51 protein-coding genes (1 of these 51 running past the window's edge) are annotated in these 57206 nt (G+C 65.4%); 17 read left to right on the forward strand and 34 right to left on the reverse strand.

Annotation, left to right across the window (positions count from 1 at the left end; all coding sequences use genetic code 11):
- The 6 genes from F6X40_RS25300 to F6X40_RS25325 form a co-directional block, all read right to left on the reverse strand.
- On the reverse strand, positions 1–1567 hold a 1567-nt coding region (locus F6X40_RS25300; protein WP_187629662.1), incomplete at its 3' end, for a ShlB/FhaC/HecB family hemolysin secretion/activation protein.
- A complete protein-coding gene (locus F6X40_RS25305; RefSeq protein ID WP_184032473.1) occupies positions 1564–1902 on the reverse strand; it encodes a small multidrug resistance protein in 339 nt (112 codons plus the stop codon). The genes F6X40_RS25305 and F6X40_RS25300, both read right to left, overlap by 4 nt.
- A gap of 2 nt (positions 1903–1904) precedes the next feature.
- Positions 1905–3074, reverse strand: coding sequence for a hypothetical protein (locus F6X40_RS25310; protein WP_187629663.1), 1170 nt, complete (start codon positions 3072–3074; stop codon positions 1905–1907).
- A 14-nt stretch (positions 3075–3088) separates the two neighbouring features.
- A complete protein-coding gene (locus F6X40_RS25315; protein WP_187629664.1) occupies positions 3089–4525 on the reverse strand; it encodes a UbiA family prenyltransferase in 1437 nt (478 codons plus the stop codon).
- 280 nt (positions 4526–4805) lie between these two features.
- Positions 4806–5087, reverse strand: coding sequence for a hypothetical protein (locus F6X40_RS25320; RefSeq protein WP_187629665.1), 282 nt, complete (start codon positions 5085–5087; stop codon positions 4806–4808).
- Entirely contained in the window at positions 5084–13594 is an 8511-nt protein-coding gene (locus F6X40_RS25325) for a hemagglutinin repeat-containing protein (protein ID WP_187629666.1), read from the reverse strand. Before F6X40_RS25325 ends, F6X40_RS25320 begins: the two co-directional genes overlap by 4 nt.
- A 403-nt stretch (positions 13595–13997) precedes the next feature.
- Between F6X40_RS25325 and F6X40_RS43290 the strand changes: the two genes are divergently transcribed.
- The 3 genes from F6X40_RS43290 (at position 13998) to F6X40_RS25345 (ending at position 15536) form a co-directional block, all read left to right on the forward strand.
- Positions 13998–14537, forward strand: a complete 540-nt coding sequence (locus tag F6X40_RS43290; protein WP_316251846.1) for a hypothetical protein — start codon at positions 13998–14000, stop codon at positions 14535–14537.
- A complete protein-coding gene (locus F6X40_RS25340) occupies positions 14534–15019 on the forward strand; it encodes a hypothetical protein (protein ID WP_090809023.1) in 486 nt (161 codons plus the stop codon). The genes F6X40_RS43290 and F6X40_RS25340 overlap by 4 nt, the downstream gene beginning before the upstream one ends.
- Positions 15020–15128: 109 nt before the next feature.
- On the forward strand, positions 15129–15536 hold the full coding sequence (locus F6X40_RS25345; protein WP_187629667.1) for a hypothetical protein: 408 nt from the start codon (positions 15129–15131) through the stop codon (positions 15534–15536).
- A gap of 259 nt (positions 15537–15795) precedes the next feature.
- Here F6X40_RS25345 and F6X40_RS25350 read toward each other — a convergent pair whose 3' ends face one another.
- Positions 15796–18183, reverse strand: a complete 2388-nt coding sequence (locus F6X40_RS25350) for a TonB-dependent receptor (RefSeq protein ID WP_187629668.1) — start codon at positions 18181–18183, stop codon at positions 15796–15798.
- A 179-nt stretch (positions 18184–18362) separates the two neighbouring features.
- On the opposite strand from F6X40_RS25350, the gene F6X40_RS25355 reads away from it, so the two are divergent.
- Positions 18363–19361 (forward strand): histidine kinase, encoded by a 999-nt coding sequence (locus tag F6X40_RS25355; RefSeq protein WP_184064644.1) that lies wholly within the window; start codon positions 18363–18365, stop codon positions 19359–19361.
- Here the strand turns inward: F6X40_RS25355 and F6X40_RS25360 are convergent.
- The 12 genes from F6X40_RS25360 to F6X40_RS25415 form a co-directional block, all read right to left on the reverse strand.
- The gene (locus tag F6X40_RS25360; RefSeq protein ID WP_187629669.1) at positions 19331–19993 is read right to left on the reverse strand and encodes a response regulator transcription factor; all 663 of its coding nucleotides are present in this window, start codon (positions 19991–19993) and stop codon (positions 19331–19333) included. The two genes, F6X40_RS25355 and F6X40_RS25360, sit on opposite strands and share 31 nt — an antisense overlap.
- A complete protein-coding gene (pqqE, locus tag F6X40_RS25365) occupies positions 19990–21240 on the reverse strand; it encodes a pyrroloquinoline quinone biosynthesis protein PqqE (protein ID WP_187629670.1) in 1251 nt (416 codons plus the stop codon). The genes F6X40_RS25360 and pqqE overlap by 4 nt, the downstream gene beginning before the upstream one ends.
- Positions 21241–21244: 4 nt before the next feature.
- Positions 21245–21523, reverse strand: coding sequence for a pyrroloquinoline quinone biosynthesis peptide chaperone PqqD (gene pqqD / locus F6X40_RS25370; RefSeq protein ID WP_090809033.1), 279 nt, complete (start codon positions 21521–21523; stop codon positions 21245–21247).
- Entirely contained in the window at positions 21520–22287 is a 768-nt protein-coding gene (pqqC, locus tag F6X40_RS25375; RefSeq protein WP_187629671.1) for a pyrroloquinoline-quinone synthase PqqC, read from the reverse strand. The genes pqqD and pqqC overlap by 4 nt, the downstream gene beginning before the upstream one ends.
- A 72-nt stretch (positions 22288–22359) precedes the next feature.
- Positions 22360–23274, reverse strand: coding sequence for a pyrroloquinoline quinone biosynthesis protein PqqB (pqqB, locus tag F6X40_RS25380; protein WP_187629672.1), 915 nt, complete (start codon positions 23272–23274; stop codon positions 22360–22362).
- Complete coding sequence (locus F6X40_RS25385; RefSeq protein WP_187629673.1) at positions 23271–24305, reverse strand: alpha/beta fold hydrolase; 1035 nt, start codon at positions 24303–24305, stop codon at positions 23271–23273. Before F6X40_RS25385 ends, pqqB begins: the two co-directional genes overlap by 4 nt.
- Complete coding sequence (locus tag F6X40_RS25390; RefSeq protein WP_262421542.1) at positions 24302–24886, reverse strand: cytochrome b; 585 nt, start codon at positions 24884–24886, stop codon at positions 24302–24304. The genes F6X40_RS25385 and F6X40_RS25390 overlap by 4 nt, the downstream gene beginning before the upstream one ends.
- Before the next feature lie 79 nt (positions 24887–24965).
- Entirely contained in the window at positions 24966–25802 is an 837-nt protein-coding gene (locus F6X40_RS25395) for a formylmethanofuran dehydrogenase subunit C (protein ID WP_187629674.1), read from the reverse strand.
- A complete protein-coding gene (gene fhcD, locus F6X40_RS25400) occupies positions 25799–26770 on the reverse strand; it encodes a formylmethanofuran--tetrahydromethanopterin N-formyltransferase (RefSeq protein ID WP_187629675.1) in 972 nt (323 codons plus the stop codon). The genes F6X40_RS25395 and fhcD overlap by 4 nt, the downstream gene beginning before the upstream one ends.
- Before the next feature lie 10 nt (positions 26771–26780).
- Positions 26781–28475 carry a formylmethanofuran dehydrogenase subunit A gene (locus tag F6X40_RS25405; protein WP_187629676.1) on the reverse strand — a complete coding sequence of 565 codons (1695 nt, stop codon included), beginning with the start codon at positions 28473–28475 and terminating at the stop codon, positions 26781–26783.
- A complete protein-coding gene (locus F6X40_RS25410) occupies positions 28472–29863 on the reverse strand; it encodes a formylmethanofuran dehydrogenase (protein WP_187629677.1) in 1392 nt (463 codons plus the stop codon). Before F6X40_RS25410 ends, F6X40_RS25405 begins: the two co-directional genes overlap by 4 nt.
- Positions 29864–30170: 307 nt before the next feature.
- Complete coding sequence (locus F6X40_RS25415) at positions 30171–30920, reverse strand: HisA/HisF-related TIM barrel protein (RefSeq protein WP_184039080.1); 750 nt, start codon at positions 30918–30920, stop codon at positions 30171–30173.
- Between the two features lie 14 nt (positions 30921–30934).
- Here F6X40_RS25415 and F6X40_RS25420 point away from each other — a divergent pair, with 14 nt between their 5' ends.
- The 3 genes from F6X40_RS25420 to F6X40_RS25430 all read left to right on the forward strand — a co-directional run bounded on the left by F6X40_RS25420 (position 30935) and on the right by F6X40_RS25430 (position 33841).
- Positions 30935–31978, forward strand: a complete 1044-nt coding sequence (locus F6X40_RS25420) for an ATP-grasp domain-containing protein (protein ID WP_187629678.1) — start codon at positions 30935–30937, stop codon at positions 31976–31978.
- Positions 31975–33084, forward strand: coding sequence for a hydantoinase/oxoprolinase family protein (locus tag F6X40_RS25425; RefSeq protein WP_187629679.1), 1110 nt, complete (start codon positions 31975–31977; stop codon positions 33082–33084). Before F6X40_RS25420 ends, F6X40_RS25425 begins: the two co-directional genes overlap by 4 nt.
- A 166-nt stretch (positions 33085–33250) precedes the next feature.
- Complete coding sequence (locus tag F6X40_RS25430; RefSeq protein WP_184064681.1) at positions 33251–33841, forward strand: aspartate kinase; 591 nt, start codon at positions 33251–33253, stop codon at positions 33839–33841.
- Positions 33842–33848: 7 nt separating this feature from the next.
- On the opposite strand, the gene F6X40_RS25435 is transcribed toward F6X40_RS25430, so the two are convergent.
- From F6X40_RS25435 to pqqA, 3 genes are all read right to left on the reverse strand, one after another.
- Positions 33849–34592 carry a (5-formylfuran-3-yl)methyl phosphate synthase gene (locus F6X40_RS25435; RefSeq protein WP_187629680.1) on the reverse strand — a complete coding sequence of 248 codons (744 nt, stop codon included), beginning with the start codon at positions 34590–34592 and terminating at the stop codon, positions 33849–33851.
- 27 nt (positions 34593–34619) lie between these two features.
- On the reverse strand, positions 34620–35219 hold the full coding sequence (locus F6X40_RS25440; RefSeq protein ID WP_187629681.1) for a DUF447 domain-containing protein: 600 nt from the start codon (positions 35217–35219) through the stop codon (positions 34620–34622).
- Between the two features lie 105 nt (positions 35220–35324).
- Positions 35325–35399, reverse strand: coding sequence for a pyrroloquinoline quinone precursor peptide PqqA (gene pqqA / locus F6X40_RS43585; protein WP_113062024.1), 75 nt, complete (start codon positions 35397–35399; stop codon positions 35325–35327).
- Between the two features lie 484 nt (positions 35400–35883).
- Here pqqA and F6X40_RS25450 point away from each other — a divergent pair, with 484 nt between their 5' ends.
- The 8 genes from F6X40_RS25450 to rpe all read left to right on the forward strand — a co-directional run bounded on the left by F6X40_RS25450 (position 35884) and on the right by rpe (position 43025).
- Positions 35884–37383: a form I ribulose bisphosphate carboxylase large subunit gene (locus tag F6X40_RS25450; protein ID WP_184039098.1), complete on the forward strand. Its 1500-nt coding sequence runs from the start codon at positions 35884–35886 to the stop codon at positions 37381–37383.
- Positions 37384–37500: 117 nt separating this feature from the next.
- Entirely contained in the window at positions 37501–37929 is a 429-nt protein-coding gene (locus F6X40_RS25455) for a ribulose bisphosphate carboxylase small subunit (protein ID WP_027195078.1), read from the forward strand.
- 51 nt (positions 37930–37980) lie between these two features.
- Positions 37981–38973, forward strand: a complete 993-nt coding sequence (cbbX, locus tag F6X40_RS25460) for a CbbX protein (RefSeq protein WP_187629682.1) — start codon at positions 37981–37983, stop codon at positions 38971–38973.
- 27 nt (positions 38974–39000) lie between these two features.
- On the forward strand, positions 39001–40104 hold the full coding sequence (locus F6X40_RS25465; protein WP_187629683.1) for a class 1 fructose-bisphosphatase: 1104 nt from the start codon (positions 39001–39003) through the stop codon (positions 40102–40104).
- Between the two features lie 55 nt (positions 40105–40159).
- Positions 40160–41032, forward strand: a complete 873-nt coding sequence (locus tag F6X40_RS25470; protein WP_187629684.1) for a phosphoribulokinase — start codon at positions 40160–40162, stop codon at positions 41030–41032.
- 46 nt (positions 41033–41078) lie between these two features.
- A complete protein-coding gene (locus tag F6X40_RS42575) occupies positions 41079–41213 on the forward strand; it encodes a hypothetical protein (protein ID WP_262421543.1) in 135 nt (44 codons plus the stop codon).
- Positions 41214–41257: 44 nt separating this feature from the next.
- Positions 41258–42295, forward strand: coding sequence for a class II fructose-bisphosphate aldolase (fba, locus tag F6X40_RS25475; protein WP_187629685.1), 1038 nt, complete (start codon positions 41258–41260; stop codon positions 42293–42295).
- A gap of 22 nt (positions 42296–42317) precedes the next feature.
- Entirely contained in the window at positions 42318–43025 is a 708-nt protein-coding gene (rpe, locus tag F6X40_RS25480; protein ID WP_187629686.1) for a ribulose-phosphate 3-epimerase, read from the forward strand.
- 13 nt (positions 43026–43038) lie between these two features.
- On the opposite strand, the gene F6X40_RS25485 is transcribed toward rpe, so the two are convergent.
- From F6X40_RS25485 to F6X40_RS25495, 3 genes are read right to left on the reverse strand one after another with little or no spacing between them, the layout of a single operon-like run.
- A complete protein-coding gene (locus F6X40_RS25485) occupies positions 43039–44421 on the reverse strand; it encodes a DUF6513 domain-containing protein (protein ID WP_184064707.1) in 1383 nt (460 codons plus the stop codon).
- Positions 44400–45029, reverse strand: a complete 630-nt coding sequence (locus F6X40_RS25490; RefSeq protein ID WP_187629687.1) for a flavoprotein — start codon at positions 45027–45029, stop codon at positions 44400–44402. Before F6X40_RS25490 ends, F6X40_RS25485 begins: the two co-directional genes overlap by 22 nt.
- Positions 45026–47080 carry a sigma-54-dependent Fis family transcriptional regulator gene (locus tag F6X40_RS25495; RefSeq protein ID WP_187629688.1) on the reverse strand — a complete coding sequence of 685 codons (2055 nt, stop codon included), beginning with the start codon at positions 47078–47080 and terminating at the stop codon, positions 45026–45028. Before F6X40_RS25495 ends, F6X40_RS25490 begins: the two co-directional genes overlap by 4 nt.
- Positions 47081–47468: 388 nt before the next feature.
- Between F6X40_RS25495 and F6X40_RS25500 the strand changes: the two genes are divergently transcribed.
- Positions 47469–47975, forward strand: coding sequence for a dihydroneopterin aldolase (locus tag F6X40_RS25500; protein ID WP_184064716.1), 507 nt, complete (start codon positions 47469–47471; stop codon positions 47973–47975).
- A 121-nt stretch (positions 47976–48096) separates the two neighbouring features.
- On the opposite strand, the gene F6X40_RS25505 is transcribed toward F6X40_RS25500, so the two are convergent.
- From F6X40_RS25505 to F6X40_RS25545, 9 genes are all read right to left on the reverse strand, one after another.
- Positions 48097–48474: a hypothetical protein gene (locus F6X40_RS25505; RefSeq protein ID WP_184064719.1), complete on the reverse strand. Its 378-nt coding sequence runs from the start codon at positions 48472–48474 to the stop codon at positions 48097–48099.
- 137 nt (positions 48475–48611) lie between these two features.
- Positions 48612–49121: a formaldehyde-activating enzyme gene (fae, locus tag F6X40_RS25510; protein ID WP_090809086.1), complete on the reverse strand. Its 510-nt coding sequence runs from the start codon at positions 49119–49121 to the stop codon at positions 48612–48614.
- Positions 49122–49305: 184 nt separating this feature from the next.
- Complete coding sequence (locus F6X40_RS25515; protein ID WP_187629689.1) at positions 49306–50208, reverse strand: triphosphoribosyl-dephospho-CoA synthase; 903 nt, start codon at positions 50206–50208, stop codon at positions 49306–49308.
- 5 nt (positions 50209–50213) lie between these two features.
- Complete coding sequence (locus F6X40_RS25520) at positions 50214–51185, reverse strand: RimK family alpha-L-glutamate ligase (RefSeq protein ID WP_187629690.1); 972 nt, start codon at positions 51183–51185, stop codon at positions 50214–50216.
- Positions 51182–52222: a methenyltetrahydromethanopterin cyclohydrolase gene (gene mch, locus F6X40_RS25525; RefSeq protein ID WP_262421544.1), complete on the reverse strand. Its 1041-nt coding sequence runs from the start codon at positions 52220–52222 to the stop codon at positions 51182–51184. Before mch ends, F6X40_RS25520 begins: the two co-directional genes overlap by 4 nt.
- The gene (locus tag F6X40_RS25530) at positions 52185–53408 is read right to left on the reverse strand and encodes an ATP-grasp domain-containing protein (protein WP_187629691.1); all 1224 of its coding nucleotides are present in this window, start codon (positions 53406–53408) and stop codon (positions 52185–52187) included. The genes mch and F6X40_RS25530 overlap by 38 nt, the downstream gene beginning before the upstream one ends.
- A gap of 11 nt (positions 53409–53419) precedes the next feature.
- Complete coding sequence (locus F6X40_RS25535; protein WP_187629692.1) at positions 53420–54346, reverse strand: NAD(P)-dependent methylenetetrahydromethanopterin dehydrogenase; 927 nt, start codon at positions 54344–54346, stop codon at positions 53420–53422.
- 117 nt (positions 54347–54463) lie between these two features.
- Positions 54464–55489 carry a beta-ribofuranosylaminobenzene 5'-phosphate synthase family protein gene (locus F6X40_RS25540; protein ID WP_090810411.1) on the reverse strand — a complete coding sequence of 342 codons (1026 nt, stop codon included), beginning with the start codon at positions 55487–55489 and terminating at the stop codon, positions 54464–54466.
- A gap of 273 nt (positions 55490–55762) precedes the next feature.
- On the reverse strand, positions 55763–56161 hold the full coding sequence (locus F6X40_RS25545) for a 4a-hydroxytetrahydrobiopterin dehydratase (protein ID WP_090809095.1): 399 nt from the start codon (positions 56159–56161) through the stop codon (positions 55763–55765).
- 418 nt (positions 56162–56579) lie between these two features.
- Here F6X40_RS25545 and F6X40_RS25550 point away from each other — a divergent pair, with 418 nt between their 5' ends.
- A protein-coding gene (locus F6X40_RS25550) for a methanol/ethanol family PQQ-dependent dehydrogenase (protein WP_187629693.1) crosses the window boundary here: on the forward strand, positions 56580–57206 show its beginning. 1191 nt of this gene lie beyond the right edge of the window; only the first 627 of its 1818 coding nucleotides appear in the window; it begins with the start codon at positions 56580–56582; its stop codon lies off the right edge, out of view.

Genomic DNA, 57206 nt, shown 5'->3' on the forward strand with positions numbered 1-57206 from the left:
ACTGCCCCGTCGATCCAACCGGTAGCTGCAACTCGTTGCGCCAGAAGAAACCGCGTTCGGCCGCGAGCATCGTTTCGCCGTCGAAGCCGCGCACCGTGTAGCGGCTGCCGATGGTCAGGTCATCGATGTAGTTCAGCGTATTGTTCGTGAACTGGCCGTGCACGCTCGTCACGTAACGCAATGGCTGGCTTGCTATCCTGAACGGCATTGACAGGTTCGCGGCGAGGACGGCCATGCGGAAGCGGTAAGTCGGGCCATTCTCGTAGAAGTCTGGTGTCGCCCCGAGTCCGTCCACACCCTGACGGTACCCGAGACTGCCGTCGAACTGCGAACTGCCGAAGTAGTGGCGATCGGTAAGGCCGGCCTCGATGAACGTGTTGTTGCGCCGCTGCTGCGGGATATCGGTGTCTTCAATGAAGCTTTCACCGAAGCGCTTCGTCAGGCGGAACTGTGCGCCAAGTACGTTATTCTGGCTGCGCATCAATACCCGTTGCAGTTTGAAGTCAACGGTCTGCGCGTTGCCGCTCGACACGAACGTCTGGTTGACGCCCGCAATCTGCTGGTAGTACGTGTTCGTGTAGGCCGATAGCGTGCCGGTCCAATAGCCCCACGGAACCGAATAGAAGCCGTTCCAGCCGTGCGAACCGAGGCCTTTGTCGCCGAATTCGAGGTCCTGACTCACGCCGACGTTGAAAATGTCGTTCAGCCCGAGCGGATTGTCGATGCCAAGGCTCAGGTTGCCTTGCAGCTTGCCGGTGGCCCGCGTGCCTGAGTTGTCCACCGACGCGACCACCGTCCACGGCTTTGCGCGCTTTACCGTGACGACAACGTCGCTTTCGCCAGGTACGTCAGTGGGTTCGATTTTCATGTCCACGTCCTGACTGCTGACGCGCTTCATCTGTTCAAGTCCCTGTTCGAGGTCGCGCAGGTTCAGCATGTCACCCTCGCGGGCCGGGAAGGCGGTCTTCCATGTGCCGCGCGTGGCGGGGTCGGCGAAGCGGATCGTTCGCAACACGCCCGGCACCAGTGCAAACTTCAGCGTGCCGGTTGACAGGTCCTGTTCGGGTAACAGTACGCGTGTGGTGATATAGTCGCGACCGAGAATAGCCTGCTGCAATCCCTTGGTGAGCGTGTCGAGTCCCGCCTTGCCGATGCATTGCCCCCGGTAATGGTCGAGCCATTCGCGTGCGAACGCGAAGCGGTCGAGCGGTAACGCGGATGCACCCTGTTTGCGCACGGCATCAGGTAACGTGGCAGGTACGTCGAGCAAAAACCATTCGATGCGAAAGCATGGCGTTTCAGCAGGCAGTTCCGGCCAGACGCTGGCCTTCGGCGCGGTCGAGCGTACCGAAGGCGCGTTGACGGTCTTCTCACGCTGCTGCGCGTCGCGTTGCTGCTGGAGCTGCTGGTTCTGTTCGGCATTGGCGCGCGCCGCTGCGGCTGTATCTGCCGGAGTCGGCGTCTGCTGCGCGAGTGAAGTCGAACTACCTAGCGCAAAGAGCGCTGCCGCCAACGGAAGGACAGACAGCGCCGCCCTGCTGACCTGTAGAGATTGTTGCTTTGTCATGCGGGCCTTGTAACTAACCACACACCACCAAGAATCACTACCGCGCCGACCAGCTGAGTCGGCTTTAACACCTGCTCATGCAGCGCCGTGAACGCCAGTACGACCAGGATCGAGACGGCGACCATCAACGGATAGGCGACGCCCAGACTGGCCTTGCGAAGCGCAAGCGCATAGAGAACAAATCCGACTCCGTAAGAGCCTATTGCGGCCACGCGGAGCAGAAGCGGCACCCATTCACCTACTGACGGTGTCGCCGCCCGAAGGGCGGCGAGCCGCAGGAGAACACTTGCCAGTCCGCTCAACATACCGCTGGCAATCAACGCGATCAACGACATGACTAGCTCACCACGTTGGAACGCACGCGCGTCTCAACGTGCGCCTGATCGCTTTCTGCGTTCGAGAAGATCTGCCCGAAACGGCTCGCGCCATTCAATGCGACGAGCACGATCGCGGGGAAAGCAAGGGAAAGGTTGCGGATCTCGTCGGTATAGCCGAAGAGCACGAACAGAACGAGGAGCGGCAGGAACGCGGCAAGGAAGTATCGTCTGTGGCTCACACTGGTCTCCTGCCACGCACGGCGAAAGAACACAATCGTGGGCACAAAAATCAGCGGATTCTGAAGGCTCGGCGTCAGGATGCCCTTGGCAACCAGGTTATAGAAACGAACGTATGAAGCCGGGTTAAGCCAGAACAGCAGGTTTTCCTTCGCGTGAAACTCGATGAAACCGCCGCTGTTCGCTTCGTAGCCGTTCATGATGAAATGCCGGCTGACGAAACAGCATACCAACTGGAGCGCCAGCCAGCCGAACCGGCTGCGCATCGGGACGTCCCGCTGGTGCAGGAAGAACAACGCAAGTGGCACGAGAAAGAACGTTTCCTTGTTGAACGAGAAAAACGCAATCGCAAGCGTGCAGGGGATCATCCAGCGCTTTAGCATGAAATAACATGCGCTGAACGCGCCCAGTATTTCGATGAAGTCGTAGTAGTACGCGCCCGCCTGGAACGTAAGTGGGTAGATGAAGCTGAAGCCAGCCAGAAACCCGAGTGCCTGCCCGAACGACAGGCCACGCATCCGCGCCAGCTTGTAGATCAGTAATAGCGCAAGCGCCATCGACAGCACCACGAAGAAATAGACGATGTGGTACGTGATGGCGACCATCGGCGTCCAGTACGTGTCCGGGACGCCGCTGAAGTAGCTATGGTGCAGCGAATCATAGCGACTGATGGACTTGAACAGTTTCTGCTGGAGCGCGGGGTTCAGTTGCCCGGCCATGTACTTCGCCGCTTTGGCAAACGTGGAGCGGTAGACGTACGGCCGCGGAGCCGTCCCCTCGATCATGCTGACCAGCGTGAGGCTTTGCGCATAGCCGTCCAGCTTGTGATCGTCGCGAAATCCGAACTTCAGCAACACGCTGTTCGTGATGTTTCCTGCGCACACGAGCAGCAGGACGAATACGATCGAGAACCGGCAGAACGCCAGCATCCTGTTTCTGTTTTTCAAATTCATTTTGCAGGGACCTGTCAAAGCTGCACAAAGTGGGCCGTCATCATGGTGGCGACCATGATCAGAATGGTAAGGAGGCTGCCGTGATCTTCGATCAGATGGACTAACGGGTCGTCATCCATTACGCCCCGCACAGTCTTGATCCACAGGCGCGCGAACAGGGCGATCAGGCCGATTGCGACAAACCACAGCAGTCCGGGTACCGCATACCGGTCGATCGTCTCCGGCGCGTTGATAAAAAGGCCGAAGACAATCACTGCCGAGAAGGACGAGCCGATACCCAGCGGCCACAGCACTTCAAGATCCGCAACACGATAGTCGCGCCCCACCGTGACGGCGTCGGCGCTCATGCGCAGGGACACCAGTTCGGCGCAGCGCTTGACGAGCGCGAGACTCAGGAATGTGAAGACGGAAAACGCGAGTAGCCAGTGACTCGTGCTGATGTTTACCGCCACCGATCCCGCGAAGATTCGCAGCGTATACAGCAGTGAGAGCGCGATGACGTCGATCATTACGCGCCTTTTTAGAAACAGGCTGTAGGCGGTGGTCAAGATCAGGTAGAACAGGAGCATCACCGCAAACGCTGCCGATGTTGATAACGCCAGCGCGAGCGACGTGGCGAGTAACGCAACCGCACACAGGATGCCGCTCGATATCGATAATGCCCCGCTCGCGAAGGGCCGCTGCCGCTTGCGGGGATGCCGTCGGTCGCTATCCAGATCCCAGAGATCGTTCGCGATGTAGGTCGCTGATGCGCCCAGCGACATCGAGACAAATGCTAGCGCGAGCGTCACCAGCTTGCCTGTATCAAAGAAGGAAAATGCCGTCAGCAAGGGTACAAAAAGCAACAGGTTCTTGAGCCACTGGTGAACGCGCAGCGCCTTCAGCCAGAGCGAAAGGTCGGCTTTGCTGTTTGGGAACTCCCGCTCAACAGGGACATTCGTGCGAACCAGATTGGCAAGACGTGGCGAAGCGCCAGCCAGAACGGCCGCCTGGGAACCGAGCCATACTGGCAGGTCAGCACGACTGTCGCCGGCGTAGACGAACCGCTCGCCGACGCATAGGCGCGCTTTCTCAAGCTTCGTCCGTCCTCTCAGGTTGGTGTCGCCCTCCGTGGCCAGCACCGCGTCGAAGAGTCCCAGATGCGCGGACACGCGTTCCGCAATCGAACTGTGCGCGGCAGTGGCGAGAACGATCTTACGGCCACGCTTTTTTTCGGCAATCAGATAGTCGACTAACGCTTTGCGATACGGCAGGTGCTCGGCTGCAATACTGGAGCGGGTGGCAATCTCTCGCTTGAATGCCAAACGTCCTTTCAACAGCCATATTGGCAAACGGATGATATTCAATGGATTCTGCTTCACGACTTTGATGACGGACTCAGCCAGCGTGTCGGTCAATGTCAGCGTTCCGTCCAGGTCTACAATCAGCGGAAAATCGATATTCTTTTGCACAAACAACCCGTCCTATTCTGCGGTGCAGTTGAGCGCATGCCGGCCGCGCGTACACCCTGGTCTTGCGTTCCTGTGCACCGCGCGCTGCAGGTGCACCTGCTGGTTCTGTTCTGCGTTGGCGCGTGCCGCTGCCGCGGTATCCGCTGGCGTCGGTACCTGCTGTGCCTGAGTCGCGAGAGAGACAAAGGCTGTGAGCGGAAGAAGCGCCAGCCTCTTTCTGATTTTCATAGCTATTTCGAATCTTATTCTTTGAACGCGCCACGAATGCACGCCCAATATCTCAGGCCTCGCCGTCCCGCTTGAACCACGGACCGAATTTTTCGGGATCGTCACTCAACATCCCGGCCTTGCGCAGAGGCTTCGGTAAAAAACTTGCAAATACAAACAGGAGAACAACAAAAAATGGAAGACCTATAGCGAATATAGAGACATTGTCACTAAGTCCGACTACTCTGCGGCACACACCGATTACAACAACTGTATAAAATCCAGAGCTGACAATGGATGCCAAGGCAACGACGAACCATGTCTGGGCTGTGGCATATAGCCTGTGCCAGTTCATTTTTTATCCCCAACGTGACCCACATCATTAATAACTGTCGACCCTTTGGACGCTACTCCGAACAACAAGATGCCCTGCGTCGTGCCATAAGGCGCTGCCTGGTTAACAAATGGAATCAGGGTGTTGTTGTTGATGCGCGGCACCGTCACATTGAACATCGAGCCAGGTCGATTAAGGCCATCGGCTGTCCCCATCTTTAGCGGAACAGGTGTCTTTAAGGCAAGTAACGCCACACCAAGGTCTAACCCATCATAGGCCACATTTCCCCATCCATCTGGAAGCGCCTGGTTAAACTCATACCGCAGCGGGTTCACCCCCGGCGAACTAATGCCGTTATAGCGGTTGTAAAGTCCATCGGCCCCCTCAGCCATATCGCTTGCACCAAAGGCTGCCATCGGAACCCCGGCCGCACACCCTATGCCGCTTGTACAAAATCCCACGCCCGTCTTTACAGTCACGCCACCCAACACCACTTTCGCCGTATCCCTCGCGACGCCAACCGGATCACTCTGAAGCGCATCACCAATTTTCTGTGTCGGCGTGTAGACAAACAATCCCGCCTCCTGCTGACGATTCACCCAATCAATCTCCGGCCCAAGCTGCGATGCCTCAAGCTGACTCACGTAATTTGCGTTGTACTGGTCGCTTCCTTGGGGATACTCGGCCCAGCATTTCACTACGTAGCACGCCGCCTGCGTCAGCTTTTTCTCTTCCGCCGCGTCGCCGTTGGCCTTATCCGCAATCGCCTTCTTCTCATCCGGATGCAACTGCCGGTTAAACCGGTCCACGTTGTACCCCGAGACTGCACCTGCGTTGCCGCCCACCGCCGCGCCTGCGCCCGTGGCAATCGCATTGGCCACGATGTTCCCGAGGGCTTCATTCATTGCCGCATTGCCAGTCGGATTCGAACCGGCAATTGCATCGCTCAGGTTGTTCAACTGTCCGGCCGCAATCGACGCAATCGCAGCACCGGCAGCGCCACCGATGGCGTTGCCACCCGCCAGGCCGGTCACAAGGGCCGCGCCTGCCGCCTGCATCATCGCGCGATCTGTGCCGCCTTCCTTCCACGCGTCCATGCCTGTCTGATCGCCTGCGGCGGCTGCCTCGTCATACTTCGTTTTCGCATAGTCGCCAATCCGCCGGGAAACGGCTTCGCCCGCTGCGCTCGCTGCTGCCATCATGTCGGACTGTCGGTCAAGCAGATCATTCACGTCCGGCAGCTTTGCCACCGTGCCGTTTGTGTTCGACGTATCCCGGTTCAAACTTGCAATGTCCTGGGTCTGCTGCGCGGCATCGGTCGTGATGATCGTTCCCGCGCCGATCGCGCTTTTCGTCGTCGCGCTGTCGCTGCCGCTGTCGTTCTGGCTTAGCATCGGCGCGATGCCGCCCCCGTTGATGCCTGACGTACTGCCGTGCGTGCTGTAGTTCGCGCCACCATCGCCCGCCGTGATGCCCCCGCCGATTCCGCTGGAATGTGCGTCATAGCTGGATGAATTCTGAACGTCAGAGAACGTCAGCGTACCTGTCGAAAGCGTGTTTTTCGACGCATCGGCCTCGCTGGCGATCAGCCCGCCCTTGAGGTCGGTGTTACCCACGACACTGATGTTGAATCCGCCGTCACCGGCCGAGATTCCAGCCTGTTCATTGACACCCGCATAGCTGCCGCTCGCGTTCGCGTCGGTGTGACTGAAGCTCGCACTGCCGCCGCCCTGGCTGATGCTGAATCCGCCGCCCGTACTTTCCTGATGCGCGGCGCTCGTCATCGTGTCCTGTACGCTTGCGATATTGAGGTTGCCGCCGACGCTGGCATTCACCTGCTGGCCGCTCACGTTGCACCCGATGATGTTCGTATCGCCGCCCGAAATGATTGTCGCCGTATTGGCCGCCGTCACATGCGTGTTGTTCTGCGTGGCCGCATCGGTATTGCCGTCGCCGTGCGCCTTCGACATGGCGGCATCGACGCCGAAACCGCTGCTGCCATAGGATATGCCGACGCTGCCGCTGCTCGACTGGTTCGTGCTGCGCGTCGAATCGGTGTCGGTCGTATTGACGAGATTCACCTGATTCTGCGCCGCGAGAATCACGTCGCTGGCATTCACGTTCGAACCGGCGATGGTCACGTTGCCGCTGCCGGCCGTGGCGTTACCCGTTGCGACAAACGCCGCTGTTCCGCCAGCCGTCACGTTCGACCCTACGTGTGTCGTGGAGTCCTCCGCGTAAGTGCTTTTCGAGCTACTGGAGCCGAAACTGAGTTCGACCTTCATCTGAGGCGTGGTGCCCGTCGCAAGATCGTTGGCCAGGCCGCCGGCGGCCATATTCGCGTCCCACGCCGCGCTCGCTGCCGCCATGCCGTGCAATGCCGCCGCCCGATCATCCTTGCTGTTGCTGGCGGCATGTGTCTGGTCAACCGCATTCGATATGGCATCGATGACCGGCGCTTTCACGGCAAGGGTGAACCCGCTCTGTTTGACCGCATGCGATTCGTCATAGTGCGTGGTGTCGGTGGCGGCGTCGATGATGACGTTCGCGCCCGTACCGGTGACGTTCTTCGCAGCAATGAGATCACTGCCTGTCACATGCAGATCATTGCCCGCGACGATGCTCAGATTGCCCGCGAGCGAGCCAACGGTGCTGCCCGTGTTCGTCACCTGCGACGTATTGGTGGTATCGGTCTGCGTCTTGCTGCCGACCGAGATACCGACGCCGCCGCTCGTACCGAATCCCGACTCATGTTTCTGGTAGTACGTGGACGTAGTCTGCGTATCCTGCGAAGTCGTAATGTTGACGTTGCCAGCCGCTGCGAGATTCACGTCGTTCGTGCCTGCCACCGTCGAGCCTTTCACGGTCAGGTCCTTGCCCGCGCTGATGTTGACGGTATCGCCTGCCACTATACTTGCCACGCCGATATTTGCCTGCGTGTTCTGTGTCGTGTCCGTGGTCGAGCCGTGAAACGCGCTTCCGCGCTTCGATTCGGTCGCCACGTAGCTGTCGTGTTCCTCGCGGGCTTCGTTCAGCGTGACGTCGCCGCTTGCGGCAATCGTCGCTGCCCCTGTACCCGCCGTGAGTGTCGAGCCGGTCAGCGTCACATTGCCCTTGCCCGCGTCGGTGCTGACCGCGCCAAGCGTTGCATTGCCGCCCGCCGAGAAGTTCGTGCCGACCGCCTGCTCGTCGTACGTATGGTCAACCTCCTTGCGGGAGGGGCCGTCCGTTGCAACGTTGTTGAAAGTGGCGGTGTCCGTCACCGTGGTAGCCGTCAGGTTGCCGCCCGCGATCACCGCCAAGTCGCCGCCCGCCGCAACGGTCGCGCCCCTGAGCGTCGTGTCGTTGCCGCTCTGCATCGCGAGACTGCCGCCTGCCGTGATTGCGCCCGTCTCATTGATCGTGCTGCTCGCATCCCAATGGTGCTGCGCGTTCTGCATCCCGGACTGCGACGTTGTGGACTGCACCGCGTCAACCGTAATGTCATGTCCTGCCGTGATCTGCGCGTCACCGCCAGCGGTGATATTCGCGCCGTGCATGGTCAGGTCATTGCCCGCTGCAACCACCATGTCGCCGGTCGACGCAATCGTGCCCTGTGCGCCAAGCAGGGTGGTGTTCATCCTGCTGTCGCTGGCCGCGTTGCTCACGCCCACCGTGTCGACCAGCGTCGTATTGATGATGTTGTTGCCCGCCAGCACCGCAACGCGGTTGCCGCTGATCATCCCGGACGCATTGACCACATCGTTCGTCGCGGCCACGACCGTGGTGCCGTTCGTCCCACTGCTGCCGATGGTGCCGCCACGGTTCAGGATATCGGTGGCGCTCAAGACCGTCTGCGTACCGCCTTTGATCACGCCGCTGTTCGTGGCGCTGCCGGTCGCATGAATCTCAACGTCATCGGCCGAAATCAGCGCGCCGGTCGGTTGCAGGTCGTTCGCATGGGTCTGCGCGAGATAGACAACGGGCGCGAGGACCTGCTGCATGCTGCCATCGGGCAGCGTGACGGTCTGACTGACCAGCCAGACAATATCGCTCGTCAGTGCATCCATCTGCGCGGCCGTCAGCGCGATACCGGGCTCAAGCCCGAACTGTTGCGCAACGTTCACGCCGTTCGTCATCAGCGCCTGATACTCGTCCAGGTTGTTCGTATAGCCTTGCAGATAGACGCGGCCTGTCAGTTGCGTGATCTGCTCGCGAATCAGCTGTTCCTCGTACATGCCGTCGCCAAGGCGCTTCTCGACGCTCTGCGGATTCAGCCCCAACTGGCCGAGCATGTAGTCGCTGGAGATGAAGCTCGTATAGCTGGTCAGGCGCGAATCGGTGACGACCAGATAGGACGCGCCGGGCGCAGTCTGATAGGTGTACAGGCCGCTCGACGGCAGGGTGAGATTCAGCTTGCCAGTGCTGCTGGCGACCGTTTGCGGGGCGTCGACCTGCGGCCCCGTCAGGACCTGGTTCGCGCCGAGCGTGCCACCGGTGGCCCCGGTCGCGGAGTTCGCCGCCGCCACATTCGTGTTGTTGATGTCGGTGCCGCTTATCTGGACCGCGTTATTCGCGATGATCGTGCCGCCCGTGCCACCGATCGCCACAGGCGTCAGGACGATTGACGGTTCCGTCACCGTCTGCCGGTCCTGGCTGGTGTCCACGTTCCACGCATACGTTGAAACGATATCCTGACGCTGGTACTGGTACAGCGTCTGTCCGGTGTTGTTCACCAGCGTACTGCCATAGTTGGCGCTGCCGTTGCCGATTTCCCCACCCTGCTGGCTGGCGCCGATCTGGATCGAGCCGCCCGCTGCGATCGCACTATAGCTGTTGTTGAGCGTACCGACGTTCGCCAGCGTCAGGTTGGCGCCCGCCAGCAGTTGCGCCTGCTGGGCCTGCGGACCGGTTACCTGGTCCTGCTGCGTGGTGGTCGTCGTGTCTCTCGCGACCTCGACGACCTGATAACCGTTATGTCCACCGCTGAACGTCGGGTATTCGGTCGACGGCAGGTAGTTGATGTTCGGGTCGTAGTCGTCCCAGTAGTTGACGGTGACCGAACCGTCAGCGTTCTTCGTCAGCGTGTTGTACCAGATCGTCTGTTGCTGGCCGTTGACGTTGACCACCAGCACGTTGTCGGTCGCATTCGGCCCCGAGCTCTGCGACACGATCTGCGAGGCGCTGAACGTTGCGTCGAGCGGATTCTTGTAGCCATCGCTCCAGGTGGGATTGGAACAGGCCGGAATCGGACCACCGGTCGGACAGATGATGTACTTGCCGCGCTTGGTCTGGTGTTCAGTCTCAACATCGGTTGTCACTGTCTCAACGGTGGGCGCGGGCCGCGAGTTCGTCAGCGTCTGCGTCGCGACTTCGATATTGCCCTGCGCCTCGATGGTGGACTGGTCGTTGGTGAGCGAATTCGAGCGGTTCGCGAGCAGACCGTTACCGTCGCGCGTCGCGTCGGCGGCGATGTTGATATTGCCCAGGCTGAACAGGTTCGCGCCGCCCGTGTTCGAGATATCGCCGGGCGAGTACAGGTTCAGTTGCGAAGCGGCGGCCATGATGGCAGCGGGGCCGGTGTTCACAATGGACTGGCTGGCGTTCGCCGTGACGGTATTGCCGATGAGGGTGGCGGTGTTGGTCAGAGTGGCGCTATTCGTCGTAACGGTGCCGCCCTCGATGCGGCCTTCATTGATGATCGCGTTCGCCGCGTTGACGGTGGTGCTGGCCGAATTGAGGTCCGCGCCCGCCTGGTTGTCCACGTTCACCGCATTGACCGTCAGCGCGTTGACCGCGCCGAGGGTCCCCTGGTTCGTGAAGCTGCCTGCTGTCGTGAAGCTCAGATCGTGATTCGCCTGGATCAGGTTGGCGGTGTCGAGCGTGTAGTCGCCATTGATGGTTACTGCGCAGTCACGGCCCGCCACGATGCGGCCGTCACCGGTCAGCTGGTTCGTCGCGACGCTCAGGTCCTGGTCGCTGCCGATTGCGCCGCCCTGGTTGGCCAGCGTGCCAGCCGTGATGGCAACGCTGCCACCACTACCGTTGTCGTTGCCGATCCGTCCCGACGTGTTGTCGAGCGTCGCCACGTTCAGACCGAGCGCACCGTTGGCGTGGATCGAACCATTCTGGTTCACCAGCCTCGCGCCTGCCTGGTCGAGCGTGAGGTTATTCGCACCCGAGAGTGTGCCGTCCGTGTTACTCACCGACTGCGTCGCGTTCAGCGTCAGGTCGTGACCTGACACGATCTGTGCGCCGTCCATGTTCGACAGCGTCTGCGCGTTCACAGTCACGTCACCGTTGCCGCCGATCGTGCCGGCACCGCTCAAGCCGCCCGTGTTGGCGTTCGTGATGGTTGCCGCGCTGATGGTCGTCGCGCCTGTGCCGACATTGGCGATACGGCCATTCGTGTTGTCCACCGATGCGCCCGACACCTGCAATGTCGTACCCGCGCCGTCCGATTCGATCTGGCCACCGGTATTGACGAGCGCACCGGATGCCGAGGCCGATACGCTGCCGTTACCCTGGATCAGACCCGCTGAATTGTCGAGCGTGCTGCCGGACTGCACGGTTGTCGCCCCGGATGCGGTGACCGTACCGCCCGCATTGTTGACGCTGCCTCCCGCGACGGACACGTCACCGTTGCCGCCGATCAGTCCGTTGCCGGTGTTCGTGAGTGCACCGCTGGCGCTCACCGTCGTAGCCCCGGTGCCGCCGTTCGCAATCGTGCCGCCATCGTTCGCAACGCTCTGCGCTGACACGTCAAGCACGTCGTCGGCCTGCACCGTGCCGCCCGCGTTGTTCAGTGTGCCCGTGCCGGTTATCGATACGTCGCGTGCGCCGACATAGCCGCCTGCGCTGTTATCGAGCGAGGCCACCTGAAACGTCGCGGACAATTGCCCCGCCAGCGTCCCGCCCCGGTTCGATACCACGCCCCCGTGGACATCCAGCGAGCCGTTCGTGGCGATGGTGCCCGCGTTGTTCGACAGCGAACCGGTGGCAATGGACAGGGTGCCGGTCCCGGAATCCGTAATCCTGCCGCCGTCGTTGATGAGCGCAGCGGGCGCGAGCGTGAGGCTCGAACTGTTCGTCGCCAGCGATCCGTGCGTGTTGTCGAACGTACCGGACACATTGACGGTTGTCGGCCCGGTGCCGGTCTGCGTGAGCGTGCCGCCGTGGTTGGTGAGGTTCGCTGCCGCCAGAGATAGCTGCGTCGCGTTGAGCGTTGCCGCACTGGTGTCAAGCGTCTGCGCGGCGGAAACATTGAGCACGTTGTTAGCAACGCTCTGGCTGTCCGTAAGCGTTACGTTGTTGCCCTGAAGCGTGGCATTGCCACCCGCGATGTTCTGGCCTGTTGCGGAAAGGGTATCTGCCGCGCTCAGGGTCAGGTCGCCGCTCTCGGCGACGCTGCCATCCGCATTGATGCCCGCACCGAGGGTGCCGCTTGACGTGACGTTCCCCGCACTGATGGTCAGGTTCTGCTGCGCGTAGGTCGAGCCGCTGTTGTCCACATCGCCCGCCGCTGACACCGCAAGATTGCCGCTCGCGGTTGTCTTGCCGGTGAGAACCAGCTTGCCCTGCGTCGTGAGCGTCAGGTCGCCGGCCTGGGCGGCGATGACACCCGCATTGGACACCCCAACACCGTTTTCCGTGCCGACCAGTAGAATGCGATTCGCGTACATTCCACCCAGCTGGCTCACGTCGATGGACACACCTGGCGCTGCGCCGCTGCCTGCGATGGGCGTCGCGGCCAGCGTGTCGTGATTGACCTGATTTGCGCCGGCGATAACATTCAGGCCGTTGGCACGGATGGCCGCGTTAGCCTCCACCGCGCGGGAGATCAGGTCCACCTGATCAATACTGGTCGCGTCCAGGCCCGCGCCCTGGACGGTAATCATGCCGCCAGTTACGTTGAAACCGCTCAGGTTGCCGCCCGCATCGAGCATCGGCGTACCGGTGGTGAGAATGCCGCGCGTGGTATTGATGAAGCCGCCGCCATCGACCACGATCCCCGAACCGTTTGCCACGACGACTTCGGCCCTGTTGCCCGCCACTTCGAGATAGCCGCGCAACTGGCTGGGCGAATTGCTGTTGACCTGGTTGAGAATGATCCGCGCGGACTGGCCTGGCGAAAGATTCGGGTTACCACTCACCTGTCCTGCGAGTTGCGTGTTCGTGATAACGGGCGAGTTGTTCAGGATCGCGCCGTTTTTCTGCACATCGAACTGCGAATACGTATTAATCGAAACACCCGCATTCGACGCCTTGTTGATATCGACCTGCGGCAGGCCATTGCGCGTCTGGATGACATTCGGCGCGTGCGCGCCCGAGGGCACGATCTGCGCATCCGCGAGAACAGGTGCGAGTCCGCACAGCACCAGCGCGGCGAAAGCTGCGTGACGCATGGCGAACAGTGTGATCGGGCGCCGTGAGGCCGATGAATGGGTCTCGCCCTGACTTGCGCTGCAGTGGGCAATGGCGGTTTCCGCAACAGCGACGAGCATACTCCGGCACCGGCTGAAAACCAGCCTGAACATGTTCTTGTTCATTCGGCATAGCGTATTTTTTTAACCTGCCGAAAAATACCTCATGCCACCGCTCGGGTAAGTTAAAAATTGTCAATGCAGTGCGAAGCAACAACAGAAATCAAAAACAGGAATTGTCTGATTGACGCAAAGCGTCAATATTTGCAGAAGAGATATGCAAACGAATAAACGTCTGCTTCTCGCCGTGTAATTGAAAAAAAGCGCCCTCAAGCCACCTTCATTGGAATGCCGACAGAACCGGTTAGTGTTTTGTCGTGGTAGAGCCGGGAGTCACAGGTCTGCCGTTTTTTTGACGTTTATTATCAATGTTTGTCAAAACGGATCTATCTTAAATTAAAACTGTTGACCGTGACTCCTTCGGATGGTTAATTCGTCGGGTGTTTTCTGGAAAATCAGAAGAGGTCAAATGGAACAACAGAAACAGGACGGCACTGGGGACGAGGAAGAATGCCTGCTTTGCCGTATCACCTATTCGATCTACTCAAACTTTCCGCCAATGCCATCCGCAATGGCGCTGAACATCGAAACCGGCGAATGGTTTCCGTTCGATAGGCTGAAGTCGTATTCAAACGGTTACGAGATGGCCGTAGCCCTGGGCACCGCATGGGCGTGCGATTGTCGCGGGCGCTCACGACAAGCGGACGACGCGAGGATGGCAAGCTCGCTCTATGGCAGCAGCCCGCGCGTGCCGGAGAATCTCGGCAGTGCTCAGTCGTTCGTCTATCAGCCCGACATGCCGGACGGCGACGCTGTGCAGCTCGCCGGCGCCGATGGTCGGCCCGGTAACAATCAGGCGCAGAACAAGCAATTTAAGGCGGTGGTCAAAGCACTTGGACTAAGCAAGAATCAAGCACGCCGCCTTCACTACGATATTCAGATGGACGATCTTGAGCATCACGGCATGATGGAGCGCGCCCTGGACCTGTTTGGAGACAAATTGGAATGATCGATACGAAAGAGCAGGTAGGACTTCACCTTTCCGCCTTGATCGGGCTTAACGTTAGCGGAGTGGCGCACGCGGCCGACATGCTTACGTTACAGTTCGGTCCGCTTCGGGAGGTAAAGACCGGCAGAGGAACCATCAAGTATCTGGGCGATTGGGCGCTCCATATTCAGTGCGACTGGCGCATCGAGCAGGGACACGTGATCGTTGCGTCTTATTCGGACTTCGCAGCGTCTGAAGAGAGAACGAGAGTGACAACGGAACGAATCCGTGATCTCCTTGTGACACATGGCCCAACGGCTGTTTTGAATATCGAGGCGGGCGAGAACGGTGATGCCGTCATTTTGCTGGCAAGAGATATGCGACTAGTCATTCTTGCGGATGCGATACCTGATGATGAGGACTGGCGCCTATTCCCCTCGAATCCCGACGCGAAGCATTTCGTGATCGAGGGTGGCAAGGTCGATCCCTGGTCCTTGTCGTAAGGAGAGACTGGACATTGAGCGTCCCCTCATTACCGGTATTCCTGGTAATCGTCAGGTGATGCTCGACATGGCAGAGGTATCGACATTGAATAAATTTTGGAGGTGCTTCTTGCTAGTCATGGCGCTTTGCAGCTTTCGGCCGATATTTGCCGATGAGGTGATCAACGATTCGAATTGCATGCAGTACCTGGGCGGTGGCGGATTTGGAGATTTTGATTGCTATGAGCATCATGCAAGATCCCTTGAAGTCGACAACAAGAAACTGGCGAATTCAATTAAATCCGCACGAGGCATCAAAGGCGCGAGCAAGGCTGAGCTCGATCGGTACATGCGCGCACAAGATGAATCGGCAAAGGCTTGCGATCTAGCCCCTAAACTAGCTTATGATTGGAATATTGAAGAACCGCCAAAAACACACGTGGATATGTACGATGTCACGGGAGCGCGTTGCAATTATTCAATTCGCAAGCAGCAAAACGAAATCCTGCGCGACCTCTATTCGATAAAAACGGATTGAACGACCCGTTTCGGCGGGGCCATTTAAAGGCGGGTCACGCAGGCAAGCGGCACCACCACGACTGAGCATCGGCCACGTCGCTTATCAACTCGATCCCGCGAGCACGAAGTCGTTAGGCATCAGACGCCGGGCTTACGGGTGCCGCGACGAGGCGTACTTATTCCTCAAAATCCGAGCCGCGTTCCCGGGCATTGCGCTCGTGATAAAGCCTCAGGTGGCGGAAAGAGTGAAGCCATGCAATCCGCCACGCCATACGCCACTACTTCCACGCATACCTCATCCCCACCCAGAACCCCCTCGGCGCACCCGGCCCGACGAACTGCTCGTTGACCGGCGCCGTGCCGTTGAACGTATTGCCCGGTCCGGTAAAGAAGTTCTCCCCGAGCGCGCCGAAGCTCGCATAGCGCTTGTCGAGCAGGTTCGACACCGACGCGAACACCTGCAACTGTTTCGTCACCTGGTAGCTGGTGTCCATATCGATCAACAGATAGCCGGAGATCTTGCCGTTCACGTCCTGGTTGTTCTCGTCGCCCTGCGCGTAGATGCTGCCGCGCCACGTCAGATTCGTGCCGATTCGCCATTTCGCGGTGGCCGCGTAATCGAGCCGCAGCTTGACGGTCGTCGCCGGAATGCTCGGGATGTGGTCGCCGGGATGCACGGTGATGTTGCCGTTCGCGTCGGCGCTCGAGTTGCTGGGGCTGCTTTCGACCCATGTCGACTGGTAGGTCGCATTGACGTAGCTATAGCTGCCGGTCACCGTGAACGGACCGTACTTCGTCTGCCCAGCCAGTTCGACGCCTTGCCGGCGCGTGCGCCCGACGTTCTGGAAAAACCCCTGCGAACTGCCCGCGCCGTTGCTGCTGATGAACTCGATGTCGTTGTCGAGCGTCGTGCTGTAGGCAGCCGCGCTCCATGTCGTGTTGCCGCCGATCCTGCCGCGCGCGCCGACTTCATAGGTCTTCGAAATGACCGGCTGCAACGACGGATCGGAGATGAAGTCGTTCGGCAGCGAACACGGCGCGTTCGGATCTGCGCAGGCCAGCTCGATCGCGGTCGGCGAGCGCATGCCCTCGTTGTAGGTCGCGTAGGCGGTGAGCGCCGGCGTCGGATTCCAGTTGATGCCGACCGCCGGATTGAAGCGCGAGAACGTATGGTGGCCGTCGAGCTGCGGCTGCGTGCCGGATTCGTCGCCGATCGTCGCATCGGCCCAGTTGTAGCGGCCCGACAGCGTCAGCGACCACTGCGGCGTCAGCGAAAGCGTGTCCGTCAGGTAGATGCCGTAGTTCGTGTTGTGCGTGTTCGCGTTGGTCTGCTGAGCGAAATTCCCGATGCCGACCGTCGCGCGCGAATCGGTAAACGTCGCGTCCTGCGACGACTGCGTGAAGCGCGAGTCGGCGGCATCGACGGCCATGCCCGCGATGAACTGGTTCTGCATGCCGCCGAGCTTGCCGAGCAGCGTCAGTTGCAGGCTCGCGCCGTAGCTGTCGGTCGTCACGGTGGACTGTACGTTGGTCGCCTGCAACGTATCGACGGTGCCGTCGGGATTGATCGTGCCGTAGTCGTTGTTGACGTTGCTGCTGGTGTTGGCATTGCGAAAGTGCCGGTAGTACGCGTTGCCGCTCAGCTCGACGGTGTCGTTGAAGTAATGATCGCCCGACAGCGTCAGGTAGCCGGCGCTGTTCTGATTCTGATCGGGATACGTGTACGGTTGCCTGGGGTTACCGAGGAACGAGCGCGGAATGGTTTGCGCGCCGTGCAGATCGTTGTCCGCGCCGCCGGCCGATAACGACAGCGTCGTGTCGGCGTCGGTATAGCGCAGCTTGCCGAACGCCTGGCGGATGCGGCTCTCGTTCTGCTCGGCCCAGCCGTTGTCGTTCGCGGCGTTGGCGGTGAAGTAGTAGTCGAGGTTCTGGCCGATCGTGCCGCCCTGTTCGATCTGCGCGGCCTTGCGTCCCCACGAGCCGCCCTGAATTTCGGCCTCGCCGACCGGGTTGTCCTTGCCGTTTTTCGTCGTGATCGACAGCGCGCCGCCGAGCGTATTGAAGCCGAAAGTCGGATTGGAGCCGGGGATCAGCTGCATCGTGTCGATCGCCTGTTGCGGCAGCAGGTCCCAGTTCACGACGTCGCCGAACGGTTCGTTCACGCGCACGCCGTCGACGAATACCGACAAACCTTGCGGCGTGCCCAGCAGCGGCGACGCGGTGAAGCCGCGATAGAACAGGTTCATCTGATATGGGTTGCCCTGCGCGTCGGAGATCGTGACGCTAGGCAGATTCGCCGCGAGGTAGTCGCTGAGTGTCTGGCGGCCCTGCCGTTGGATATCGGCCGCGTGGACCGTCTGCACGTTGGCCGGCACCAGCGTGAGCGGCGTGCCGATGCCGAGCAGCGGCGTGGTGCCTACGACGACGATCGGCGCGAGCGTCGTGGTCGGTGTCGTGTTGCTGTTGGCGTTGCCGTCGGCTGTGCCGGACGAGGCAGCGGAAGACGCAGCGGAAGACGCCGAGGCCGGCGCCGACGCCGCGACTGGCGGCTCCGCCTGCGCCCATACGCTCGTGGACAGACCGGCGAGCGCGCCGCCGACGCAGAAGGTGATGCCGGCACGCCGCTGAAGCCGGCGTTTGCGGCGTGCTTGTGATCGCATGCTCATCGTTATTGTCTCCTGCCGGCTTGATTTGTACGCGTGTCGCGCGTTGCTTGACGTTGGTGTAAAGCTTCGCATACGCGTCTGTAAGCCGCGCGGGAGCTTTTCCCGATCTGCCGGGGAAGCGTTCCCAAACTCGCGCAAAACCCGCTGCGTGTGCCGGCGCTGAGTAGAATGCAAGCGTCATGTCAAGCGAACCGATCCATTCCTCTTCCGCTGACCGAGCGCCGCCATCGTCGCCGATATGGCGCGACCTCGGCTGGGTCGTCGCCGTGACCGTGCTCGCGGCAGTGCTCGGCGCCGCCTTCGATCTCAGCGAGAAGGTCTACCGGTTCACGCGTGGCATGGAGCGCTTCCAGCTCGACGAGTTGCCGGGCGCGCTGTTCGTGCTGTCGATCGCGCTCGCGTGGTTCGCGTGGCGCCGCTATCGCGATGCGCGCCGCGAACTGCGCCATCGTCGCGTGCTCGAGGAACAGGCCGAACGGCTGCTCGCCGACAACCGGCGCCTTGCCAGTCAGGCGCTGCAGGCGCAGGAACTGGAGCGCCGCCATCTGGCGCGCGAGCTGCACGACGAGCTGGGTCAATACCTGAACGCGATCTCGCTCGACGCGGCGCGCATCCGCGATCTATCGGGCGAGCGCGAGCCGGAAATTCATCGCATCGCGCTCGGGCTGATGCAGAGCGCGACGCATGTGTACCGCGAGATCGGCGGCATGATCCGCCGCCTGCGGCCGATCGGTCTCGACGAATTCGGCTTGCCGACCGCGCTCGAACATTGCGTCGACGGCTGGCGCGAGCGCTTGCCCGAGGCGTCGTTCTCGATGACGATCGAAGGGGATTTCAGCGGCCTCAGCGATGCGTTGACGATCACGCTGTACCGGCTCGTGCAGGAAGGACTGACGAATGTGTCGAAGTTCGCGCGCCGCTCGCGCGTCGAACTGTTCATGGTGCGCGCGCCGCGCGAACACAACGGCGCGCAGATCGACGAGATCGTCGTCACGATGGCCGACGACGGCCCCGGCACCGATCTGACGAAGCCGCGCAGTGGGCTCGGGCTGATCGGCATGCGCGAACGCGTCGAGGCGCTCGGCGGCGAATTTCACATCGCGAGCGAGCCGCAGCGCGGTTTTCTGTTCTGCGCGCGCGTGCCCGCTCAGGCGGGGCTGGCCGAGCCCGTGAACTGAAGCCCGAGGCGGCTTGCCATCTGCGCGAGCTGTACGCCGTTGTCGGCGCCGAACTTCTGCCGGATTACCGATTGGTGGTTGGCCACCGTTTTCTGACTCAAGCCCAGCTTTTCGGCGATGCTCGGCAGCGTATAGCCCTGCACGAGCAGCCGCAGCACCTCGAACTCGCGCGCCGACAACTGACGCCCCGGCGGCCCTTCGTTGAACGCGGTGCGCAGCGCGAGCGCCTGCGAGATGTCCGGGCTCAGGTAGCCGGCACGCCGCGCAATCGAGCGCACCGCTTCGACCAGCACGTCGGGCGCGCTCGCCTTGGTCACGTAGCCGAGCGCACCCGCGTCGAGCGCGCGCCGCACGAAGATCGATTCCTCGTGCACGCTGAAGATCAGCACGCGCGCGTCCGGTTCGCGCGCGAGCATGCGCCGCATCGCTTCGATGCCGCTTGCGCCCGGTAGCGCCACATCCATCACGACCACGTCGGGCCGCAGCGCGCAAAAACGCTGGTAGGCCTGCGCGGCGTCGCCCGCTTCGCCGCACACCTCGACGTCGGCATTCAGTTCGAGCAGACGCCGGTAGCCTTCGCGCACGACCGCATGGTCGTCGACGAGCAGAACGGAGATGGTGTCGGCACTCATGATTGGACTCCGGGTGACGCCCGGTTATCGCCGCCGGCGTCGGGCTCGCGGGCAGCGGCCGCGAACTTGCGTGAGTTGGCGTCGTTGCGGAACAGGATCGGCTGTTCGCGGGCCGCTGCTGTCGCCCCGGTTTCGGATGCAGATCCCGATGCTGCACGCCGCACGATCTTGACCACGGTGTCGTGAAACGGCGACTTGTCGCAGACCGGGTCGGCGTTGGCCGCGTCGCCGGTCAGCAGGTAGGCCTGGCAGCGGCAGCCGCCGAGGTCGCGGTCCTTTTCATCGCAGCTGCGGCACGGCTCCTTCATCCACTGCAAACCCCGAAAGCGGTTGAACGCGTCGCTGTCGTACCAGATCTCGCGCAACGGCATGTCCTTCACGTTCGGCAGCGTCAGGCCGGGCAGGCCGCGCGCCGCGTGACACGGCAGCGCGGCGCCGTCGGGCGCGACGCCGAGGAACACCGCGCCCCAGCCGTTCATGCAGCGCTTCGGGCGGCGCTCGAAGTAGTCGGGCACGACGAAGAAGATCTTGCAGCGCTGGCCATGCGTGCGGCGATAGCGCGCGACCACCGCTTCGGCTTCTTCGAGCTGCTGTTGCGTCGGCATCAGTTGCGCCTGGTTCTCGCGCGCCCAGCCGTAGAACTGCGTGTTCGCCAGCTCCAGATATTCGGCGCCGAGAGCCAATGCCATCTCGATGATCTTGTCGACATGCGGCAGGTTGTAGCGATGCAGCACGCAGTTCATCACCATCGGAAAGCCGTGCCGCTTGAGCGCGACGGCGACGCGCTGCTTCAGTTCGAAGGTGCGCGTGCTGCTCAGGAAGTCGTTCAACTGCTGCGTCGAATCCTGGAAGGACAGCTGGATGTGATCGAGCCCGGCGGCCTTCAGATCGCCGAGGCGCTGATCGGTGAGACCGACGCCCGACGTGATCAGGTTCGTGTAGAAGCCGAGCCTGTGCGCTTCTTCGACGAGTACTTCGACGTCGTCGCGCACCAGCGGCTCGCCGCCCGAAAAGCCGAGCTGCACCGCACCGAGCGCGCGCGCCTCGCGCAGCACGTCGAGCCATTGCCCGGTGGTCAGTTCGCGGTTGTGATCGGTGTAGTCGAGCGGGTTGTAGCAGAACGCGCAATGCAGCGGACAGCGATAGGTCAGCTCCGCGAGCAGCCACAGCGGCGGCGGCACGACGGCGGCCGCGTCGCTTTGCACTTGCGCGCCGGGTTGAGAGCCAGCTTGAGAAAGATCGGTCATCGCGCTACTCCAGCCAGCCGCGCCCATGCGCGTCGGCGATGAAGGCCCGCACCTCGCTGCCGATGCCGGTCGTGTTGAACGCCTGTTCGAGGTCGGCGATCAGCGTATCGATGTCGCGTGTGCCGTCGCAGCGCTTGAGGATTTCTCCCGCGCTTTGATTGAGCTTCACCATGCCCTCGGGGTACAGCAGCACGTGCGCGTTCTGCGCGGGCTCCCATTGCAGGCGGAATGGCTTCGCGATCGCGAGCGGCGTGGCGGGGTCGGCGCGTGTCGAGTCGTTCATTGCGCAAACGCCTTCTCGATCGCGTCGAGCATGGTCCACAGAATGTCGAGCTTGAACTGCAGGATGTCGAGCGCCCGTTCCTGCTGATCGCGTCGCGTGAAATGGGCAAGCGTGACCTCGAGTCCGTGCTGCACATCGCGCTGCGCGAGTGAGATGCGCGAACGGAAATACGCGAGGCCCTCCGCTTCGATCCACGGATAGTGCTCGGGCCAGCTCGCGAGCCGGTCGCGATGCACCTGCGGCGCGAACATTTCGGTCAGCGACGAGCACACCGCTTCCTGCCACGGCGCGCGGCGCGCGAAATTCACATACGCGTCGACGGCGAAGCGCACGCCCGGCGTCACGTGTTCGAGCGACCACAGTTCGTCGCGCGTGAGGCCGACCGCATCCGCGAGACGCGCCCAGGTTTCGATGCCGCCTTCCGCGCCATCGTAGCCGTCGTGATCGAGAATGCGCAGCACCCAGCGGCGGCGCGTCTCGCGGTCCGGACAGTTCGACAGCACGGCCGCATCCTTCAGCGGAATGTTGATCTGATAGTAGAAGCGGTTCGCGACCCAGCCGCGAATCTGCTCGCGCGAGCAGCCGCCGCTATTCATCTTCACGTTGAACGGATGGTGGATGTGATAGGCGGTGCCCTTCGCGCGCAACTGCGCCTCGAATTCTTCACGGCTCCAGGCGGGTCGGTCGATGCCTTGAGTTCCCGTGGTACTCACGTCGCGTGTTGGTGTTGTTGGTGTCGTGTCCTGAATGTCTTTCGCGTTCATGCCGTCTCCGTTTTATCGTCGTTTACAGCCGCGCCTCGTTACCGCATCACTCCGTACTCTTCACTGCGCGCCTCAAAGCTCGAAGCTCATTCCGTCGTACGCGACCTCGATGCCATGCTCGCCTAGCATGCGTCGCTCGGGGCCGTCTTCGATCAGGATCGGATTCGTGTTGTTGATATGGATCAGCACTTTGCGTTTCGCGCCGAGCGAATCGAGTGTTTCGATCATGCCGCCCGCGCCGCTCTGCGGCAGATGGCCCATATCCGCCGAGGTCTTCTTCGACAGGCCGAGGCGGATCATTTCGTCGCCGGTCCACAGCGTGCCGTCGACGAGTAGCAGATCGGCCTCGCGCATCGCCGCCAGCACCTGCGGCTCGATCGCGCCGAGCCCCGGCGCGTAGAACACGCGCCGGCCCGATTGCAGGTTCGTCAGTACGAGTCCGATGTTGTCGCCGCGCTCCGGCGCATCGCGATGCGGCGAGTACGGCGGCGCCTTGCTCGACAGCGGCAGCGCGTCGATGCGCATGCCGGGCAGCGCGTCGACGGCGAGCGGCGCGCCGTCGAGCGCGATACGACGGTGCTCGACTCCGCAGTAGTGCGACAGGATCGGCGCGACCGGAAAGCCGGAGCGGAGGTCTTGCCAGACCGCATCGGTCGCGTATAGCGGCAGCGGGGCGTCGCGTTCGCGCAGCATCAAGAGGCCGGTCACGTGGTCGATCTGCGCGTCGATCACGAGCACCGCGGCGATGCCGCTGTCGCGCGCGCGCCGCGCGGGTTGAAGTTCGGGATGCGCGGCGATCTGCGCGAGCAGATCGGGCGATGCATTGACGAGCAGCCAGTCCTCGCCGTTCGCGCTGACCGCGATCGACGACTGCGTGCGGCGCGTCGCCTTCACCGTGCCGCGACGCACTCCGTCGCAATTGCGGCAATTGCAGTTCCACTGCGGAAAGCCGCCGCCCGCCGACGAGCCGAGTACCTTGATCTTCATGCCGCGCGACGCATGCTGCTGCGCCCCTCTTCGACGGTGGGAGTGAACATCGCGGTGAGCGCCTGCGCGACGCATGCATGCAGCGCGGGGTCGCTCGCCAGATGACCCGCCGCGCTCACGGACTCGACGCGCGCCGACGGAACCGCGCGCGACAGACGTCGCAGATTGCCGCGCGGACACACCGGATCGCGCGCACCATGCACGGCCGCAATCGATACCCCGGCCGCCGCCGCGCGGCGCGCGAGCGATAGCAAACGCGTCTCGCCGAGCCAGCAGCGATGCGCGAGGTAGTGCGCCTGAATCCGGTATTTGCCGATCAGCTTGCGCGCGTGGCGTTGGGGTTCGCGTGGGTTTCGCAGGTTCGCACGGCGTTGTGCGGCGCCTCGCGGCGATGCGCTCGCGAGCACCGCGTTTTCATAGCCGCGCCAGGCCAGCGCGAGCGCGCGTTGCCGCGCTTCATTCGCGCCGTATTGCAAGGTGTCGCCGCAACGCGCGGCCAGTGTCGCGGGCTGCTCGCAGCGAGCAGCGGCACGCAGTCTCGACCACGCACGCGGCGCACGCTTGCGTGACGCGATGAACAAGCCGCGCACTTCGCGCGCGGACGTCAGGAACAGGCCGCGCAGCACGACGCCCGTCACCGACCGCGGACACCGCCCCGCATACGCGAGCGCGAGCGCCGCGCCCCACGATCCGCCGAGCACGCCCCAGCGCGCGAAGCCGAGCCGCGCGCGAATCGCTTCGAGATCGGCGATCAGATAGTCGGTGCGGTTGTGGCGCACGCTGCCGCGCGGCGTCGAGGCACCGGTGCCTCGCTGGTCGATCAGCACGACGCGAAAGCGCTGCAGATCGAACAGCCGCAGCACGCCGGGCTGACTGCCGCTGCCTGGGCCGCCGTGCAGCACCGCGACCGGCACGCCGTCGCGCGCGCCGGCCAGCGCATACCACACGCGATGGCCATCGCGCGTGCGCAGCGTATGGACTTCTAGCGCGGCGGCTGCCTGCGTGTGGCGCGATAAGCCTCGCATCGTCATGGCAGCATCCTCGCGAGCAGGTTGTCGCGATCGATCCACTGATGCTTGAACGCGCCCGCCACGTGCAGCACGATCAGCGCGATCAGCGCGAAGCCGATGGCGTGGTGAAGGCCGAAGAACAGTGCGCGCAGATGCGCGTCGTCCCAGCCCCACTTCGGCAGCAGGATGCCCCAGAAGCGCGTGCCGTAGGTGTTGAACGACGAGCCGAGATACCCGGCAAGCGGCATCGCCACCATGCCGACATATAAAAGACCCTGCGTAGTGCGCGCGGCGGCGCGTTGCCACGGTGGCATCGGCGGCAGCGGAGGCCGGTGAAGGACCAGCCGCGCGACGATGCGCAAAAGCACCAGCAGGAAAACCGTCAGTCCGAGCGACTTGTGCAGATTGATCAGCGTCGCTTTGACAGGCAAGCCCTTCGGCAAGCCGACCATATAAAGCCCGAGTGCGAGCAGCCCGACGATGCCGAGCGCGATCAGCCAGTGCAGCGCGATCAGCAGCCCGGCATAGCGCGGGCCGCCGGCGCTGGGATTTGCGTTGACGTCGATATCAGGCTTCGCGTTTGCAGAATCCGCTGTCCTCATGCCCTGTCTCCATGCAACATCGTTGCGGGACGTTTCTTTTTTGCCGAACACCGTTTCAGTCGCGGCTGACATAGCTGGCTCAGCCGACGATCAGTATTTCACCGCGGCCGTCGACCGCGAGGTCGCCCGTGAAGCGGACCGGCAGACGGTCCGCGCGCCACTGCGAAAACGGCGCGATTTCGGCCGCGAGACTGCGTATGAGCAATGACCAGAATACGTCGAAACCGTGTCCGCCGCCGGTGAAAGTAGGGGGCGGCAGTCGCTCTGGCCGTTGCGCGAGCAGCAGCGTGCCACGCCTCATTGCATAGGCATAATGCGCGCCCAGTTGCCCCGCCACGCCGACGGTCCCCGCCACCAGTCGCGACGCCGCGAAGTCGCCCGCGTTGCCGCCGACCAGCACGAGGCCGCGGCGCATCCGGTCGGCGAGCCGCGCGCCCGCGTTGCCGTGGATCGTCAGCGTGCCGCCGCTCATGCCTTCCATATCGCCCGTCAGTGCGCCGGCGGCGAAGTCGCCGCTGTCGCCGCGCACCGTCACGCGTCCGCCGCGCATTTCGCAGCCGGTGAAGTGCCCCGCGTCGCCGTCGATTTCAAGCAAGCCGCCGCTCATTCTGAAGCCGCTGTAGTCGCCGACCGAGCCGCGCGCGACGAGCCGTCCGCCATCCATCTGAGCGCCGAGCCGGTCGAGCCACCGCGCGGCGCCGTCGATCAGCAGCGTGGCCATGTCGTCGCCGGACGCAGGCGCGTCGTCGCGCGAAACCTCGAAGACGTCGCCGACCACGCAGCGCTCGTTGCCGGCCGGCAGCACGATGCGCTCGATCTCGGCCACGCTCATGCTGGCCAGCGCCGAGGGTGACAGCGCTGCGGCATCGACGCGAAAGCCGGGTGGTGTTTTCACGCGCAACGTGGTCGTGCTCATGCGTGACTCCCATTGAGCCCCGCCGCCAGTTCGTGCAGATGAAAGTGGTACGGCCCGAGCTTGCCGCCGTAGTTGCCCGCCGAAATGCGCAGCACGCCGGCCGCGCGGCCGAGTCCGGCGGCCGCGCCGATCCCGGCCGTCATCGCCGCGCCGACGTCGGCGTCGGTCAGACCGTCGATGACGATCTCCAGCACGCAGCCAACGTCCGCGCTCAACTCGCTGCGCCGCGCGAGGCCGATCAGGCTCGGGCAGAACGCGTCGTTGGTCGACGCGGTCGCGCCCGCGTACTTCGAGCCGATCTTCGAGCCCGAGCGCACGATGCCGCCGGGAAACGGCATGATCACGTTCGGCAGCCGGCGCATCGCGGCGACCGCGGCTTCGGCCGCCGCGAGCGCAGCGCCGAGGTCGCGCGCGAGCAGCAGCAGGTTGCCGCCGCCGACGGCCTTGACCGTCGCCGCCATGTCTTCGCAGACGAACTCGCCGTCCATCACCGGCACGCGCCAGTAACGCGTGGGTCCGTTCCCTGCGTCGATCATCTTCGCGATCTGCCAGCCGTCGCCGAAAAAGCGCAGCCCGCTGCCGAGCGGCGCCGGGTCGGACAGCGGCGCGCGGCTCGTGGCCGGATCGATGCCGCCGTAGACGGCCGTGCTCGGGCAGGTGAGCACGCACTGGCCGACGCGCCGCCCGATCTGCTTCGCGAGCTCCTTCGACGACACCGCGAACAACAGCACCGCGACGCCGGGCCGGCCGTCGGGCGTGGCAGCGGGCGCGAGCGCACGCTCGATGCCCGCCTCGCAGCCGCAACCGATCACCGAGGTCGCGAAGCCCGCCAGCGAGTTTGCCGCGTGCATCGCCCACGTCGCCGTGTGCGCGGTGATCACGAGCCGGGTCGCCTTCATCGGAAAGGCTTCGGCGAAGGTCGCGTCGATCGCGGTGCCGTTGATGTCGAGCGGGGCGGGAGCGTTCATCGTGGCCGCGTTAGGTTAGACATTCGACGGGCAATAGCCGTCCGCCGCGGCAGCAGCGGCAGGCTTCGTCGTCGCTGATCGCGGCGTGGGTGAAGTTGCTCGCGAGGTTCGCGTCGCTATACGCGCGCAGCGTTGTCTCGATGCGGCGATCGAATTGCGGCGCGACGAAATGGATGCCGCCCGTCGGCGTCGCGACCAGCGTGCCGTCGCGCGCAACCAGCTCGCCGTCCTTGAACACATAGGCCGGCGACGTGAACATGCGCTCGCGGTCCGGCTCGTCGCGATAGACGGCGATGTCCGCCGCCGCGCCCGCGCCGAGATGGCCGCGATCGCGCAGACCGAGCAGCCGCGCGGGACCGGCGCGCGTGATGATCGCGATCTCGTACAGCGAGAATTCGCGTTTGAGCTCCGGCAGCGCACTGGCGACCTGCGCTTCGGGATGCAGCTTCGCAAGCTGCTCATCGCGAAACGGCTTGTCCATCAGCAGGCGAATCAGATGCGGGTAGCTCGTGAACGGTCCGCCGTTCGGATGATCGGTGGTCATCGCGACGCGCCACGGGTCGTCGACGAGCAGGAAGATTTCGAGGCCGATGATCCATTGCAGCGCGTTCACGTAGCTCTGTTCGCGATAACGGAACGGCAGCACGCCGCAACCCGCGTCGCACTCGATATCGCCCACCACCCACTTGTGCGGCCGCGCGAGCGGCGCGTTGCGGAACTGCATCATCGTGTCGCCGGAGGCCGTGACGGTCTGTCCGAAGATGATCTGGCCGACGTCGATCGACACGTTCGGCCGCGCGTTCACGGCCTCGGCAATCTGCCGCGCGCCCGACGAAAACTTGCGCGAACCCTCGGTGCCATAGCTGTGAAACTGGATATGCGTCAGATGGATCGGCAGGCCGTCGGCGGCGTCCATCGTCGCGATGGTCGAGGCGAGGTTGCCGGGCACGCCGAGGTTGCTCGTGTGCACGTGCAGCGGATGCGGCACGCGCAGCTCGGTCAGCGCGCGCGTCAGCGTGCGCAGCACGTCGCGCGGCGTGATGCCGTAGTGCGCGTGCGGCTCGTCGACGTTAAGCGAGCGCTGGTTGAACTTGAACGCCGAGATGCCGCCGGGGTTGACCACCTTGACGCCGAGCGCCTTGCTCGCGTCGATCGTCCAGCCGACGTAATCGCGCAGACGTTCGAAGTCGTCGCGCGCGGCGAGCATCTGCAGGAACAGCTCGTCGTTGCCGAGCATCACGTACGCGCCATGATCGATGATCGGCGTGTCGCCCATTTCGAGGTGCGTGTGGCGCGCGTTGGACGGCATCATCGCCGGCTCGAACGCGGCCGTGTAGCCCATTTCGGCGTAGCGGTAGCCGGTCGCGAGCGTGCCCGGCGTGCAGACGCCGCACGACGGCAGGCGCAGGTAGCGGCCGTTGTCGTCGCGCGCGGCTTCGTAGGCGGCCTCGCGCGGCGCATCGGCGCGATGGTCCTCGGGCAGCAGCAGGCGCGACAGATTGGTCTTGCCGCCGCCGATATGCGAATGCAGGTCGATGCCGCCGGCCATCACGATCATGCCGGTCGCGTCGTATTCACGATCGACGGGCGTGGTGGCGGGCACGTCGACGATGCGGCCGTCGCGGAACGTCAGGTCGCGGCGCTCGCCGTTGACGTTGTGGAGCGGGTCGAACAACGTGCCGCCCTTGAGCCGGACGAGAGTCATGGCTGATCCTCGCGCGTACTCGAGCGTTCGCTCAGTTGCCCGCTCAATCGCCCGCTCAACTTCGCGGCAATCGACGCCACCGACTCCAGCGCGGCACCACGCGCGGCGGTGAGCGGCATCACGACCGTGCCGTCGATGCGAAACAGATGTCCGCCGCTATCGACGCCCGGTGTCGCGACCGGCACGAACACGGTGTTCGCGCCGCGTGCCCTGGCGGCATCGGCGAGCGCCGGATGACCGAGCACGATCAGGGCAAGCGCGGGATCGAGCGACGCGGGCCACGCGTGCGGCGCGAAGCCCGCGATCCACAGCAGCGCATCGACTTCGCGTTCGGCGAGCAGCCGAGCCGTCCAATAGCGGTACGGATCGTGATCGAGCGGCGCGGTGCCCGCGGCGTGCGCCGGCATCGACACGCGCGTGCGCAGCGGCAAGCCGGACAGCCACGTGACGGTCTGATTGACCGTCAACGCGCCGTCGTCGCCGCCGAGCGCGAGACATGCCGCGCGCGTCGTGCGATTCACGGCCTTCACGATCCGGTTCAGCGCTTCGATCAGCAGCGCCGCGTGCGGCGCGGGCAGTGCGGCCGGTTCGTAGACGACCACCGTATAGCGCGCGCCGGCGATGCGTGCGTGCAACGACGCGAGCGCGGTTGCCACGTTGGCTGCGCTGCCATCGCCGTGGCTGAGCACGGCGGCGTCGCGTCCTTCCGCGAGCGCTGACCACAGCGCGAGCGTGTCGTACGGATCGGTGTCCGGCAGCAGCGTGTCGATGCGCGTTTGCGCGAAGCCGGCTGCGGCCGGGTCCGCTTCGCAGCCGACGAAGACCAGCTCGCGCGCGAGTTCGGTGCCCGCCAGCGCGCGCGTGAAAAAGCGCGGATAGCGCCGCGACGGCTGACAGCCGAAGAACACCAGCAGGTCGGCGCGCGCGCGCACTTCGGAGAGCGTCGTAAAGAACGAGCCACGGTCTTGCAAAGCGAGCGTCGCGGGCGTCAGCGCATCGCCGTGCAGATGATCGAGGATCGCGCCGCAGGCGGCGGCAAGCGGATACAGCGCGCGGATGCCGGCGACGTCGGTGGCGAGGCCGCCGAATAGCGGGCGGCGCGCGTTCGCGAGCCACTGCGCGGCGCTCGCCAGCGCGGCATCCTTGTCCACTTCGTCGCCATCGACGGTGCAAGCGCATTGCGCGTCCGTCGCGCCGTACTGCGCGAGCGCGTGAGCGAGCCGCGAACATTCGGTGTCCGGCACTTCGAGCGTGCCGTCGTCGTGGGCAGCGGCGGCCAGGTCGTCGCACAGCAAAGGGCAGAACGGACAGATCCAGTCGCGTGTGAGCGCCGCGGCGCGCGTTGCGCTAGGGCTGGGGGTCGATGGATCGATGGAGGGGCTATGCATGGGGCAGGTTTAGCAAGCTCCATGCCGATTTTTCCGACACGCATCGGCGGGCGAGCGCCGCGTTGAAGCGGGGCCGCGCCTACGGTCGTACTGCTTTGCATTCAGCGGATGAACAAACGCGGGGTCCCTGCGGCAAGCGTGCCTGATCCTGCGTCGGCGCGCGCGTCAAAGGTCCGCTGCGCCATACAAAATGTGTGCCGTTCTGGAGCAGAGTGTCAAGCAGAGTGTCACACGCGAACAGTCCGGCTTGTGTTGCGTTTACCGACAGCGCTGTCAGGACGCGTGGCATGGAAATTGTATGGAAGGCCTACGCGGAATCGGAATGCGCGTAGTCGATCTGTCGATCGTGCAGCGCGGACGCCACCAGCCAGGCACTTGCGCCGGTGCCGGCCGCGGCGGCCAGATCGTCGCGATTGCGGATGCCGCCCGCGCCGATCAGCGTGGTGTGCGCGGCGGCTTGCGCGCGCACGCGCTCGAACGTCGCGAGATCGGGGCCGGCGTAGCTGCCGACCTGGTCGAGCGTCATCGCGATCACGCGCGGCGGCCACCACGCCGACGAGCGGTCGAGCGCGGCCGCGGCGAGCAGTTCGCCCGCCCGCTGATCGAGCGACAGGATCGGCGCAAGGCCGGCGCGCTGAGCCGCGTGCAGTGCGTGGATATCGCGCAGCGTCTCCGAGCCGAACACAGGCACGAGAGTCGCGAGGTGGGAACCGGCAGCAGGGCTGTCGTGTTGATCGATGGCGTCGTCGATGCGCTCGAACAGCGCGCGCATCGACGCGTAGTCCGCGAAACCCGCGTCGAGCCACAGTTCGATGCCGGGCAGCGCGGCCCGCAATGCGGCGAGCGTCGAAGCATGCGCGCCGCGCTGCAGGATGGCGCCGAGATCGGCGATATAGAGCGTGCGCGCGCCGCTGGCTTCGAGCAGCGCGCGGGCGGTGGCAAGTGGGTCGCTCGTCGCGACGAGGCGGGACTGGATGGGCCGATAGGCGCTCCGCTCGCCGCGCACCGCGCGTACGACCTGGCCGTCGAGCAGATCGAGAACAGGTATCACCTGCATAGGGGCGCTTTCCTTTGACCAGAATCTTTGTCTATGAGTATCTCACCGGCGGCGGCATCGACCCCCAGCTCGCCGGCGCGGGCAGTCTCGCCGATTTGAGCGCGCTGATCGTCGAAGGACGCGTGATGCGCGACGCGCTGGTCGCTGCTCTGCGTGAACTCGACGGCGTGCGGGTCACGTTCGCGACCTCGCGCTTCGAAACGCCAGGGGCGGGCGAGGCCCATTGTATGGCCGCGCCCGGCGAATCGATGACGGCGTTCGTCGCGCGCGCGGCGCGTGAGCACGATTACGCGTGGGTCGTCGCGCCGGAATGCGACGGGCTGCTGCTGCGCTTTCACGATGCGGTCGGCACTGCGCGCTGGCTCGGCTGCGCGAAGGAAGCGATCCGCGTCGCGTCGAGCAAGAGCGCGACGGCGGCGTGTCTTGCCGCGCACGGCATTGCGACGACGCCGGCGCTAGAACCCGGCGATTCAGCCGCGCAGCACGACGGCCGCTGGGTGGTCAAACCGGACGACGGCGCGGGCGGCCTCGACACCATCGTGTACGAGCGCTTCGCCGATGCCTGCGCCGAGTACGAGGCGCGCGCGGCGGCGGCGCGCAATCCGGTGCTGCAGGCGTGGGTCGATGGCGAGCCGTTGAGCCTGTCGCTGATCTGCCGCGGCGACGCTACCAAGCTCCTCAGCATCAACCGTCAGCAGATCGGGCTGAGCGGCGGCGACGCGTCGGGTGAGGTTGCGCGGATCGTCGAGTTCGACGGCGTGCTGGTCGATCAGATCGACCAGCACTGCGACATGGGCCGCGCGCTCGACACGCTCGCCCATCGTGTCGCGCGGGCCATCCCGGGTTTGCGCGGCTTCGTCGGCATCGATGTCGTGTGGCATCCGCAACTCGGGCCGGTCGTGATCGAAGTGAATCCGCGTTTGACGGTCGCCTATGCGGGGCTGTCGGCGGCGCGCGGCAGCGGCCTGACGCGCGCGCTGCTGGCCGCGCATGGCGTGCGCATCGAGCGCTGCGGCGCGGCGCGCGCCAATTCGCCGACGTACGAGGTGCGCCCTTGAGCCCGGCCCGTTCGAACCCGGCGGCGCGGTTCGGCTGGGACGTCGGCGGCGCGCACGTGAAGGTGTCGCTCGTCGACGGCAGCGACGCCGTGCTGGACGTCGTGCAATGGTCGTGTCCGCTTTGGCAGGGGCTCGACCATCTGCACCGCACGATCGACCTCGTTTTCGAGCGCTGGCCGCAGGCCCGTACGGACGCCGCGCAGCATGCGGTGACGATGACCGGCGAGATGGTCGACCTGTTCGCGGATCGCGCCGAAGGCGTGCGCGCGATCGTGGCCGCGCTCGCGCAGCGGCTCGGTCCATCACTGCGTTTCTACGCCGGCGCCGCCGGCTGGCTCGCCGCCGCCGACTGCGCGGCCGGCTGGCGTCACGTCGCGTCGGCGAACTGGCTCGCGACCGCGAGCTGGGTCGCTACCTGCATGGCGAACGCGCTGCTGATCGACATCGGCAGCACCACCACCGACATCATTCCGATCGTCGACGGCCGCGTCGTCGCGCGTGCCGCGACCGATGCGGGCCGGCTCGCGACCGGCGAACTCGTGTATCACGGCGTCGTGCGCACGCCGTTGTGCGGCGTCGCGCAGCGGATCGAATTCGGCGGCGCCATGCTGAACGTGATGAACGAATGGTTTGCGACGACCGCCGACGTCTACCGGCTGACCGGCGAACTGGACCCGCTGCACGACGTGCAGCCGAGCGCCGACCAGGGGCCGAAGACGCAGGCGGCGAGCCGCGCGCGGCTCGCGCGCATGATCGGGCACGACGCGCACGACGCGTCGGACGTCGAATGGCTGCACTTTGCGCGGCGCTGGCGCGCGCTGCAGGTGCGCGAAATCGGCGCGAACCTGATGCGGGTGGTCGCCGCGCAGCCGGCGCTCGCGGCCGCGCCGCTGGTGGGCGCCGGCTGCGGCCGCTTCCTCGTCGCCGCATTGGCGCGCGACGAGGCGCGCGGCTATATCGACTTCGGCGCGCTGGCGGGCGTGCCCGATGCTTGCGCGGCATGGGCGGCGACCTGCGCGCCGAGCGTGGCGGTCGCGCTGCTCGCGGCGCGCGAGCCGGGCGCGCAACGGCGCGGCGCGCGTGGTATCGCGGCGCGCGCGGCATGAGTTGAGAGGCGCGGCGCGCAATCCGGGGACGCGGCGCGCCGGCGCACGCGTAGCGCAAAGAGGGGCAGGGGACACGATAAGGCGAGCGGGACAAGTTCGGTGATGAACGAGGTTGCGACACGACGCGACCCGGCCGGGCACTCAACTGGACACGAGGGCAACAGTCATGTGGGTGGTCAAGATCGGAGGCAGCCTGAGTCACGACCCGGCACTGCGCCACTGGCTCAGTGAGCTATGCGAAGTCGGCGGCGGACGGGTCGTGATCGTGCCCGGCGGCGGCGATTTCGCGGACAAGGTCCGCCAGTACCAGGGCGAGTGGAACTTCGACGATCTGGCCGCGCACAACATGTGTCTGCTCGCGATGACGCAATATGCGCTGCTGATGCAGGGCGTTTCGCCCGAACTGGTGATCGCGTCGAGCGAGGCGAAGATTCGCCGCACCCTGCGTGACGGTCATGTTGCCGTGTGGGCGCCGACCGCGCTGATGCGTGACACGCCCGACGCGATGAGCAACTGGGACACGACCTCGGACAGCCTCGCCGCCTGGCTATCGACGATGCTCAACGCGGAGCGGCTGGTCGTCGTCAAATCCTGTCCGATCGCCGTCGACGATCCGCTCGAAACGCTGGCCGCGGCGGGGGTGGTCGACCGCAGGTTCGTCGACTACGTGAACGATGCGAACTATGTGGTCGAATTGCTCGACAAGAGCAACGTCGCGCTGATGCGCGACCGTTTGCTGAATATTCCGGTGATGTGAGCGGCTGCTACAGCCGCGTCGCGTTGGTCGAGCCCGGCAACGGCGCGCCGCCATCGACGCGAATCTCTCCAGCCGGCCGATGCAACGCGCTCGCCCATTGCGCGACGCGCTCGGGGTCGAGCCGCGAGCGGCGCCCGTCGGCGCACAGCGCGGTGCGAAAACCGGCCACGTCGGGCGCCAGCGCACGGATCTGCGGCAGTTGCGCCCAGCCGAGCGCACCGGCGATGCCCGCCATCGCGCCGCGCTGACGCGCGAGCCGCAACCAGCGCGCGAGCGAGTCGACATCGACGTGATCGAACAGCGTGCCGCCGTCCTTGCTCGCGGTATCGAACATCAGGCCGGCGAAGCCGAGCGCCGCGGTGTGGCCGACCAGTTCGTCGTCCATGCCGCCGTCGCATAGCAGCACCGGCACGACGCTAGCCGGCAGATTCGCGAGCTGCTCGATGCAGCGGCGCGCGGCCGGTCCGCGCGCGACGCCGACCTTCACATAGTCGACGCCGGCATCGCTGACGTCGATCACGCGCGCGGCGATCTCGTCGAACGCATCGGCCGGCACGTCGCCGATCGCCGCGCTGATCGGCTTGACCGGGTAGAGCGCGCGAAGTTGTTGCGCGATGGTCGTGATGGCGCCGATCGACAGGCCGCCGAGCGCGCCGTCGTCCGGCTCTTTCAGGTCGATCAGCTCGGCGCCGGCGCGGGCGGCGTCGAATGCTTCGTCAGCCGAGCGGACGCTCGCGAGCAATGCGGTCATCGGGGTTCTCCGCGGAGGAAAGGGTTTTCAGTGATGGGCCGAAGCGGCGGCCTGATGCGCCGCGTCTGCGAGGCTCGCGCGATATCGCGCGATCGCGGCGACGAGCCAGCTCCATGCGGTGCGCTCGTTGTCGCCGGCGGTTTTGTCGATCGCGATCTGCAGATACGCCATTTCTCGATCGACCTTGTCGGCCGGCAGCATGAAGAGCCGGCTCACCAGAATCGCGCCTTCCACGACCGCCGACTGCGCGCGATTGAAGCCCGCGAACGGCGCGTGGTTTTCACGGTGCACGCATTTCATCACCAGCACCGGGCGCTCGGCGTCGTCGCGCAGCTCGTCGAGTTCGAGCTCGGCGTGGGCCAGCGACCCGGCCAGACGTACGCTCGGCACGCGGCTCGCGGCCACGGTCGGCCAATCGGTCGCGCAGTGCGTGACGCAGCCCGCGAAGATACGCACGTCGGTGGTGAAATTCAGCACCGCCGCGCGCGTCGCGATCACGTTGTCGAGCGTGACCGACGGGCGGAAAGGCGCGAGGATGATGCGCTCACCCTCGGAGCGCGCGCCCATCGGCGCGATATGTGGACGGCCATCGCACGCTGCCGTGGTGACGATCGTTTCGTGGATCATGGCTGGGAACGCGTGTCCCGACAGCGCCGGAAGGCCGGCCGTCAGCAGAGGTCAAACACAAACGGAAACCGCAAAGGGGCCGCGGCGTGCGGCCCGGTTGCGGGCTTAACGCGTAGCGACATACATCACGATTTCAAAACCGAGGCGTACGTCGGTGTAGCTCGGAGTGGTCCATTGCATACGTGCTTTCTCCTTCGGTTGAAACAGCGGGTGGAACAGCGTTGCGCCGCCGGCCCCGTGTAATGCCCGGTGTCGACGGCAGCCGGCATCACGCAAGCTTTATGCCTGTTCGGGTACCGGCCGGTCAGGCGGGCGGGCGTTCGACGGCCAATACAGCACCCGGCGAATTGCGCCATGCCGTGGCGCTCGCGCGGGTTGCCTGACGCAAAGAGCCGCGCGGTGTGGCGAAAACGAAGCAAAGTGTGCCATCGCGATTCGCTAATTCGATTGCGCTGTCACGCCGCGCCCGCCTCGCTCACCAACACATTCTGCTCCCATTCGCGTCGCACGGCTCGAAAAAGAACCTCACGATGTGATAGCGATAACCGATCCGTTAAGTCTGCCAAATAAAATCGTGAATTCTCCTTGGGCGTGTCCGTGCCTACAGTGCAACTCAAGCGCTTCGTTCTTCCGGCAGTGCGCCTGCCACCTTCGAGGACACGTCATGAACGATTTCAGTCAACCGCCGATCCAGCCCGAACCTCAAGCGCGCGATCCGCACAATCCGCGCGAACGGTACGCGGCGGGCGTGATGAAATACCGCGAGATGGGGTACTGGCAACCGGACTACGAACCGAAAGACACCGACGTGATCGCGCTGTTTCGCATCACGCCGCAACCCGGTGTCGAACCCGAGGAAGCGGCGGCCGCGGTGGCCGGCGAATCGTCGACCGCGACGTGGACGGTGGTGTGGACCGACCGGCTCACTGCCTGCGACATGTATCGCGCGAAGGCGTATCGCGTCGAGCCGGTGCCGGTGTCTCGCGCCGACGAGCCGCAGTACTTCGCGTACATCGCTTACGAACTCGATCTGTTCGAAGAGGGCTCGGTCGCGAACCTGACCGCGTCGATCATCGGCAACGTGTTCGGCTTCAAGCCGCTGAAGGCCTTGCGGCTCGAAGACATGCGCATTCCCGTCGCGTATCTGAAGACGTTTCAGGGGCCGCCGACCGGTATCGTCGTCGAGCGCGAACGGCTCGACAAGTATGGTCGGCCGCTGCTCGGCGCCACGGTCAAGCCGAAGCTCGGTCTGTCGGGCAAGAACTATGGACGGGTGGTCTACGAAGGCCTGCGCGGCGGCCTCGATTTCCTGAAGGACGACGAGAACATCAACTCGCAGGCGTTCATGCACTGGCGCGACCGCTTCCTGTTCGCGATGGAGGCGGTGAACCGCGCCCAGGCGGAGACCGGCGAGCTCAAAGGGCACTATCTGAACGTGACGGCCGGCACGATGGAGGACATGTACGAGCGCGCCGAATTCGCGAAGGAGCTCGGCTCGTGCATCGTGATGATCGACCTCGTGATCGGCTGGACCGCGATCCAGTCGATGTCGCGCTGGGCCCGCAGGCACGACATGATCCTGCATCTGCATCGCGCGGGGCATGGCACCTACACGCGGCAACGCAACCACGGCATCTCGTTTCGCGTGATCGCCAAATGGCTGCGCATGGCGGGGGTCGATCACGCGCATGCGGGCACCGCGGTCGGCAAGCTCGAAGGCGATCCGCTGTCGGTGCAGGGCTACTACAACGTGTGCCGCGACGCGCACAACGCGGTCGATCTGTCGCGCGGCATTTTCTTCGACCAGCCGTGGGCCGGCTTGCGCAAGGTGATGCCGGTCGCCTCGGGCGGGATTCACGCGGGGCAGATGCATCAGCTGCTCGATCTGTTCGGCGACGACGCGATCCTGCAGTTCGGCGGCGGCACGATCGGCCATCCGGCCGGCATCCAGGCCGGCGCGACCGCGAACCGCGTCGCACTCGAAGCGATGGTGAAGGCGCGCAACGAGGGCCGCGACATTCTGCGCGAAGGGCCCGACGTGCTCGAAGCCGCCGCGCGCTGGTGCACGCCGCTCAAGCAGGCGCTCGATACGTGGCGCGACGTGAGCTTCAACTACGCATCGACCGATACGCCCGATTTCGCCGCTACGCCGACGGCGGCCTAGCCACGCCGGGCTTTTCCCGCGAGCGCCTGACGAGCGCATCCGCAACGCGGTGCAACGGCACCGCGCGGGGCACCGTTGACGCCGTTCCGAACGCGACATCCATCCACGAGGTTCGTCATGCGTATTACTCAAGGAACGTTTTCTTTTCTGCCCGAGCTGACCGACGAGGAAATCGGCCTGCAGATCGACTACGCGCTGCGCCAGGGCTGGGCCTGTTCGGTCGAATTCACCGACGACCCGCATCCGCGCAACACCTACTGGGAAATGTGGGGTCTGCCGATGTTCGACCTGCACGACGCGGCCGGCGTGTTGCAGGAGGTCAGGGCTTGCCGCGAGGCGCGGCCGCAGCACTACATCAAGGTCAACGCGTTCGACTCCGTGCGCACCTTCGAAACGATGCGCCTGTCGTTCATCGTCAACCGGCCGGACGTGGAGCCGGGCTTCCGGCTGTTGCGGCAGGACGCGCAGGGGCGCACGCAGCGCTACAGCATGACGGGCTACGCGGGCGACCGGCCAGCGGGCGAGCGTTATGGCGCGGCGGGCTGACGCCGCTGATCGCGCAACGACGCACACGACGACCCGCGGCGAGGAGGAACCATGACAGACTCCGCCACCGTGGACGCACTGCCCGCGTCCACTGCGCACGGCGACGCCGCCGCGCCCCACATCGACCTCGCGGCGCTGTACCGCAACTCGGGAATCGGCGACGTGCTCGGCGAACTCGATCGCGATCTGGTCGGGCTCGCGCCCGTGAAAACGCGCATTCGCGAGGTCGCCGCGCATCTGCTGGTCGAGCGCGCGCGGGCTTCGCTGGGTCTCGCGGGCGGCGCGCCGACCTTGCATATGTGCTTCTCCGGCAACCCCGGCACCGGCAAGACGACGGTTGCGCTGCGCATGGCGGAAGTGTTGCACCGGCTCGGCTACATTCGCCGCAATCATCTGGTGTCGGTCACACGCGACGATCTGGTCGGCCAGTACATCGGCCACACCGCGCCGAAAACGCGCGAGGTGCTCAAGCGCGCGATGGGCGGCGTGCTGTTCATCGACGAAGCGTATTACCTGTATCGCCCGGAGAACGAGCGCGACTACGGGCAGGAAGCGATCGAAATCCTGTTGCAGACGATGGAGAACCAGCGTAGCGACCTGGTCGTGATTCTGGCCGGCTACGCGTCGCGAATGGAAGTGTTCTTCGAGAGCAATCCGGGTTTCCGCTCGCGCATCGCGCATCACGTTACGTTTCCCGATTACGAGGAAACGGAGCTGCTCGAAATCGCCGAACGGATGCTCGGCGCCATGCATTACCGCTTCGATGCCGCGTCGCGCCGCGCGTTCGCCGACTATCTGGCGCGCCGCATCCGCCAGCCGAATTTCGCCAACGCGCGCTCGGTGCGCAACGCGCTCGACCGCGCGCGGCTGCGCCAGGCGAACCGCCTGTTCGCGAGCGCCTTGCAAGGCGGCGAGCCGGTCGACGCCGCCACGCTGACGCTGATCGATGCCGCCGACGTGCGCGCGAGCCGCGTGTTCGACGCGCCGCCGCAGTCCTCGCATTCGCCTTCCACCGCGCGCGCCGTCACGGCGCCGCCGGGCTGAATCACGACACCATCGACGGAGAACGCCATGCAGGATGGACGCACGACACTTTCGAAGTTCCTGATCGACACGCTCGATCGCCCGCCGTGTACGGACGACACGCGCGACACTGCAGGACTCTCCGCGCTGCTGATCGACGTAGCGGCGGCCATCAAGTCGATCTCGGCGATGCTGACCAAGGGCGCGCTAGGCGGCAACTACGGTTCCGCGCAAACGCTCAACACGCACGGCGAGCAACAGAAGAAGCTCGACGTCTCGACCAACGAGATCTTCGTGCAGCAATGCGAGTGGGACGGCTTGCTGGCCGCGATGGTGTCCGAGGAAATGGAGCACGTCTACGCGATTCCGCCGGACTATCCGCGCGGCGAGTATCTGCTCGCGTTCGATCCGCTCGACGGCTCGTCGAATATCGACATCAACGGCGTGGTCGGCTCGATCTTCTCGGTGCTGCGCACGCGCGACCCGGCAGAGGATGCAACCAGCGAAGCCGCGTTCCTGCGGCCGGGCTGCGAACAGGTCGCGGCCGGCTATGCCGTGTATGGACCGTCGACGATGCTGGTGCTGTCGGTCGGCAATGGCACGCATGGCTTCACACTGGAGCGCGACATCGGCAACTTCGTGCTCACGCATTCGAACATCCGGATTCCGGAAGAAACCGGCGAGTTCGCGATCAACGCATCGAACGAGCGCTTCTGGGAGCCGCCCGTGCGCCGCTACGTGCAGGAGTGCAAGGACGGCCGCAGCGGTTGCCGCGCGCGCGACTTCAACATGCGCTGGATCGCGTCGATGGTCGCGGAAGTGCATCGCATCCTGATGCGCGGCGGCGTGTTCATGTATCCGCGCGACTCGAAAACGCCGGCGATGGAAGGACGCCTGCGCCTGCTCTACGAAGCGAACCCGATGAGCTTCCTGGTCGAGCAGGCGGGCGGCCTCGCGATCACCGGCCGGGAACGCATTCTCGACGTCGCGCCGCGCGCGCTGCATGGCCGCGTGCCGGTGATTCTCGGCTCGAAGAACGAGGTCGAGCGCATTGCGCGCTATCACGGCGAATACGACCGCGGCGAGGACAAGCCGTTCACGTCGCCGCTGTTCGGCACGCGCTCGTTGTTCCTGCCGGATTTCACGGCGTGATCAGCGACCGACGGCGCGCTCAGCGCACAGAACACAGTCATCCGGAGACAAACGCATGTCAGTCAAACATCCGATCATCGCGGTGACCGGCTCGAGCGGCGCCGGCACCACCACCGTCATGAAGAGTTTCACGCATATCTTCAGACGCGAGCACATCAATGCGCAGATCGTCGAAGGCGACGCGTTCCATCGCTACGACCGCAACGGCATGCGCGCGGCGATGCAGGAGCGCGAACGCGACGGTGTGCCGAATTTCAGCCACTTCGGGCCGGAAGCGAATCTGCTCGAAGAACTCGAAACGCTGTTCACGCGCTACGGCGAAAACGGCAGCGGGCAGTTTCGCCACTACGTGCACGACGCGGGCGAAGCGCAACTGTACAAGCAGGACGGCGGCACCTTCACGCCGTGGGAGGAGGTCGCGCCCAATACCGACCTGATGTTCTACGAAGGGCTGCATGGCGCGGCGGTGACCGACAGGGTCGATATCGCGCGGCATGCGGATCTGATGATCGGCGTCGTGCCGATCATCAACCTCGAATGGATCCAGAAGCTGCACCGCGATCAGACGATGCGCGGCTACACGCACGAAGCGGTGGTCGACACGATCCTGCGGCGCATGCCCGACTACGTGAACTACATCTGCCCGCAGTTCTCGCGCACGCATGTGAACTTCCAGCGCGTGCCGACCGTGGACACGTCGAATCCGTTTACCGCCCGCGAGATTCCGCAACCGGACGAGAGCTTCGTCGTGATCCGCTTCGCGCGGCCGAAGGGTATCGACTTCCAGTATCTGCTGACGATGCTGCACGACTCGTTCATGTCGCGCCCGAACGTGATCGTCGTGCCTGGCGGCAAGATGGGACTCGCGATGCAGCTGATCTTCACGCCGATGATCCTGCAACTGATCGACCGACGCTCGCGCGCCTGAGCGGTACCGGACGGATACCGAGGTCCATTTCGCAAGGAGAGATCCGATGAGTGCAGTCGCGCAACCGCTTGACGCACCCGCCACGCGCTCGATGGCCGACGCGCTGCGCATGCTCGCGATCGATGCGGTGGTACGTGTTGCGCGATTCGAAGCGCGGCGCGTCGCGCACCGCGCGCGTTGAGCCCGCCGTCCGCCAAGATTTCATTTCATGTCGAGGAGCACGCAATGGCCTTCATCACCCTGCGGCAACTGCTGGATCACGCGGCCGAACACGACTACGGCGTGCCCGCGTTCAACGTCAACAACATGGAGCAGATTCACGCGATCATGCGCGCGGCCGAGGCCACCGCTAGCCCGGTGATCCTGCAGGCGTCGGCCGGCGCACGCAAGTACGCCGGCGAGCCGTATCTGCGCCATCTGGTGCTCGCCGCGCTCGAAGCGCACCCGGACATTCCGCTCGTGCTGCATCAGGATCACGGCGCGAGCCCCGCGGTGTGTCAGCAGGCGATCCGCTCGGGCTTCACGTCGGTGATGATGGACGGCTCGCTGCTGCCCGATCAGAAAACCCCCGCCGCGTACGACTACAACGTCGAGGTGAGCCGGCGCGTGGTGGACGCCGCGCATGCGGTCGGCGTGTCGGTGGAGGGCGAACTGGGCTGTCTCGGTTCGCTCGAAACCGGCACGGCAGGCGAAGAGGACGGCGTCGGCGCACAAGGCAAGCTCACACGCGAGCACCTGCTGACCGATCCGGACGAAGCGCGGCGCTTCGTCGACGCGACCGGCGTCGATGCGCTCGCGATCGCGATCGGCACGTCGCACGGCGCGTACAAGTTCAGCCGCGAGCCGACCGGCGACATCCTCGCGATCGACCGGATCGCCGATATCCATGCGCGCATTCCGAACACGCATCTGGTGATGCACGGTTCGTCGTCGGTGCCGCAGGAATGGCTCGCGGTGATCCGCGAATATGGCGGCGAGATGCCGACCACCTACGGCGTGCCCGTCGACGAAATCCGCCGCGGCATCGCCCAGGGCGTGCGCAAGGTCAACATCGACACCGACATCCGTCTCGCGATGAGCGGCGCGATGCGCAGGTCGCTCGCCAACGCGCGCGCGGAGTTCGATCCGCGCGCGGCATTGAAGGCCGCCACCGCCGCGGCGAGCGCGATCTGCGTCGAGCGATTCGAGGCGTTCGGTTGCGCGGGGCAGGCGGCGCGCATCAAGCCGCTGCCGCTCGATACGATGGCGAGCCGCTACCACTAACGCCACTGCCACGGAGAACGCAATGCGCGAATTCCTGATTGCGCCGTCGCTGCTGTCGGCGGATTTTGCCCGGCTCGCCGACGAGATTCGCGACGTGACGGCGGCCGGTGCGGACTGGATTCATCTGGACGTGATGGACAACCACTACGTGCCGAACCTGACGGTCGGCCCACTCGTGTGCTCGGCGATCCGGCCGTACACGACGCTGCCGTTCGACGTGCATCTGATGACCACGCCCGTCGATCCGCTGGTGTCGGCGTTTGCCGAGGCCGGCGCGAACCTGATCAGTTTTCATCCGGAGGCGACGCTGCACGTGCATCGGACCATCGAACTGATCCGCTCGCACGGTGCGCGCGCGGGGCTGGCGCTGAATCCGGCGACGCCGCTCGCGGCGCTCGATCACGTGCTGGAGATGCTCGACGTCGTGCTGGTGATGTCGGTGAATCCGGGCTTCGGCGGCCAGGCATTCATCGCCGAAACGCTCGACAAGCTGCGGCTGCTGCGCGAGCGCGTCGACACGACGATGCAGCGCACCGGGCGGCCCTTGCTGATCGAAGTGGACGGCGGCGTGAAGGCGTCGAACATCGCGCGTGTCGCCATGGCGGGCGCGGACGTGTTCGTTGCCGGGTCGGCCGTGTTCGGTGCGGGCGATCGCGCGCAGGCGATCCGCGGCATGCGCGGCGAACTGGCTACTGTCGACGAACCCGCGGGGGTGGCCGCCATGCAATGATGGCGCTGCTGTTTCAGCGCTTTTTCATTGTCTCGCCCGGCGCGCACCATGCGCTGAGATCTTCTTCAGGCCGGTCGACCGCGCAGCCCCAGTCGAGCGGCTGGTCCTGATCGAAGCGCTTGCCGAGCCGCCATGCAATCTCGGCGCGCGCAAGCTGCACGCCCATATAGAACGCGTGGCCGCCGTCTGTTTCGAGGTTCAACTGCGGGTACAGCGCGAACGGATCGTCGCCGCGACGATGGCCGTCGCGGTTGTACACGTGAATGCCGTCGGCGCTGATCTGCACGCGGAAATTCGGGTCACGCACGCCGCGCGCGAATTCGTCGATTTCTTCGGCGCTGTACGGAAACGGCCGTTTCGCGTGGACCGTCGCGAGTTCGGTGCTGATGCCCTTCGGCAGCACCTGCGCATCGCGCGCGGCATGCATCACGCGGCGCGCGACATCGGCTTCGCGCAACGCGCGCCGCGCATGCTGGCTCACCGACGTCGCCAGCACCGCGCCAACGCGCAATTCAGCCGCCATGCCGAGCAGCACCGCGTTGATGCCGCTCGTGTCGGCCTCGGTCAGTTCGGTCACGTTGCCGATGCCCATCATGATCGCGATGTCGGGATAGCGCTCGCGCAAACGCACATAGCGCGCAATCGACGCGGCCAGCCCGAACGGAATCGGATCGAGAATCGGATCGGCGAGAAACGCGCGGCCGCGCGCGGACAGCGCGTCGATCGCGGCGTCGAGCGAAGCGGGGTCGGCCGGTTCGCGCGCGACGAGGATCGGCGTCGACGGCACTTCGTCGGCGATCCATAGCGTGTCGAGGTTCAGGCTCATCAGATAGTCGGCGCCCGCGCGGCCGCCGCGCAGCAGTTCGTCGTTGCGCATCGAATCGACGCTGACGCGATAGCCTTCGGCCTTCAGCCGCCGCACCGCATCTTCGAGATGCGCAAACGCCGTGTCCGGCAGACAGCCGATGTCGATCACGTCCGCGCCTTGGGCCGCATACTCGCGCGCCCTTGCCGCGATGCCGTCGAGGTCGAGGCGCGGCGCATCGACGATCTCCGCGAAAATCTCCGTGTCGTAGCGGCTCAGATCGAACGGCTTCGCCTTGCGGCCGAAAAACTGCGGCAAGTCCTTGACCTCCTCGGGACCGCGTTCGAACGGCACGCCGTAGTGCGCGCCCAGCGCGTCGAGATCGCCACGGCAGCGGCCCGGCACGATCACGCGCTGCGCGGCGAGCGGCGCGCTCACGCGGCGCTGGATCAGGTCGGCGGTCATCAACGCGGCCACTTGCAGGCCGATTTCGCGCACCTCCCAACTGAACGGCGTCGGCGCCATGCCGTCGAGCACGCGCCGCAGGCTCGGTTCGGCAAGCCGGCCGGTCAGGAAGAGGAGGTGGTCCATGCGAGGTCGAGGGTCGCGAGGCGTTGGGTGAGCGCCGCTTCGAGTTCGTCGAGCGAGCGCGCGAGCGTCGTGTATTCGAAGCGCGCCAGACGCTCGACGTTGTCGAGTTCGATCGCCCGTGGCCGCAGTTCGACCCATTCGTCCGGGCTATGCGTGATCACGCTCGGTTCGGTGTCGCACGCAAAGACGATGCCGGGGATGCATTGCTTGCCGGCCTGCGCGTACATATTGGTCGGCAGCGTATCCGAGATGCCGTAAGCACATTTGGCGACCGTGTTGCTGGTGGCGGGTGCGATCACGACCGTGTGATACACGCCGTGATACAGCATGCCGACCGGCACGCCGCTCGCGCTGTTGTCGCGCAGTACGCGAAAGTGTTCGCGCAGCTTGTCGAGCGACCAGCCATAAAGCGGCAGCACTTCCTCGGCCGCCGCGGACAGAAACAGATCGACGCGCGGCAAGCGCCGCGCGAGCGCGATCGATTCTTCCAGCATATGACCGGAGCCGGTCACGCACCACGCGAAGTGCGCATCCGGCCTGAAGTCGGCGAGATTGCGGGCGCCCTTGCGGGCAGACTCGCTGGGGGACCTGAGGGACGACCCGGTCATGCGTCGAGATCGAACGGCATGCCGTCGGCCGGCGAGCCTTCATGCGACAGCCGGATGTGCAGCCGGCGCATCTTGCGATACAGCGTATTGCGGCTGATGCCGAGCGCCTTCGCGACGTTGCTGACGTTCCAGCGGTGCTCGTCGAGCAGCGACAGCACCGTTTCGCGCTCGTTCAGCTGGATCGCGTTCAGCGAAGAAATGTCCGCTTCGTCGGCGAGATGCCCGTCCATGTCCGCGTTCGCGAGGCGCAGCGCGATCGGCAGGTCGACCGCCGACGTGCGTTGCGTGACCTCGGGCGGCAGATGCTCGCAGCGGATCGGCTCGCCGTCGGACAGCGCGATGGCCATCTGCAACACGTGACGCAGCTGACGGATGTTGCCGGGCCACGCGTAGGTGAGCAGCGCGTGTTCGGCTTCCGGCGTCAGATCGGGCGGATCGTCGGTTTCGTTCGCGAGCAGATGATGGATCAGCGGCAGCTTGTCGACGCGCTCGCGCAGCGCCGGCAGATTCAGCTCGACGCCCTTGAGCCGGTAGTACAGATCCTCGCGGAATTGCCCGCTTTGCACGAGTTCGAGCAGATTGCGGTGGCTCGCGCTGATCAGCTGGAAATTGACCTTGACGGTGGTCTCGGCGCCGAGCGGCGTGACCTCGTGTTCCTCGATCACGCGCAGCAGGCGAGCCTGCAACACGAGCGGCATGTCGCCGATCTCGTCGAGAAACAGCGTACCGCCGTTGGCCTGCACGATCTTGCCGCGCCGTCCTTCACGCTGCGCGCCGGTAAACGCGCCCGCGCGGTAGCCGAACAGCTCGCTCTCGATCAGGTTCTCCGGCAGCGACGCGCAGTTGACCGGCACGAACAGACCGTCGGCGTGCGGGCTGATGCTATGCAACGCCTGCGCGAAGACTTCCTTGCCGGTGCCGGTCTGGCCGCGCAGCACGATCGGAATCTTGCGCTGGATCACGCGCGCGGCCAACTGGATCTGCGAGGCCATGCGCGGGTCGCCGAATTCGAGGTGCGCGATCTCGTCGAGCTTCGGCACCGGCGGATGTTTCTCGTGTTTTTCGGAGGCGTTGGCGCGCATGGCGGAGTCGGGGACGAGCACGCGCGTCACGCGCCCCGTGGCGTTTTGCGGCGTCTGCGCGACGAGGAAAAAGCGGTTCGTCGCGTTTGCGCTGTAGACGGTGACCGGATGGAACGAGCCGCGAATGCTGCGCGCGATCATGTCTTCGAGCGACGCGTTGAATGCTTCCTCGATGCGCCGGCCGCGCAGCTCGCTCAGCGAGCGGAAGCCCAGCTGGAACAGCGCGCTGCGATTCGCGGCGAGCACGGTGCTGTCGTCGCCGACCGCGAGCTTGCCGCCGTGCAGCGTGCCGACGAATTCCGGGCGGCTGTGGAAATGGATCATGTTGGCGTGCCGGTAGCGCGCATCGAGCAGACGGTTTTCGATCATCTGCCGCGACATGCCGACCAGCACCAGCGAGTGCTGCTGCAGCAGCTTCGAGCGGCTCGTGACGTCGAGCACGCCGGCGATTTCGCCGCCGTCGTCGAAGATCGGCGCGGCCGAGCACGTCAGCGACGTATAGCGCGGATAGAAATGCTCGTGCTGACAGACGGCAATGCAGTCGCGCTCCGCGAGACAGGTGCCCATGCCGTTGGTGCCGGCTTCGCGTTCGCTCCACAGCGCGCCGACGCGAAAGCCGTCGACGGCGACCGCCTCGGCGAACGGCACGGACGACACCTGATGCACGATCACGCCGCCAGAATCGACGAGCACGACCGCGAGCTCGGGATCGGCCAGTTGCTGGTAGAGCGTCGTCATCTCGAGCTTCGAACACGCGATCAGATCGCCGAGCGCCTCACGGCGCGCGCTGAGTTCGTACTCGGTGAGCACCGGCGGCGGCACGAAACGCGCGGGGTCCAGCTGGAATTCGTTGATGCAGCGCGTCCACGACTGAGCTACGGGTTCGCTTGTCGGGCGCGTGGTCAACTGATGGTTGACCACGTTCAGAACTTCCCGGACGTGCGTACTGCTGTCAGCGAGCAACGACATGGGATTTGTCTCCGTTGCGTCATTTCGCAAGCGTGACTGCTTCGCACGCCGCGAATGCCGCTTTATCAAGCCTGCCTGCCCCTGGCGCGGCGCAATCTCGGTTCGCCTGCGCCCTCCCGACCGGCCCTACTAGGAGGCGGGTGTTGAAAACTGTACGCCCGATGCAGGATTGGTTCAACAGAAAGTCACACTGGGTTTACCTCACTGTGCCCGGATTTTGCTTTTCTCGATGCGCGACGCGTTAAACGGGTTGCAGGTTGCATGCCTGTCGCAGCTTCGGCACAGAGTGTGCCGCGCGTCGTTCAGTTCTACTGTTCTACTGTTGCATCGTTTCGCTCGTCATCACAGGCTGTTCAATCCTGGGCCGCGCCGCGGCGGAGATCAAATCATGGATCGTTTCGATACTGTTCGCCTTGCCGCATTTTCCAGCCTCGGCGCCAATCCCGGCCCGCAAGTCGGCGCGTTGCCCGAGCGCCTCGACATCGTATTCATCGAGAATTTCATCGGCCAGACGGTCATCGGTATCGATAGCAGCGAGTTGCATGTTGCGCAACCGGTGCGTGTGAACCTGGCTATCGGCGTGCCAGCGATCCGCGCCTGCGCGACGGACCGGATCGAAGATACGGTCAACTACGCGGCCGTGCGCGGGGCGCTGCTCGAGCTGTTCGCGTCGCATCGCGTGCGGCTGCTGGAGGCGCTTGCCGAGACGATCGCGCAACGGCTGATCGCCGACTTCGGCGCGCACTGGGTGCGCGTGTCGCTCGCGAAGCCGGCCAAGTTCGCCGACCTCGCGGCCGTCGGCGTGCAGATCGAGCGGCGTCGCGGCGATGGCTCGGCGGCGGCCGTGGGTCTCGCGCGGTACGCGTCGCTGGGCGAGGGGCTGGTGCCGAATTGAGGGGGGCGCCTAGCCGGGGGCGCCTAGCCGGGCGCGCCGAGCGGGGGGCGCCTAGCCGGGGGCGCCGAGCCGGGCGCGCCGAGCCGGGCGCGCCAAACGCCCGGCGCGTTTCAGGCCGTGGTCATTTCGCCACGGTCGACGTTTTCTGCGGACCGAGTCCGCACGCCTGATATGCGCTGGTTTGCAGCGCGCGGAAGCGCCTGGTTTGCGCCTTGGCGTGGTCGACGCGGAATTCCGCGCCGCCTTCGCCGCCTAGCGTCGCGTACTTCGAGAAGGTCGACTGGTCGACGAATTCGTCGTACGGCAACGACGCGGCCATCTTGTCGATCACGCACGAGCACTTGTAGACGTTCGCGAAATCGTGGCCGTTATCGTCCATGCAGCTGAGCACGTATTCGACGCGGCCCTCGGTCGGATAGTTGTAGCCGCCCGCCCACGCGAGCGGCGCGGCGAGCAGGAGCGAGGTAAAGGCGAGAAGCGCGCGACATCTGTTGGTCATTGAATGCCTCTGCGAGAGCATTGAGCCTGCTTCGCGAACCGCTGCGCGAGATGCGTGCCTTGCGGCCGCGAGGCGACGGGATGCGCGAAGAGGCGGGGCCGGCAACGGCGCCGCGTCTCCTGCGCTTGCATGCGCCGTCAGTTCGGCGCGAACGGATGCGCGACGCTGCCCTTCTTCGCCAGCACTTCAGCCGCGCTCGGGTCGCCGCTGACCGCGCGCTTGATGGCCTCGCGCGTCGCCTGATAGTTGAACTGCTGGATCTTCTTGTCGTCCTCGGCCTGCCAGTGAATGAACACGCCGACGCAGAGGAACAGATCGTCGGCTTCTTCCTGCGGGATCGTGCCGTCCTCGACACTGTCGGCCACCGCGAGCGCGACCGCGTGCTGCGCCGGGCCGAACATCTGCACGGCCTGCTTGGCGCCTTTGATCGTCACCTTGTTGAACAGGATCGTATTGGGCTTCGTGATGAGATTGGGCGCGACGACGGCGAGCAGCGACGTGAATCCGTCCTTGTTGTTGGTGAGGGCGTTGCAGAACGCGGTTTCCGCAGCCGAACCTCGCGGTCCGATCAGCAAGTCGATGTGCGCGACCTCGTTGCCGTCGCCGACGAGCGACTCACCGATCATGACGCGGTTGATCTTGGCCATTCTGTTCCTCCAAAAGAGTAGGTATGGACCTGCTGACGAGGCGCCGCCCGCGATCGTCCGGATCAGCATCGCGAGAGCGGTGCGGGAATGCACGGCGGTACTAACTAACAGGTTCCGTGCCAGTTTTGGCAAAGGGCCTGCTGGCGCGCCTGTCCGGGTCGTGTTCAGTCCAGACGATTCAGGGTTAACCGCGCCCTTCGACGCAGCGCGCAAGAAACAGCGTGGCCACCGCGAGGTCCGCGCTGGTGCCGGGATTGATCGCGCGGGCCTTCAATTCGGCGTCCCAAGCATCGAGTTGCGGATCGCTTGCCGAGCGGCGCGCGGCGGATCGCGTTTGGCGCCAGCGCGCGCGCTGTTCGCGTGCCACGAGCGTGACACTCTGCGCCAGAGCGCGGCCGTGCTTGCGCACAATGTGAGAGTCGGGCCAGCCGCCGAGGAACGTGAGAAACAGGTTGAGCATCGCGATTTCGCCTGGATCGGCGGGCGCGGGTTCGGGCGTTGGTCTCGAGGCTTCGAAGTAGGCGGCGAGGCCGGTGTCGAACAGGTCGGCGAAACCGTTCGCGTACTGCCGCGCGATGCTGTCGCGCTCGCTGGCGAGCCGCATCGCGTCGCGCAGGCCGATCGTCGGCGGTGCGTGGACCGATTGCTCGGGCGCGTCGCCGAGGCCGCCGGGATTGGCGAGCGCGATCGCGCGGTAAGCAAGCCGAGCGTCTTCGACGTCGAGCCGGCTCAGCACGTCGCCGACGGCCGCGCGCCACGCTTGCGCCGACACCGGCGGTTCGCCGGTTTCGTCGAGGGCCGCGGCGAGCGGCGCGACCAGCAGCACGATGCCGAGATTCGTATTGCAGCCGACGGCCGCGCGCGTGCGCGTGACCGCGTCGAGAATGCGCTGTCCGACGCGCTCGCCGCGCGCGAATAGCGCGTCGAGCGACGCGTCCGCGCTGGCGAGGAACTGGGCCGCGTGCATGCCGTGGCCGGGGCTTTGGGTGCTGACGTTGCCGGGTTTCGGCGTGGTGACGTCGAGCGCGCAGGCTTCGAGGAAGGCCGCGCGCGCGTGCTCGACGGGAATCGCATGAGTGTCGGGCATCGCGCTCACGCCCGGCGCTGCGCAGACTGCTCGGGCAACCCGGCGCTAGCGGCTTGCCCGGCCAGCCTGCGATCGAGCAGATCGTCGACGAGCGCCGCCGCGACATCGAGCGGCACGACCGACTGCAAACCGCGCCACGCGGCCACGCCGTTGACTTCGAGCACGAGGGGCAGCGCGGCGTCGTCGGCATTCGGGATCAGGTCCACGCCCGCGTAGTCGAGCCCGAGCGCGGCGGTTGCGCGCACTGCCGTCTGTGCGAGCGGGACCGTGAGCTCGGCGGGCTCGCAGCGCGCGCCTTGCGCAACGTTGTGAATCCAGCCCTTGCCGCCGCTGCGCCGCATCGCCGCAACCGCCTTGCCGCCAATCACCAGCACGCGCCAGTCGAAACCCGGCCGGTCGCTCGCGACGAAGCGCTGCAGATAAGCGACCTGCCGATAACGCGCGAGCGACGGCAATGGCGCGAGCAGCCCGCCGCGCGCGCCGAGCCGTTTGAGCCCGTGGCCTTGCGAGCCGAACAGCGGCTTGAGCACGACCTGACGGCCGGCGGCCGCTTCGTGCATCAGTACGCGTTGCGCGAACGCGGCGGATTCGCCGGCCCAGGTGGCCGGTGTCGGCACGCCCGCGCGATGCAGCAGGAAGCTCGTCATCGACTTGTCGACGCTGCGCTCGATCGCGCGCGCGTCGTTGTACACCGGCACGCCCGATTCGCGCAGCGCGTGCAGGATGCCGAGCCGCAGCGTCACCTGCTCGAAGCTGCCGCCGGCGATGCCGCGTACGAACACCGCGTCCGGCAGCGTGCGGCCGAAGCCCGGGATCGCGAGGCCGTGCGGCAGCCACGTGGTGTCGATGCGGCAATCCGCGAGATCGACGCAACGCGCCTCGGCGCCGCGCGCGCGGAACGCCTTTTTCAGCCGGCCGGTGTGCCAGCCGGTTTCGTCGGTCATGATCGCGATGCGCACGCCTGATGTGATCATCATCGTGCGACGGACTCGCCGCCCCACTGTTTGCGCAGCAGGCCGCCGTCGAGCCGGCCGCCATGATAGGTCGCGCCGCTTTCGAGGCTGCTGACCCACACCTCGGCGGGCGCGAACAGCGCGGGATCGATCTGATAGAAGTCGAAGTTGACGGCCGTGAAGACGTCCGCGAACGGCCGGCCGTAGTCGCGCGAATTGGCGGAGGGGAGGGTGTCGGCGAGACGTTGCGCGATCTCGTCGTGCTGGACGCTCAGGTGCACGCGGCCGCCGTACAGGATCGCGTCGTTGGTGCGGCCCATCGCCTGAATGCCGTCGGGCGCGGGCGGCGGCAGCGGCGCCGAGCCCGTCCCCGCGACGATCTCATCGAGCGGTACGCCGAGCACGTGCACCTTGTGCAGCGCAACTTCGACGACGCGGGCGACGACCTGTACCGTTCCCGCGACAGAGTGTGTCGGCGTGACGATCAGCGTCAGGTGTTCGGGCGCGAGGCCGCAATCGTGCAGCACCTTGTCGATCACGACCTGCGGCGGCAGGCGGTCCACTTCGAGCACCAGCGCGCCGCGCTCGTGGCGGTCGCGATAGCCGAGTTCGTCGAATAGCGGCTCCTTGACCGCGAGCGCGCGCGCGGGCCCCGAGCCGAGCGAAAAGAATCTCTTGCCGCCGGTCTGCTCCCTGGTCGCCGACAGGCTCCAGCCCGCGTACTGGCTGCCCAGACAGGCGAGCACCGGCGACGATGTGCTGACCTCGAGCATCGTCGGCCACAGCGGCGCGGCGTCGAAGTTCGCGCGTACCGCGACGCGGCCGAGACCGCCCATGCAGATGCGCGCGATCAGCACGCCGGCGTCGAGGCTGCCGCGCGCATCGACGCCGGCGTCCGCGATCACGGTGCCGTCGCGCGTGCGCGTCAGTGCGACACCGAGCTGTGCCGCTTGATCGACGAGCCGTGCTACGAGGCGCTCTGAAAGCGCGTTCACGCTCGGCAACGCGGCGGGCGCGGAAGTCTCAGCTGTGGGCGTGGAGGCAGGCATGGTCGGGTTCATCGCAGGTTTCGATTCGTTGGACGACGCGTTCGTGCTGCGCGTCGAGCGCGGTGAGCACCGCGTCCACCGATGCCGCTCGCGCGTGCAGCGTGCAGACCGGCTGCCCTGCGTCGATACGGGTGCCCGGCATCGGTACGTCGCGGCATTGCGGATCGCGCAGGCAGGCGTCCGAGAACGCGGCCGAGACGCTGAACGGCCGCTGCGCGTACAGCACGCGCTGGCCGGCACGCCGGCGCGGCGCGCGGGCGAGCGCGAGGCTCGCGGCCGACGGCGCGCGGCCGTGGCGGCACGCGTCGAGGTGGCAGGCGAGCAGGCCGGCCGGCCATGCATCGGGCGACGCGGTTTCGTAGAGCGCCATCGTCGACGAAGGGCGCGGGTTGATTTCGAGCACCTCGAACGAGGTGCCGTCCGACAGGAAGTCGCAGCTGTTGATGCCGACGAGGCCGGTGTTTGCGCACAGCGCGTCGAGCGCTTGCTGCACGCGCGCGATGAACGCTGGCGGCAAGTCGATCGGCCCGATCGAGCCCGCATGCACGAAGCGCAGATCGCCGATCGCGCAGATGAATTGCTCGGCGAAACCGATCAGATGCGCGCTGCCGTGCGCGCCGATGAAAAGCGCCGACAGCGAGCGGCCCTGGCCAATGCGCTGGAAGTAGCCGTGCGCGGAGTCGGTCGTCAAATGGAACGAGTCGGCCGCCTCGATATGCGTACCGCCACAACCATCCGCCTGCTTGAACAGCCAGCCCTCGGCCGTCGCGGGCCGCTCGAACGACACAGCCGGATGCGCAATCCGCAACGCGTCGAGCAGCGCGAAAAAACGCCGCGGCTCGCGCACGGCCGCGATCGCCTCGGCAGCGTTGCCGAGAAAGCGCGGCAAGCCGGATTCGCGGCACAACTGAGGCATCAAAGGTTCGAGCCCGCTGCCGCCGATCCAGCCAAGCAAACCCGGCAAGCGCGCGACACGCGCAAGCGCATCGACGAGCCGCGCCCGGTCGATCCCGAGCGCGCCATCACCACCGCCGATGTCGAACCATAGCTCGGCGGCCTCGCGCGTGTCGCGGTCGCCGAAGATATCGAGCGCGGCGACATGCAGGCCGGCGCGCGCCGCGGACTGCGCGAGCAAGCGCGCGGACTGCCCGACGACCGCGACCAACGGCGCATGCATGAGCGGGCGGTGCGACTTCATGACGATCGCGCTCAGCCGAGACCGGCCGCGACCGCGCGGGCCTCGTCGTAGGCTTCCGGGAAGCCCAGGTAGACCGGCTTACCACCCGTGCGCATGCGCATGAAGAGGCGATGCTCGACCTGATATTTGACGTTGCCGATCGCCAGCGCGCCGATGCCGACCGCGCCCGCGTTCGGCACGCCGTCGATCGGCTTGCCGTCGTTCATCACATTCACGCCGGCGATGCCTTCGGGCGGCACCGCGTTGACGTCGGCGGCGACGAGCAGGCGCTTCGCATGCACGAGGTCGTCCCTGCCGACCACCTGCGCGCCCGCGACGGCGGTGGCGAGCACGATTTCCGCGTCGGCGAGCGCGCCGCGCAGTTCGGCGGGCGTCGTGGCGCTGATGCCGTTCGTGAAGATGCCGAAGCGCTCGTTGACTTCGGCCGAGGCCCCGCGCGCGCGATTGCGGTCGTGGTGGCTCGCGATCGTCACGTCGGCGCCGCGCGACGCGGCGATCGCCGCCGCGATGCGCCCGACCGCGCCCGTTCCGCCGAGAATCAGCACGCGCTTGCCGCCCAGCTCCACGCCGTGCTGTTTGCCCAGATGCCGCTCGACCAGCGCGACGAGCGCGGCCGCGGTCGTGTACGAACCGCTCGGATCGGCGAACACCGAGACCTCGAACGGCGGGACCATCGCGCGGCGCGCGGTGTCGAGCATGTCGGCGGCCTGCATCACGTCCCGTCCGCCGATGAAGATGCCGGTGCGCGACACCCCTTTCGGGCCGCGCGAGAAGATCGCGTCCTGCGTCAGATTCGCGACCATGCCCGCTTCGACGTTGCAATACGGCACGATGACCTGATAGCCGGCGTCGGCGGCCATGTTGACGTCGAACGGACTCATCTGTGGCGTGGCCGTGAACATGTGCAGGATGTAGGGCCTTTCAAGGGTTTCTGACATGGCGGGGCTCGTTTTAGTGGCAATCTCGGGGACGGCGCAAGGCAAGGCAAGGCCGCGCCGCGCGTGGCAGCGCCTTATGTAAGCGGCGGTAAGCGGCGGCCTGAGCGGTGCAGCGCATCATGCGGCGTCGATGTGCGGCGCGCGCGCCTCGGCGCCGCTGATCGCCGCGCCGCTATTACGGCCCGCGACGACGCTGCATTCGATATGCGGCAGCGCGCTCGCGACGGCGCGCGCGGTCGCGAGTGCGCGGTCGGCCTCGCGCGCGCTCGCGAGCACCGCGAAGCCAGTCGGGCCCCACGAGGTCTGGCCGATGCCGGCGGTGCGTTCGGCGGCGACCGCGCGCAGTACGTGCTCGACGTCGGGACTCGCGAACACGCCGCCTTGCGCGCTCGCGAAATATTCGCCGATGGTCTGCTGCAGCTCGGTGAGGCCGTGCGCGAACGGCGCGAAGTTATGTTCGGCGGCGCCGGGCAGGATCTGCATCAGCACCAGATGGCACAGATGCGCGGCGAGCCGCTGCGGAAACGGCGCGAGCGATGCGAGCGCGCTGCGTTCCTCGGTACCGTGCAAGCCCTCGCGGCTGTTGTCGCTGACGAGCAGCACGCGCCACGGCTGCGGAAACGGCTGGCGCGACAGCAGCGGCGGCATGCTCTGGCGCAGATCGCCGGGCGGGCCGCCATCGAGCAGCAGGCCGCCGCACTCGAAGCCGAGTATGCCGATGCCGGAGCGGGCGCCGCGCCCGAGCAGACTGGCGAGCTCGGCGCTCCGCGCCGGCTGGCCGACGAGGCGCGCGAACGCGGTGCCGACCGCCAGCGCCAGCTGCGTGCCGGAGCCGAGGCCGGTGTGCGCGCGTGGCGCCTCCAGCACGTCGATCGCGAGTGTCGCCGGTCCATAGGCGGCCTGCAGCCGCGCGAGACTCAGCGCGATGCGCTCGCGCTCGGCCTCGCTGACCACCCCGCCGATCTGCTCGCGTTCGGCGAGCCGCGCTTCGATCCGCGTGCCGTGCGTATCGATGACGAGCCCCAGGCTGCCGAACGCACGCCCGAGCGACGCGTTCGGATCGAGAAAGCCCAGATGCAGCCGCGCGGGCGCATCGATCGTGATGGGGGCGCGTGGCGGCAGGCGGCGGAGCTGAAGCGGCATCTCGAGTGTCCTCAGGTGTCCTTGCGGGTGCGCAAGACCGGGTTCGGCCGCGGGGCGTCCGCAACGCGTCGCGGGTTCCAGCGATAAGTGCACCCGGCGACGTCAAGCGAAAGCCGTACCAGGCACGCGCAACGGCCGCCGCCGCGGGTTCGGCCCATTGGAACCTCTAAACGGGCACGCCGCGCCCCACGCGGTTCGCCGCCGCATGGACGCTGTGTGACGCCGAAGGCGCACTGTGTCACGCGCTGTTTCATCCGGCGACAGGAACGCGTGTCAACTGCCTTGCGCGGGTTTGGGCGCGTCGTACTTGATATAGCGGAAGCGCTGATCGTCGGCGGGCGTGCCTTCGAGCGGGCCGTCCTCGAGGCCGGGCTGCCAGTGGACCACCGATTCGATCTTCGTCGCGAGCGCGAAGTCCTTATCGGTGATGCCCTTGGCGCTGTGCGTCTTCAGCTTCACGGTCACGAAGGCGTACGAGACCGTCAGATCGGGGTGGTGCCAGGCGGCTTCCGCGAGGTGGCCGACGGTGTTGACCACCATCAGCGTTCCCTTCCAGCCCTCGGTGCGGTATTTGCGCCGCAGCCAGCCATCTTCCAGATACCAGTGCTGCAGCGGACCGACGAGGCGCTGCTGGATCTCTTCGTCGGTATAGACGTGCTCGGTGTTTGCCATGGCTGTTGCTCCTCGAATGCGCGAATCGATCGCCGAACGAAGCATCGTTGCAAGTGACAGGCCCGTGCCGCGGCGTGTGATTCGCAAAGGACACGATTCGTATCACGCAAGTGACACAGTATGTGCCGCATCGCGTGACGCAGGCCCTTCAGCTTACCGCCATGCAAGCATCGGCGTGCAACGCCCGAGTGCCGCGACGCCTCGCGCGTGCCGAGTCGCCGGGCCAGCGCAGCCAATAGCGGCAAACGTTGCCGCTGTTCCGGCATGGAATATGCGTCGGCCGTTCATGCGTCGCGAAGCCCGACATCGAATCGGGATAGCGCGTTAATCGTTACCCGCACTCGAGAAGGCGCGCACGATGCGATGAGGTAGCGTGGGTCATTCGTGAGTTGAACAGCAGGACAATTCTGGAGGAGACATGAACTTACGCAATGTAGTTCTTGGGCTCGCGATCCTCGCATCCGCAGCCTTTGGCTCTCTGGCTGCGCAGGCCGATTCGCAGCTCGACGGGCTGATGAAAAATCCAGCCAACTGGGCGGCCCAGGCGGGCGATTATGCGAATCACCGCTACAGCCCGCTCAAGCAGATCAACGAGAACAACGTCGGCAAACTGCAGGTCGCATGGACCATGTCGACCGGGGTGCTACGCGGCCATGAAGGCGCGCCGCTCGTGATCGGCGACACGATGTATGTCCACTCCCCGTTTCCGAACAAGGTCATTGCGGTCAACCTGAAGGATCAGACGTTCCTCTGGCAGTATCAGCCGAAACAGGACGAGCAGGTCGTCTCCGTGATGTGCTGCGACACCGTCAATCGCGGTCTCGCGTACGGCGACGGCAAGATCTTCCTGCAGCAGGCCGACACCAAGCTCGTCGCGCTGAACGCGAAGACGGGCGACGTGGTGTGGACCGCGCAGAACGGCAATCCGAAAGCCGGCGAAACCAACACCAACGCGCCGCACGTATTCGGCGACAAGGTGCTGACCGGGATCTCGGGCGGCGAGTTCGGCGTGCGCGGGCGTCTGATCGCGTACGACATCAAGACC

Origin of the sequence: Paraburkholderia sp. UCT31, assembly GCF_014397655.1 — a bacterium.
GTDB lineage: Bacteria > Pseudomonadota > Gammaproteobacteria > Burkholderiales > Burkholderiaceae > Paraburkholderia > Paraburkholderia tuberum.

Excerpts from the sequence above, each read along its gene's own strand:
- F6X40_RS25305 (WP_184032473.1), bottom strand. The coding sequence starts at position 1,902 with ATGTCGTTGATCGCGTTGATTGCCAGCGGTATGTTGAGCGGACTGGCA.
- F6X40_RS25310 (WP_187629663.1), bottom strand. The coding sequence starts at position 3,074 with ATGAATTTGAAAAACAGAAACAGGATGCTGGCGTTCTGCCGGTTCTCG.
- F6X40_RS25320 (WP_187629665.1), bottom strand. The coding sequence starts at position 5,087 with ATGAACTGGCACAGGCTATATGCCACAGCCCAGACATGGTTCGTCGTT.
- F6X40_RS25325 (WP_187629666.1), bottom strand. The coding sequence starts at position 13,594 with ATGAACAAGAACATGTTCAGGCTGGTTTTCAGCCGGTGCCGGAGTATG.
- F6X40_RS43290 (WP_316251846.1), top strand. The coding sequence starts at position 13,998 with ATGGAACAACAGAAACAGGACGGCACTGGGGACGAGGAAGAATGCCTG.
- F6X40_RS25340 (WP_090809023.1), top strand. The coding sequence starts at position 14,534 with ATGATCGATACGAAAGAGCAGGTAGGACTTCACCTTTCCGCCTTGATC.
- F6X40_RS25350 (WP_187629668.1), bottom strand. The coding sequence starts at position 18,183 with ATGAGCATGCGATCACAAGCACGCCGCAAACGCCGGCTTCAGCGGCGT.
- F6X40_RS25355 (WP_184064644.1), top strand. The coding sequence starts at position 18,363 with ATGTCAAGCGAACCGATCCATTCCTCTTCCGCTGACCGAGCGCCGCCA.
- F6X40_RS25360 (WP_187629669.1), bottom strand. The coding sequence starts at position 19,993 with ATGAGTGCCGACACCATCTCCGTTCTGCTCGTCGACGACCATGCGGTC.
- pqqE (WP_187629670.1), bottom strand. The coding sequence starts at position 21,240 with ATGACCGATCTTTCTCAAGCTGGCTCTCAACCCGGCGCGCAAGTGCAA.
- pqqD (WP_090809033.1), bottom strand. The coding sequence starts at position 21,523 with ATGAACGACTCGACACGCGCCGACCCCGCCACGCCGCTCGCGATCGCG.
- pqqC (WP_187629671.1), bottom strand. The coding sequence starts at position 22,287 with ATGAACGCGAAAGACATTCAGGACACGACACCAACAACACCAACACGC.
- pqqB (WP_187629672.1), bottom strand. The coding sequence starts at position 23,274 with ATGAAGATCAAGGTACTCGGCTCGTCGGCGGGCGGCGGCTTTCCGCAG.
- F6X40_RS25385 (WP_187629673.1), bottom strand. The coding sequence starts at position 24,305 with ATGACGATGCGAGGCTTATCGCGCCACACGCAGGCAGCCGCCGCGCTA.
- F6X40_RS25390 (WP_262421542.1), bottom strand. The coding sequence starts at position 24,886 with ATGAGGACAGCGGATTCTGCAAACGCGAAGCCTGATATCGACGTCAAC.
- F6X40_RS25395 (WP_187629674.1), bottom strand. The coding sequence starts at position 25,802 with ATGAGCACGACCACGTTGCGCGTGAAAACACCACCCGGCTTTCGCGTC.
- fhcD (WP_187629675.1), bottom strand. The coding sequence starts at position 26,770 with ATGAACGCTCCCGCCCCGCTCGACATCAACGGCACCGCGATCGACGCG.
- F6X40_RS25405 (WP_187629676.1), bottom strand. The coding sequence starts at position 28,475 with ATGACTCTCGTCCGGCTCAAGGGCGGCACGTTGTTCGACCCGCTCCAC.
- F6X40_RS25410 (WP_187629677.1), bottom strand. The coding sequence starts at position 29,863 with ATGCATAGCCCCTCCATCGATCCATCGACCCCCAGCCCTAGCGCAACG.
- F6X40_RS25415 (WP_184039080.1), bottom strand. The coding sequence starts at position 30,920 with ATGCAGGTGATACCTGTTCTCGATCTGCTCGACGGCCAGGTCGTACGC.
- F6X40_RS25430 (WP_184064681.1), top strand. The coding sequence starts at position 33,251 with ATGTGGGTGGTCAAGATCGGAGGCAGCCTGAGTCACGACCCGGCACTG.
- F6X40_RS25435 (WP_187629680.1), bottom strand. The coding sequence starts at position 34,592 with ATGACCGCATTGCTCGCGAGCGTCCGCTCGGCTGACGAAGCATTCGAC.
- F6X40_RS25440 (WP_187629681.1), bottom strand. The coding sequence starts at position 35,219 with ATGATCCACGAAACGATCGTCACCACGGCAGCGTGCGATGGCCGTCCA.
- F6X40_RS25450 (WP_184039098.1), top strand. The coding sequence starts at position 35,884 with ATGAACGATTTCAGTCAACCGCCGATCCAGCCCGAACCTCAAGCGCGC.
- F6X40_RS25455 (WP_027195078.1), top strand. The coding sequence starts at position 37,501 with ATGCGTATTACTCAAGGAACGTTTTCTTTTCTGCCCGAGCTGACCGAC.
- cbbX (WP_187629682.1), top strand. The coding sequence starts at position 37,981 with ATGACAGACTCCGCCACCGTGGACGCACTGCCCGCGTCCACTGCGCAC.
- F6X40_RS25465 (WP_187629683.1), top strand. The coding sequence starts at position 39,001 with ATGCAGGATGGACGCACGACACTTTCGAAGTTCCTGATCGACACGCTC.
- F6X40_RS25470 (WP_187629684.1), top strand. The coding sequence starts at position 40,160 with ATGTCAGTCAAACATCCGATCATCGCGGTGACCGGCTCGAGCGGCGCC.
- F6X40_RS42575 (WP_262421543.1), top strand. The coding sequence starts at position 41,079 with ATGAGTGCAGTCGCGCAACCGCTTGACGCACCCGCCACGCGCTCGATG.
- fba (WP_187629685.1), top strand. The coding sequence starts at position 41,258 with ATGGCCTTCATCACCCTGCGGCAACTGCTGGATCACGCGGCCGAACAC.
- rpe (WP_187629686.1), top strand. The coding sequence starts at position 42,318 with ATGCGCGAATTCCTGATTGCGCCGTCGCTGCTGTCGGCGGATTTTGCC.
- F6X40_RS25485 (WP_184064707.1), bottom strand. The coding sequence starts at position 44,421 with ATGGACCACCTCCTCTTCCTGACCGGCCGGCTTGCCGAACCGAGCCTG.
- F6X40_RS25490 (WP_187629687.1), bottom strand. The coding sequence starts at position 45,029 with ATGACCGGGTCGTCCCTCAGGTCCCCCAGCGAGTCTGCCCGCAAGGGC.
- F6X40_RS25495 (WP_187629688.1), bottom strand. The coding sequence starts at position 47,080 with ATGTCGTTGCTCGCTGACAGCAGTACGCACGTCCGGGAAGTTCTGAAC.
- F6X40_RS25500 (WP_184064716.1), top strand. The coding sequence starts at position 47,469 with ATGGATCGTTTCGATACTGTTCGCCTTGCCGCATTTTCCAGCCTCGGC.
- F6X40_RS25505 (WP_184064719.1), bottom strand. The coding sequence starts at position 48,474 with ATGACCAACAGATGTCGCGCGCTTCTCGCCTTTACCTCGCTCCTGCTC.
- fae (WP_090809086.1), bottom strand. The coding sequence starts at position 49,121 with ATGGCCAAGATCAACCGCGTCATGATCGGTGAGTCGCTCGTCGGCGAC.
- F6X40_RS25515 (WP_187629689.1), bottom strand. The coding sequence starts at position 50,208 with ATGCCCGACACTCATGCGATTCCCGTCGAGCACGCGCGCGCGGCCTTC.
- F6X40_RS25520 (WP_187629690.1), bottom strand. The coding sequence starts at position 51,185 with ATGATGATCACATCAGGCGTGCGCATCGCGATCATGACCGACGAAACC.
- mch (WP_262421544.1), bottom strand. The coding sequence starts at position 52,222 with ATGAACCCGACCATGCCTGCCTCCACGCCCACAGCTGAGACTTCCGCG.
- F6X40_RS25530 (WP_187629691.1), bottom strand. The coding sequence starts at position 53,408 with ATGAAGTCGCACCGCCCGCTCATGCATGCGCCGTTGGTCGCGGTCGTC.
- F6X40_RS25535 (WP_187629692.1), bottom strand. The coding sequence starts at position 54,346 with ATGTCAGAAACCCTTGAAAGGCCCTACATCCTGCACATGTTCACGGCC.
- F6X40_RS25540 (WP_090810411.1), bottom strand. The coding sequence starts at position 55,489 with ATGCCGCTTCAGCTCCGCCGCCTGCCGCCACGCGCCCCCATCACGATC.
- F6X40_RS25545 (WP_090809095.1), bottom strand. The coding sequence starts at position 56,161 with ATGGCAAACACCGAGCACGTCTATACCGACGAAGAGATCCAGCAGCGC.